The organism is Aeromonas sp. s9 (genome assembly GCF_040907765.1).
Classification (GTDB): domain Bacteria; phylum Pseudomonadota; class Gammaproteobacteria; order Enterobacterales; family Aeromonadaceae; genus Aeromonas; species Aeromonas caviae.
This window is the reverse complement of sequence record NZ_JBFOCK010000018.1, coordinates 1-57,050: the sequence shown is the minus strand read 5'-3', so window position 1 is coordinate 57,050 and position 57,050 is coordinate 1. Positions and strand designations below refer to the sequence as shown.

The 57,050-nt window shown below is 61.7% G+C and carries 49 protein-coding genes (1 of these 49 running past the window's edge); 34 read left to right on the top strand and 15 right to left on the bottom strand.

The window, feature by feature from the left end:
- The 4 genes from AB5Y54_RS03750 to ilvN form a co-directional block, all read left to right on the top strand.
- Positions 1-1,037: the 3' portion of an MJ1255/VC2487 family glycosyltransferase gene (locus tag AB5Y54_RS03750; protein WP_128273667.1), read on the top strand. The gene continues 73 nt to the left of window position 1, outside the view; only the last 1,037 of its 1,110 coding nucleotides appear in the window; its start codon lies off the left edge, out of view; it ends in the stop codon at positions 1,035-1,037.
- A gap of 35 nt (positions 1,038-1,072) precedes the next feature.
- Complete coding sequence (locus AB5Y54_RS03745) at positions 1,073-1,225, top strand: hypothetical protein (protein WP_010673158.1); 153 nt, start codon at positions 1,073-1,075, stop codon at positions 1,223-1,225.
- 390 nt (positions 1,226-1,615) lie between these two features.
- A complete protein-coding gene (locus AB5Y54_RS03740) occupies positions 1,616-3,334 on the top strand; it encodes an acetolactate synthase 3 large subunit (protein ID WP_171865080.1) in 1,719 nt (572 codons plus the stop codon).
- Positions 3,334-3,828: an acetolactate synthase small subunit gene (gene ilvN, locus AB5Y54_RS03735; RefSeq protein ID WP_010673160.1), complete on the top strand. Its 495-nt coding sequence runs from the start codon at positions 3,334-3,336 to the stop codon at positions 3,826-3,828. Before AB5Y54_RS03740 ends, ilvN begins: the two co-directional genes overlap by 1 nt.
- A gap of 478 nt (positions 3,829-4,306) precedes the next feature.
- Here the strand turns inward: ilvN and pta are convergent, their stop codons facing one another.
- Both pta and AB5Y54_RS03725 read right to left on the bottom strand, forming a co-directional pair.
- Positions 4,307-6,460 carry a phosphate acetyltransferase gene (pta, locus tag AB5Y54_RS03730; RefSeq protein ID WP_041211116.1) on the bottom strand — a complete coding sequence of 718 codons (2,154 nt, stop codon included), beginning with the start codon at positions 6,458-6,460 and terminating at the stop codon, positions 4,307-4,309.
- 70 nt (positions 6,461-6,530) lie between these two features.
- Positions 6,531-7,733, bottom strand: a complete 1,203-nt coding sequence (locus AB5Y54_RS03725; RefSeq protein ID WP_010673162.1) for an acetate kinase — start codon at positions 7,731-7,733, stop codon at positions 6,531-6,533.
- A gap of 301 nt (positions 7,734-8,034) precedes the next feature.
- Here AB5Y54_RS03725 and yfbV point away from each other — a divergent pair, with 301 nt between their 5' ends.
- Positions 8,035-8,475, top strand: coding sequence for a terminus macrodomain insulation protein YfbV (yfbV, locus tag AB5Y54_RS03720; protein ID WP_324030993.1), 441 nt, complete (start codon positions 8,035-8,037; stop codon positions 8,473-8,475).
- Between the two features lie 54 nt (positions 8,476-8,529).
- Here yfbV and AB5Y54_RS03715 read toward each other — a convergent pair whose 3' ends face one another.
- The 3 genes from AB5Y54_RS03715 to AB5Y54_RS03705 all read right to left on the bottom strand — a co-directional run bounded on the left by AB5Y54_RS03715 (position 8,530) and on the right by AB5Y54_RS03705 (position 10,248).
- A complete protein-coding gene (locus tag AB5Y54_RS03715) occupies positions 8,530-9,030 on the bottom strand; it encodes a YfbU family protein (RefSeq protein ID WP_042864368.1) in 501 nt (166 codons plus the stop codon).
- A 196-nt stretch (positions 9,031-9,226) separates the two neighbouring features.
- A complete protein-coding gene (bcp, locus tag AB5Y54_RS03710; protein WP_010673165.1) occupies positions 9,227-9,691 on the bottom strand; it encodes a thioredoxin-dependent thiol peroxidase in 465 nt (154 codons plus the stop codon).
- 23 nt (positions 9,692-9,714) lie between these two features.
- Positions 9,715-10,248: a glycine cleavage system protein R gene (locus tag AB5Y54_RS03705; protein WP_010673166.1), complete on the bottom strand. Its 534-nt coding sequence runs from the start codon at positions 10,246-10,248 to the stop codon at positions 9,715-9,717.
- Positions 10,249-10,436: 188 nt separating this feature from the next.
- Between AB5Y54_RS03705 and dapA the strand changes: the two genes are divergently transcribed.
- From dapA to AB5Y54_RS03690, 3 genes are all read left to right on the top strand, one after another.
- Complete coding sequence (gene dapA / locus AB5Y54_RS03700) at positions 10,437-11,324, top strand: 4-hydroxy-tetrahydrodipicolinate synthase (RefSeq protein ID WP_324030992.1); 888 nt, start codon at positions 10,437-10,439, stop codon at positions 11,322-11,324.
- Positions 11,317-12,435 carry an outer membrane protein assembly factor BamC gene (gene bamC, locus AB5Y54_RS03695; RefSeq protein ID WP_029313833.1) on the top strand — a complete coding sequence of 373 codons (1,119 nt, stop codon included), beginning with the start codon at positions 11,317-11,319 and terminating at the stop codon, positions 12,433-12,435. The genes dapA and bamC overlap by 8 nt, the downstream gene beginning before the upstream one ends.
- A 169-nt stretch (positions 12,436-12,604) precedes the next feature.
- Positions 12,605-13,708 carry a phosphoribosylaminoimidazolesuccinocarboxamide synthase gene (locus AB5Y54_RS03690; protein ID WP_039040947.1) on the top strand — a complete coding sequence of 368 codons (1,104 nt, stop codon included), beginning with the start codon at positions 12,605-12,607 and terminating at the stop codon, positions 13,706-13,708.
- A gap of 123 nt (positions 13,709-13,831) precedes the next feature.
- Here AB5Y54_RS03690 and AB5Y54_RS03685 read toward each other — a convergent pair whose 3' ends face one another.
- Complete coding sequence (locus AB5Y54_RS03685; RefSeq protein WP_042016682.1) at positions 13,832-14,434, bottom strand: short chain dehydrogenase; 603 nt, start codon at positions 14,432-14,434, stop codon at positions 13,832-13,834.
- Between the two features lie 97 nt (positions 14,435-14,531).
- Here AB5Y54_RS03685 and AB5Y54_RS03680 point away from each other — a divergent pair, with 97 nt between their 5' ends.
- From AB5Y54_RS03680 to AB5Y54_RS03665, 4 genes are all read left to right on the top strand, one after another.
- The gene (locus AB5Y54_RS03680; protein ID WP_368153258.1) at positions 14,532-15,434 is read left to right on the top strand and encodes a LysR family transcriptional regulator; all 903 of its coding nucleotides are present in this window, start codon (positions 14,532-14,534) and stop codon (positions 15,432-15,434) included.
- Between the two features lie 74 nt (positions 15,435-15,508).
- Positions 15,509-16,132, top strand: a complete 624-nt coding sequence (locus AB5Y54_RS03675) for a DUF2057 domain-containing protein (RefSeq protein ID WP_041211121.1) — start codon at positions 15,509-15,511, stop codon at positions 16,130-16,132.
- Between the two features lie 73 nt (positions 16,133-16,205).
- The gene (locus tag AB5Y54_RS03670; protein WP_039040966.1) at positions 16,206-16,652 is read left to right on the top strand and encodes an HIT domain-containing protein; all 447 of its coding nucleotides are present in this window, start codon (positions 16,206-16,208) and stop codon (positions 16,650-16,652) included.
- 118 nt (positions 16,653-16,770) lie between these two features.
- Positions 16,771-17,463 carry a DUF3334 family protein gene (locus AB5Y54_RS03665; RefSeq protein WP_029313837.1) on the top strand — a complete coding sequence of 231 codons (693 nt, stop codon included), beginning with the start codon at positions 16,771-16,773 and terminating at the stop codon, positions 17,461-17,463.
- Positions 17,464-17,524: 61 nt separating this feature from the next.
- On the opposite strand, the gene AB5Y54_RS03660 is transcribed toward AB5Y54_RS03665, so the two are convergent.
- Positions 17,525-18,523, bottom strand: a complete 999-nt coding sequence (locus AB5Y54_RS03660; RefSeq protein ID WP_201872395.1) for a DUF2860 family protein — start codon at positions 18,521-18,523, stop codon at positions 17,525-17,527.
- Positions 18,524-18,725: 202 nt separating this feature from the next.
- Here AB5Y54_RS03660 and arcB point away from each other — a divergent pair, with 202 nt between their 5' ends.
- The 6 genes from arcB to AB5Y54_RS03630 all read left to right on the top strand — a co-directional run bounded on the left by arcB (position 18,726) and on the right by AB5Y54_RS03630 (position 30,578).
- Complete coding sequence (arcB, locus tag AB5Y54_RS03655) at positions 18,726-21,038, top strand: aerobic respiration two-component sensor histidine kinase ArcB (RefSeq protein WP_069784566.1); 2,313 nt, start codon at positions 18,726-18,728, stop codon at positions 21,036-21,038.
- A 29-nt stretch (positions 21,039-21,067) separates the two neighbouring features.
- Positions 21,068-22,444: a dGTPase gene (dgt, locus tag AB5Y54_RS03650; protein ID WP_319890902.1), complete on the top strand. Its 1,377-nt coding sequence runs from the start codon at positions 21,068-21,070 to the stop codon at positions 22,442-22,444.
- 293 nt (positions 22,445-22,737) lie between these two features.
- On the top strand, positions 22,738-22,941 hold the full coding sequence (locus AB5Y54_RS03645; protein WP_041211124.1) for a hypothetical protein: 204 nt from the start codon (positions 22,738-22,740) through the stop codon (positions 22,939-22,941).
- 144 nt (positions 22,942-23,085) lie between these two features.
- Positions 23,086-27,360, top strand: a complete 4,275-nt coding sequence (locus tag AB5Y54_RS03640) for a transporter substrate-binding domain-containing protein (RefSeq protein ID WP_368153257.1) — start codon at positions 23,086-23,088, stop codon at positions 27,358-27,360.
- A complete protein-coding gene (locus AB5Y54_RS03635) occupies positions 27,353-28,564 on the top strand; it encodes an EAL domain-containing protein (protein ID WP_124245406.1) in 1,212 nt (403 codons plus the stop codon). Before AB5Y54_RS03640 ends, AB5Y54_RS03635 begins: the two co-directional genes overlap by 8 nt.
- Positions 28,565-28,601: 37 nt before the next feature.
- On the top strand, positions 28,602-30,578 hold the full coding sequence (locus tag AB5Y54_RS03630) for a methyl-accepting chemotaxis protein (protein ID WP_319857910.1): 1,977 nt from the start codon (positions 28,602-28,604) through the stop codon (positions 30,576-30,578).
- A gap of 167 nt (positions 30,579-30,745) precedes the next feature.
- Here the strand turns inward: AB5Y54_RS03630 and rfaH are convergent, their stop codons facing one another.
- The 4 genes from rfaH to metN form a co-directional block, all read right to left on the bottom strand.
- Entirely contained in the window at positions 30,746-31,246 is a 501-nt protein-coding gene (rfaH, locus tag AB5Y54_RS03625; protein WP_010673182.1) for a transcription/translation regulatory transformer protein RfaH, read from the bottom strand.
- A gap of 97 nt (positions 31,247-31,343) precedes the next feature.
- Positions 31,344-32,144 carry a methionine ABC transporter substrate-binding lipoprotein MetQ gene (gene metQ / locus AB5Y54_RS03620; protein ID WP_041211129.1) on the bottom strand — a complete coding sequence of 267 codons (801 nt, stop codon included), beginning with the start codon at positions 32,142-32,144 and terminating at the stop codon, positions 31,344-31,346.
- A gap of 28 nt (positions 32,145-32,172) precedes the next feature.
- A complete protein-coding gene (locus AB5Y54_RS03615; RefSeq protein ID WP_029313844.1) occupies positions 32,173-32,826 on the bottom strand; it encodes a methionine ABC transporter permease in 654 nt (217 codons plus the stop codon).
- Entirely contained in the window at positions 32,807-33,850 is a 1,044-nt protein-coding gene (metN, locus tag AB5Y54_RS03610) for a methionine ABC transporter ATP-binding protein MetN (protein ID WP_161470794.1), read from the bottom strand. The genes AB5Y54_RS03615 and metN overlap by 20 nt, the downstream gene beginning before the upstream one ends.
- 472 nt (positions 33,851-34,322) lie before the next feature.
- Between metN and AB5Y54_RS03605 the strand changes: the two genes are divergently transcribed.
- Positions 34,323-34,778, top strand: a complete 456-nt coding sequence (locus AB5Y54_RS03605) for a hypothetical protein (RefSeq protein WP_010673186.1) — start codon at positions 34,323-34,325, stop codon at positions 34,776-34,778.
- Positions 34,779-35,048: 270 nt separating this feature from the next.
- Here the strand turns inward: AB5Y54_RS03605 and ppgK are convergent, their stop codons facing one another.
- On the bottom strand, positions 35,049-35,792 hold the full coding sequence (gene ppgK / locus AB5Y54_RS03600; protein WP_010673187.1) for a polyphosphate--glucose phosphotransferase: 744 nt from the start codon (positions 35,790-35,792) through the stop codon (positions 35,049-35,051).
- An 83-nt stretch (positions 35,793-35,875) separates the two neighbouring features.
- On the bottom strand, positions 35,876-37,030 hold the full coding sequence (gene queG, locus AB5Y54_RS03595) for a tRNA epoxyqueuosine(34) reductase QueG (protein WP_368153255.1): 1,155 nt from the start codon (positions 37,028-37,030) through the stop codon (positions 35,876-35,878).
- 99 nt (positions 37,031-37,129) lie between these two features.
- On the opposite strand from queG, the gene AB5Y54_RS03590 reads away from it, so the two are divergent.
- The 10 genes from AB5Y54_RS03590 (at position 37,130) to AB5Y54_RS03545 (ending at position 47,756) form a co-directional block, all read left to right on the top strand.
- Positions 37,130-38,632 (top strand): NAD(P)H-hydrate dehydratase, encoded by a 1,503-nt coding sequence (locus AB5Y54_RS03590; protein ID WP_270835291.1) that lies wholly within the window; start codon positions 37,130-37,132, stop codon positions 38,630-38,632.
- 17 nt (positions 38,633-38,649) lie between these two features.
- Entirely contained in the window at positions 38,650-39,123 is a 474-nt protein-coding gene (gene tsaE / locus AB5Y54_RS03585; RefSeq protein ID WP_029313846.1) for a tRNA (adenosine(37)-N6)-threonylcarbamoyltransferase complex ATPase subunit type 1 TsaE, read from the top strand.
- Positions 39,114-40,664, top strand: a complete 1,551-nt coding sequence (locus AB5Y54_RS03580; protein ID WP_134997939.1) for an N-acetylmuramoyl-L-alanine amidase — start codon at positions 39,114-39,116, stop codon at positions 40,662-40,664. Before tsaE ends, AB5Y54_RS03580 begins: the two co-directional genes overlap by 10 nt.
- A 106-nt stretch (positions 40,665-40,770) precedes the next feature.
- The gene (gene mutL / locus AB5Y54_RS03575) at positions 40,771-42,654 is read left to right on the top strand and encodes a DNA mismatch repair endonuclease MutL (protein ID WP_319887060.1); all 1,884 of its coding nucleotides are present in this window, start codon (positions 40,771-40,773) and stop codon (positions 42,652-42,654) included.
- A 92-nt stretch (positions 42,655-42,746) separates the two neighbouring features.
- A complete protein-coding gene (gene miaA / locus AB5Y54_RS03570; protein ID WP_319887111.1) occupies positions 42,747-43,664 on the top strand; it encodes a tRNA (adenosine(37)-N6)-dimethylallyltransferase MiaA in 918 nt (305 codons plus the stop codon).
- A 72-nt stretch (positions 43,665-43,736) separates the two neighbouring features.
- Positions 43,737-44,000, top strand: a complete 264-nt coding sequence (gene hfq / locus AB5Y54_RS03565; protein WP_011704864.1) for an RNA chaperone Hfq — start codon at positions 43,737-43,739, stop codon at positions 43,998-44,000.
- A gap of 63 nt (positions 44,001-44,063) precedes the next feature.
- Complete coding sequence (gene hflX, locus AB5Y54_RS03560) at positions 44,064-45,350, top strand: ribosome rescue GTPase HflX (protein WP_010673194.1); 1,287 nt, start codon at positions 44,064-44,066, stop codon at positions 45,348-45,350.
- Between the two features lie 93 nt (positions 45,351-45,443).
- A complete protein-coding gene (gene hflK / locus AB5Y54_RS03555; protein ID WP_010673195.1) occupies positions 45,444-46,595 on the top strand; it encodes an FtsH protease activity modulator HflK in 1,152 nt (383 codons plus the stop codon).
- 3 nt (positions 46,596-46,598) lie between these two features.
- Positions 46,599-47,483, top strand: a complete 885-nt coding sequence (hflC, locus tag AB5Y54_RS03550; RefSeq protein ID WP_010673196.1) for a protease modulator HflC — start codon at positions 46,599-46,601, stop codon at positions 47,481-47,483.
- Positions 47,484-47,567: 84 nt separating this feature from the next.
- A complete protein-coding gene (locus tag AB5Y54_RS03545; RefSeq protein WP_010673197.1) occupies positions 47,568-47,756 on the top strand; it encodes a DUF2065 family protein in 189 nt (62 codons plus the stop codon).
- 88 nt (positions 47,757-47,844) lie between these two features.
- Here AB5Y54_RS03545 and ispB read toward each other — a convergent pair whose 3' ends face one another.
- Positions 47,845-48,816, bottom strand: a complete 972-nt coding sequence (ispB, locus tag AB5Y54_RS03540; protein ID WP_201920612.1) for an octaprenyl diphosphate synthase — start codon at positions 48,814-48,816, stop codon at positions 47,845-47,847.
- A 242-nt stretch (positions 48,817-49,058) separates the two neighbouring features.
- Between ispB and rplU the strand changes: the two genes are divergently transcribed.
- The 4 genes from rplU (at position 49,059) to AB5Y54_RS03520 (ending at position 52,774) form a co-directional block, all read left to right on the top strand.
- A complete protein-coding gene (gene rplU / locus AB5Y54_RS03535) occupies positions 49,059-49,370 on the top strand; it encodes a 50S ribosomal protein L21 (RefSeq protein WP_005304210.1) in 312 nt (103 codons plus the stop codon).
- 17 nt (positions 49,371-49,387) lie between these two features.
- On the top strand, positions 49,388-49,645 hold the full coding sequence (gene rpmA, locus AB5Y54_RS03530) for a 50S ribosomal protein L27 (RefSeq protein WP_010673199.1): 258 nt from the start codon (positions 49,388-49,390) through the stop codon (positions 49,643-49,645).
- Positions 49,646-49,834: 189 nt separating this feature from the next.
- A complete protein-coding gene (gene cgtA, locus AB5Y54_RS03525) occupies positions 49,835-51,037 on the top strand; it encodes an Obg family GTPase CgtA (protein WP_368153253.1) in 1,203 nt (400 codons plus the stop codon).
- A 366-nt stretch (positions 51,038-51,403) separates the two neighbouring features.
- On the top strand, positions 51,404-52,774 hold the full coding sequence (locus tag AB5Y54_RS03520; RefSeq protein ID WP_201996029.1) for a YjiH family protein: 1,371 nt from the start codon (positions 51,404-51,406) through the stop codon (positions 52,772-52,774).
- A gap of 70 nt (positions 52,775-52,844) precedes the next feature.
- Here the strand turns inward: AB5Y54_RS03520 and AB5Y54_RS03515 are convergent, their stop codons facing one another.
- On the bottom strand, positions 52,845-55,730 hold the full coding sequence (locus tag AB5Y54_RS03515) for an HD domain-containing phosphohydrolase (protein ID WP_368153252.1): 2,886 nt from the start codon (positions 55,728-55,730) through the stop codon (positions 52,845-52,847).
- 150 nt (positions 55,731-55,880) lie between these two features.
- On the opposite strand from AB5Y54_RS03515, the gene AB5Y54_RS03510 reads away from it, so the two are divergent.
- Positions 55,881-57,023 (top strand): IS4 family transposase, encoded by a 1,143-nt coding sequence (locus AB5Y54_RS03510; RefSeq protein ID WP_053288703.1) that lies wholly within the window; start codon positions 55,881-55,883, stop codon positions 57,021-57,023.
- The last annotated feature ends 27 nt before the right edge of the window (positions 57,024-57,050 follow it).

Below are 57,050 nucleotides of genomic sequence, written 5' to 3'. Positions count from 1 at the left end.
TGAAGAGCAGGGGCGTGGCGGTGGATTATCTGTTCAGTGGGCGCGCCGCCGACGGCTACTTCGAAATGGGGGAGTTCGGGGATTATCGCACCTTCCCCGGTATCACTTTCGCCAGCCATCAGGGGCGCATCTCGGGCTGGCGTACCCTCAAGGGACTCTCTCCCCTGCGTTTCTGGCAAGATCTGCGTACCCTCGATTGTCGCGAGTACGATCTGGTCATCAGCGACTTCGAGCCGCTCAGTGCCCATGCTGCTCGCCGCTGGGGCAAACCCAGCCTCACCATCAGCCATCAGGCGAGCTTCGACTGGCCGATCCCGCGCTGGGGAGAGAGCGGCTTCAACCGCCAGCTGATGCGCCATTTTGCGCCGGTACGCCAGTCCCTGGGACTGCACTGGTTCCATTTCGGCCAGCCCCTGCTGCCTCCCATCGTCGATCCCCTCGAGCCGGTGCCGGACAACCAGCAGATCCTGGTCTATCTGCCATTCGAGCAGACAGAGACGATCGCGGCCCTGTTGTCGCGTTTCAGCCCGCAGTCGTTCATCTGCTTCCATCCCGAGGTGCGCAAGCGCAGCGAGTGGCGCAACATCCGCTTTGAACCTCAGGCAAGAGAGGGGTTCAAGCTGGCGCTGGCCGGTTGTCGCGGGGTCATCAGCAATGCGGGATTCGAGCTTGCCTCCGAGGCGCTCTCCCTTGGCAAGAAGCTGCTGGTCAAACCCCTGGGTGGCCAGTTCGAGCAGTTGACCAACGGCAGGACCCTGGAACTGATGGGGCTGGCCCAGTTGATGGACAGCCTGGATGCCAATGCGGTGCGAAGCTGGCTGGAGGCCCCTTCTCCTGGCAGAGTACGCTATCCCGATGTGGCAGGAGAGCTGGCCGACTGGTTGCTGGCCGGTGCCGGGGAGGAGGTGGGGGCGCTCTCCCGCCGCCTCTGGGGCAGGACTCTCTTTCCGGAGGAGGTGTGTGACAGCCTGGGGGAGCTTGCCAGCCGTACCGGCCAGGAGCGTCCCTGGTTATCCCAACTCAGCGCCTTTGACTAAACTGAGTCGATCCCACCACGGAGAGGACGGACACCATGCGCTTTACCAATGAAAACGGCGACACCATGACCCTGGCAGACAATCTCACCCTGCATGAGCTGCTCGACATGGGTGTCAGCATCTCGGTCTGCGAAGAGACGGATCCGGATCAGCAGATCTGGCTGGCAGAACCCGAAGACGAGCAGTGAAACCAGCCAGTTTTTGACGGCCCACCCCCTCGGGGTGGGCCGTTTATTTTGTTCCTGACCGACGCGGGCAGCATGATCCGCTGGTTGTTCCCCCCAGGGCCCCTCTTTGTTGCCCGTCTGGTGGCCAAGTCACTGAATGTTAATAGCTGTTTGAAATTTATGACTGTTATGGCCAGACAAAGCCGTGGACAAGCGTTCACGGGCGGGTTAAGTTGGTTTTTCACCCGCTTTTCGGGTGAATGATGGAAAACCCCTATTTTTCTACTATCGACGGCTCCGAACTCGCCTGATCTGCCTGCAGACAACAACAAGACTCGGATCGGCGCTGCCGGGAAGCAGCGGACTGTCGATAGCTTTCGCTTAACGGAGCAAAGCCTGGAGGGCTTTATCATGGAGATGTTATCAGGCGCCCAGATGGTGGTTAGAGCGCTGGAAGATCAGGGAGTGGAACACGTTTTCGGCTACCCTGGTGGCTCAGTGCTCGACATCTATGACGCTCTCTTCGAAAACGGCAAGATGGAGCATGTCCTGGTGCGGCACGAGCAGGCCGCAGTGCACATGGCGGACGGTTACGCCCGCTCCACCGGCAAGGTGGGCACTGTGCTGGTGACCTCGGGTCCCGGCGCCACCAACTGCATCACGGGGATCGCAACCGCCTACATGGATTCCATTCCCCTGGTGATCCTGTCCGGCCAGGTGCCGACCAGCATGATCGGGGAGGATGCGTTCCAGGAGACCGACATGATCGGCATCTCCCGCCCGGTGGTGAAGCACAGCTTCCTGTGCAAGAAAGCCAGCGACATTCCCGAGGCCATCAAGAAGGCCTATTACATTGCCGCCAGTGGCCGCCCGGGGCCCGTGGTGGTGGATCTGCCTAAAGACGTGCAGAATCCGAAAGAGAAGTTCCCCTATCAGTATCCCGAGTCCGTTTCCCTGCGCTCCTACAATCCGACCAAGGCGGGACACAAGGGCCAGATCAAGCGGGCTGCCAAGCTGCTGACCGAGGCGAGCCGCCCGGTCATGTACGTGGGTGGCGGCGCCATCAACGCCAATGCGGATCACCTGGTGACCAAGCTGGCGGAGCTGCTGAACCTGCCGGTGACCACCACGCTCATGGGACTGGGCGCCTTCTCCGGCACCCATCCGCAGTTCATCGGCATGCTCGGCATGCACGGCACCTTCGAAGCGAACAAGAGCATGCACAACGCGGATCTCATCTTCGCCGTGGGTGCCCGCTTCGATGACCGCGTGACCAACAACGTGGCCAAGTTCTGCCCGAATGCCACCATAGTCCACATCGACATCGATCCCACCTCCATCTCCAAGACGGTGCAGGCTCATGTGCCCATCGTCGGCTCGGTGGAAACCGTGCTGGAGCAGATGCTGGAAGTGATTCGCGAGTGTGGTTTCGACAACGACAAGCAGGTATTGGCGGACTGGTGGAGCCAGATCGGCCAGTGGCGCTCCCGCAACTGCCTGGCCTACGAAACCCATCCCACCCTGATCAAGCCGCAGCAGGTCATCGAGACTCTCTACAAGGTGACCAAGGGGGAGGCGTTCGTCGCCTCCGACGTGGGCCAGCATCAGATGTTTGCCGCCCTCTACTACCCGTTTGCCAAACCACGTCAGTGGATCAACTCAGGTGGTCTCGGCACCATGGGCTTTGGCATTCCCGCCGCCATGGGCGCCCAGTTTGCCAACCCGGATGCGGTGGTCTGCTGCGTCACCGGCGACGGCTCGGTGCAGATGAACATCCAGGAGCTCTCCACCTGCATGCAGTACGGGGTGCCCATCAAGATCATCTCCATCAACAACCGTGCGCTGGGCATGGTCAAGCAGTGGCAGAAGATGTTCTACGGTGGCCGTCACAGCCACTCCTACATGGAATCCCTGCCTGACTTCGTCAAGCTGGCGGAAGCCTATGGCCACGTCGGCATTGCGGTGAGCGATCCGGCGGAGCTGGAGAGCGCCATGGAGAAGGCCTTTGCCATGAAGGACAGACTGGTGTTCATGGACATCTCGGTCGATCCGGACGAGCACGTCTATCCGATGCAGATCAAATTTGGTGCCATGGACGAGATGTGGCTGAGCAAGACGGAGAGAACCTGATGAGACATATAATTTCCGTTCTGCTGGAGAACGAATCCGGCGCCCTGAGCCGTGTGGTAGGCCTCTTCTCCCAGCGCGGCTACAACATCGAGACCCTGACGGTGGCCCCCACCGAGGATCCCACTCTGTCCCGCATGACCATCGTCACCATGGGGGATGAGCGGGTGCTGGAGCAGATCCAGAAGCAGCTGCACAAGCTGGTGGACGTGCTCAAGGTGTGTGACCTGAGCGAGGGTGAGCACATCGAGCGGGAGATCGCGCTGGTCAAGGCGCGCGCCGCCGGTGGTGCACGTGACGAACTGAAGCGGCTGGCGGACATCTTCCGTGGCCAGATCGTCGACGTCACCCCCGAGCTCTACACGGTGCAGCTCGTCGGGACCAGCGAAAAGCTGGACGCCTTCATCAAGACGGCTGCCCAGACCAACGAGATCATCGAAGTGGTGCGCTCCGGTGTCTGTGGCATCTCCCGGGCGGACAAATCCCTGCGTCCCTGATGTGGCCGGATGTGAAAATAGCTGTTCAAGGGCTCTTCGGAGCCCTTTTTCGTGTCTGGCAGCGTTGCGGGCAAGTGGGGGGGCCGGTAGGGATGCTGGCCACAGCATCAGGAGGTTATCGAGGGGGTGAAAGAGAAGGGGGAAGGGAGGGTCTTCACCTGTCATTTTCTTTCAAATGATCGGTAAACTATCCACAAAAGCTGTGGAAATCTCTGTAGATTAGCGGTGTGTCTGGCGTTAGTCGCATGATCTTAAAGGGATATTTCAATTTGATCCTGGCTGGATCGCATTTGTGCAATCCCCTGGCGAGGGTGTGAGCGTTTGCTTATCCCTCGTGCCTTGCCAAGGGCGGAACGCGGATCTGTCCGTGGATCCGGACGGGATCCCGACCTGATCTTGCGGATCAACATTTCTGGGCGCGAACCATAAAAAAACCCGCCTCTCGGCGGGTTTTTCATTGCATCGGACTGCGGGTCGATTACTCAGCCTGGGCTGCCTGGATGCCGGTCAGGGCGATGGTGTAGACGATGTCGTCCACCAGGGCGCCACGGGAGAGGTCGTTGACCGGCTTGCGCATGCCTTGCAGCATGGGGCCGATAGAGACCAGCTCGGCGGAGCGCTGTACCGCCTTGTAGGTGGTGTTGCCGGTATTGAGATCCGGGAAGACGAACACGGTGGCCTTGCCGGCAACCGGGGAGTTCGGTGCCTTGGACTTGGCGACGTTCTCCATGATGGCCGCATCGTACTGCAGCGGGCCGTCGATGATGAGGTCGGGACGCTTGGCCTTGGCCAGCTCGGTGGCTTCACGCACTTTCTCTACATCGGCGCCGGCGCCGGAGGTGCCGGTGGAGTAGGAGATCATGGCCACGCGCGGCTCGATGCCGAAGGCGGCAGCGGAGTCGGCGGACTGGATGGCGATCTCGGCCAGTTGCTCGGCGGTGGGATCCGGGTTGATGGCGCAGTCACCGTAGACCAGCACCTGATCCGGCAGCAGCATGAAGAAGATGGAGGAGATCAGGGAAGAGCCCGGGGCGGTCTTGATGATCTGCATCGGCGGACGGATGGTGTTGGCCGTGGTGTGCACGGCGCCGGATACCAGACCGTCGACCTCGTTGCGCTCCAGCATCATGGTACCCAGTACCACGTTGTCTTCCAGCTGCTCGCGGGCAACCACTTCGGTCATGCCCTTGTTCTTGCGCAGCTCGACCAGACGAGCCACATAGCGCTCGCGTACGGCAACGGGATCGATGATCTCGACGCGGTCGGTCAGGATCACGCCCTGCTGTTCAGCGACGCGGCGGATCTCGTCCGGGTTGCCCAGCAGCACCGGACGGGCGATACCGCGCTCGGCACAGATGGCGGCCGCCTTGATGGTGCGCGGCTCTTCCCCTTCCGGCAGCACGACGCGCTTGTTGGCCTGACGGGCCAGCTCGGTCAGCTGATAGCGGAAGGCCGGCGGGCTCAGGCGACGGGAGCGGGTGGACTTGGCGGAGAGAGACTCGATCCAGTGCTTGTCGATGTGACCAGCAACGTAGTCCTGCACCAGCTCGATACGCTCGCGGTCATCTTCCGGGATGTCGACGTTGAAGTTCTGCAGGCTGACAGCGGTCTGCCAGGTGTTGGTGCCGGTGATCATGATCGGCAGACCGGTGGCCATGGCCTGTTGGCACAGGGCCATCACCTGGGGTTCCGGATGGTAGTTGCCGGTCAGCAGCAGGGCACCCAGCTTGACGCCGTTCATGGCGGAGAGGCAGGCGGAGACGATGACGTCGGAACGGTCGCCGGAGGTCACCAGCAGGCTGCCCGGACGGAAGTGCTCGATCATGTTGTGGATGGAGCGGGCGCAGAAGGTCACGGTCTGCAGGCGGCGGCTTTCCAGCTCACCCTTGTTGATGATCTTGGCGGCCAGGTGCTTGGCGAGATCCTTGGCGCGCGGGGCGATCAGCTGGGTGTTCCAGGGGATGCAGCCGAGGATGCGCAGCGGGCTCTTGCCGAAGACCTGCAGCACTTCCAGGTTGTGGCCGGTGTCGGCGCCGTGGTGGTGCGCTTCGAACATCTCGGTCAGGTCGGGACGGGTCACGCCGTGCTCGTCAACCGGGGCACCCACCTTGTTGATGACGCAGCCCACGATGCGCGGGTTGTTGACGCCACCGAAGTTGGAGCAGGCCAGCTCGATGCGCTCTTTGAGCTTCTGGCTGGAGTCGTTGCCCGGATGGGTCACGAACACCATGTCGGCGTCCAGCGCCTTGGCGACGTCGTAGTTCAGCTTGTTGGCAAAGGGTTGCTTGTCGGTCGGAACCAGGCCCTCGATCACCACCACTTCGGCACCGCTGGTCTTCACGTGCTCTTCGAAGCGGGCCACGATCTCTTCCAGCAGGATATCGGTGTTGCTGGAGGTGATCATGTTCTCGGCGTAGGAGAGGGCGAACGGCTCGGGCGGGTTGATGTTGGCAGCGGCGCGGATCACGGCGGTGGAGCGCTCGGTACCGGTTTCACCCGGACGCGGCTGGGCGACCGGTTTGAAGAAGCTGACATTGACACCGTGACGTTCCATGGCGCGAACGACGCCAAGACTCACGGAGGTTACGCCGACACCAGTGCCGACCGGGATGAGCATAATAGTGCGTGCCACTTATTACCCCTTGTTCATTTTTTGGGATCAGGAAAAGGCCGCCCTGGGGCGGCCTTGCTCTACAGCTAATTTATGCGCCGACCAGTTCCAGCGCGTCGTGGGCGATGACCCACTCTTCGTTGGTCGGGATAACCAGGGCCTTGGTGGAACCAGCCTTGGTGATCTCGCCGCCCTTGCCGAAGCGAGCCTTCAGGTTGGCGTCGTGGTCGACGTCAAAGCCCAGCAGGCCCAGCTTGTTCAGGGTGATCTCACGGATCGGGGCGGAGTTCTCGCCGATACCGCCGGTGAAGACCACGGCATCCAGACGACCGTCCATGGCGGCGGCGTAGGCACCGATGTACTTGGCCAGACGGTAGCAGTACACGTCCATGGCGCGCTTGGCTTCTTCCTTGCTGTCGTAGTTGTCTTCAACGAAACGGCAGTCGGAGGTGACTTCGGTCAGACCCTGCAGGCCGGATTCCTTGGTCAGCATGGTGTTGATCTCGGCAACGCTCATGCCCAGCTTGTCGTGCAGGAAGAAGATGATGGCCGGATCGATGTCACCGGAACGGGTCCCCATCACCAGGCCTTCCAGCGGGGTCAGGCCCATGGAAGTGTCGACGGACTGGCCGTTCTTGATGGCGCAGACGGAGCCGCCGTTGCCCAGGTGGCAGTTGATGATGTTGAGCTCTTCCACCGGCTTGTTCAGCTGCTTGGCCGCTTCCAGGCTGATGTAGTAGTGGCTGGTGCCGTGGGCGCCGTAGCGACGGATGCCGTTCTCTTTGTAGAGCTTGTACGGCAGGGCGTACAGGAAGGCTTCTTCCGGCATGGTCTGGTGGAAGGCGGTGTCGAACACGGCGACGTTCTTCTCGGCCAGTTCCGGGAAGACCTTCAGGGCGGCACGGATACCGATCAGGTGAGCCGGGTTGTGCAGCGGTGCGTAAGGAATGGCGGCTTCGATGCCGGCAATGACGTCATCACAGATGCGAACGGAGGAGGTGAAACGCTCGCCGCCGTGTACCACGCGGTGGCCGATGGCGATCAGGTTCTTGGACAGTTCCGGGTTGAGCGGCAGGATCTTGTGAACGATGAAGTCCAGCGCTTCCTGGTGAGCGGCACCGGCACCCAGATCAGCGTTGCCTTTCTCGCCGTTCAGCTTCCACTTGATGCGGGCGTCGTCGAGGTTGAAGCATTCGGCCAGGCCGGACAGCAGGTCATCACCGGTGGTTGCGTCAATGACAGCAAACTTCAGGGACGAGCTGCCACAGTTAAGAACAAGAACCAGCTTACTCATGAATAAATCCTATCGCAGATTGGGTTGGGTTGGAGGATGCGCCGGACGCGGTGCGTCCAAAAACTATCAACTTATCCTTATGAGGGTTGGCAATCTGTTGCTTGCCCCTTGTATAGTGATACAAGACCCGAAATTCAGACGTCCCTGACTGGTCAGTGGCCGTGCCCCAGCGTAAAAATGGGCGTACAAAGGATAACCTGATTGTTGAAAAATAACAAAGTCATCCTCAACCTTTGTTATTGCCTCTCAAATATTGTCGAGGTTTTGCCGTTAATGCGTTCGAAAAGAGCTCGGAGGTAGCATGAGCATGAACATTTTTGGAACTAAATTACAGCAAGGCCGTCATTATATGACTCTTTGGCCGCGCCGTCCCGAGCTTAATTCCATGTTCCCGGAGAATCGGGTGATCAGGGCCACCGAATTCGCCCTCAAGGTGATTCCGGCACTGGCGGTGCTCAGCGTCATGGTGCAGTTCCAGTTTGGTGAGCAGCACTACTGGCCCTCCGTCATGACCTCAGTGCTCTTCCTGCTCAGCCTGCCGCTGCAAGGGTACTACTGGCTCGGCCAGCGTGCCGATACCCGGCTACCCCCCTCCCTAGCCACCTGGTATCGGGAGATAAACGGCAAGATGAACGAGCAGGGCGGTCAACGTCAGCTGGTGGCCCGTCCCCGCTACGAAGAGCTGGCCGATACCCTCAACGCCGCCTTCAAGCAGCTGGACAAATCCTTCCTCTACGAATGACTTTCCGAAGTCAGACTGACGACAAAGGCGCCCTCAGGCGCCTTTTTCACATTCTCAGGCGGCCAGCACCTTGCTGATCTCCTGGATGGAGAGCTTGTACTGACGGGGGCACTGACGCCAGACCGCCAGCATGCGCTGGTACTTGTCCCGCATGGCGATGTCGCTGGAGAGCTCGTCGCAGGGGCAGGGCAGTTCGGGGAAGCGCTTGTCCACTTCCAGCAGGAAGCAGACGTAATCCGCCAGTTCCCGCTCCTGGCTGCGGCTGTAGCCGTTGAAGGCAAGGCGGCTCTCGCTGACATCGGCCCGGGCGCTGGCATCCAGGTTGCCCCAGGAGATGGTCAGTGCATGGTGCAGCTCCAGGGTGTCCAGCACCTCCTGGCAGGTGGCGAGATCCAGATGGCCGAAGCTCTTCTCCAGCTCGAGGATCTGCAGGCAGTAGCCGCGCTCGACGATGGTGCTGGCACGCTGGTAAAACGCCGCCTTTTCCGGATTGAGTTTGGCCAGGATCTCGTACTGGTTGCTCAGGATCAGGCGTTCGGTGTGGCTCATGTTCATGGGCTGTCTCGCTGGAAAATGAATCTGGGGTCACGTTAACCCATATCCAGGATGAATTTTTTGATCTGAGAGGGGAGGTTGGCGAGAAAAAGGGGGGAAGAGGCGCCCTGGTGAGCAGCCAGAGAGTGGGGGCTGATGCCGTGGTGAAACGAGCAGGGCCCGCCATGGCGAGCCCTGCAACAATGCCGCTGGTGGCTTAGCCCTTGACGAGGTCGAGCACCACCTGATGGTGATCGCTGGTCTTGAACTTGTCGAAGCGATGGGCAACCTTGCCCTCTTCATCGATGAGGAAACTCAGGCGATGGATGCCGTCATACTCCTTGCCCATGAACTTCTTCGGGCCCCAGACGCCAAAGGCATCGGCCACCGCGTGATCCTCATCGGCCAGCAGGCGGAAGTTGAGGTTGTCGCGCTCCTCGAACTTTTTCAGGCGCTTGGCGCTGTCCGGGCTGATGCCGAGCACCACCACATTGAGGGCAGCCAGCTCGCTATTGACGTCGCGCAGACCGCAGGCCTGGGTGGTGCAACCCGGGGTCATCGCCTTGGGGTAGAAATAGATCAGCACCTTCTTGCCGCGCAGGTCGGCGAGGCGAACCTGATTGCCGTCCTGATCGGAGAGGGAGAAATCGGGGGCCTGGGTACCAGCTTCTAGTGGTGACATGGGGTCTCCTCGGATAAACGCCGTCAGGCGTACTTGTGATTGACGATGAATTCGAACGACTCGGCGCCCAGTCCACGACAGAAATCGGCGAAGGCTGTCTTCGAGCCGGGCTCTTCTCCCTGCTTGGAGAGATTCAACTGAAAGTTCGCCTTGAGCAGGTTGAAGGGCTGCTGTTCCAGGGTGATGGTCTGCATGGCCTGGATGTCCCAGCCGTGATCGCTGAAAAACTGGGTGCACTGACTTACGATGCCCGGCTGATCCCGGATCAGCACCTCTGCGCTGGCGCTGATGTCATATTGCAGGGAGTGGTGGCGCTCGGTGCGTTTCATCATGGTGATGAGATCCCACTCCTGGCTGCGCAGTGGGAGGCTGATTTCCAGTTGCATCAGGCTGTTCCAGTCACCGGACAGCAGCATGATGAAGGTGAATTCGTTGCCGAAGATGCCAAGACGGCTGTCGACAATGTTGCAACCGCAGCCACTGACGTGACGGGTCACCTCATTGACGATGCCAGGCCTGTCCGTGCCGATGGCCGTTACGACCAGGTAGTGAGTCATAAATCGTCTCTCGTCCATTATTGAGAATGCGTTGACCGCGGGTGCCGGCACCCTGCCGTGAGGCCTCTTGTGCGCTCGTGCATTCATACGTTTTGTGCCGGATGGTAACACGGCTTGTCCCGTGCCTCCCTTGTTTTTCAAAAGGGGCAGCTTTACCATTACGCCCCTGAAAATCGGGAGAATTATCCATGTTACGCGGTAGTATTGTTGCGCTCGTTACCCCCATGCTGCCCTCGGGCGACATCGATTGGGTCAGTCTGGCAGCGCTGGTGGAATATCATGTGGATGCCGGGACCAGCGCTATTGTCGCCGTGGGAACCACGGGAGAGTCGGTCACCCTGAGCGAGCAGGAACATATCGCCGTGGTTGAGAAGACGGTGGAATACGCCGCCGGACGCATTCCCGTCATCGCGGGCTGCGGCTCCAACAATACTGCTCACGCCATCGCCCTCTCCCGGCGTTTCGCCACCATGGGCGTGGTGGCGGGTCTCTCGGTTACCCCCTATTACAACAAACCCACCCAGGAAGGCCTCTATCGTCACTATTGTGCGATCGTCGAGGCTAGTGGTCTGCCTCAAATTCTCTATAATGTGCCCGGTCGCACCTGCTGTGACCTCAAACCCGAGACGGTGGCCCGTCTGGCCAAGGTGCCCGGCATCATAGGTTTGAAAGAAGCGACTGGCGATCTTGGCCGTACCCCGCTGCTGCGCGAACTGTGCGGGCCGGATTTTGCGCTTTATAGTGGCGATGACGCCAGCGGATGTGATTTTATGCTGCAAGGGGGCGATGGTGTCATTTCGGTCACCACCAATATTGCGGCGCCCCAGATGGCCGACATGTGTCGTGCTGCCCTGGCCGGTGATGCCGGGCAGGCTCATGACATCAACAATCGATTGATGCCGTTGCATCAGACTCTGTTCTGTGAACCGAGTCCCATCCCGGTGAAATGGGCCTGTGCCCGGCTGGGATTGATGGCGACGGCGACCTTGCGTCTGCCCCTGACCGATCTCACCCCCGAGGGGGAAGCGGCGATGGCGCGAGCACTGACGACTGCGGAGTTGATGGCGAGTGTTTAAAGCAAATGGAAAGGGAAATGCAGTGCGCCTGGTACTGAGTGTCGCGACGGTGGCCGTGCTGGCTGCCTGCAGCTCACCCCAGGAACGCAAAATGGCCAACCGTGGCTTCGAGTATGAAGAGAGCCGCCTCGAAGGCCGCGCCTTCCTTGTGCCCGCCGGGTTGAGTACCCCCGCCTTTAACAGCAATTTCGACATTCCGGCCCTGCCCGAGAGCAGCCGTGAGGGCGCCCTCGGGGCCAAGGTGGACGTGCGTCCGCCTGCCCAGTTGCTCACCGTGGTGCCCGGCAGCCAGGTGGTGGCCAATGCCAGCGAGCCGACCGTCGCCTTCTATGCCCTCAGCACCTCCCAGAGCGTGGAGCGCGATACCTGGGCCTTCCTGATGAACTTCCTGGCCGAACACAAGGTCACCACCGAGAAGCTGGATCAACAGGACGGCGTCTTGCAGACCGGCTGGTTTGACAACTCAGCGGTGCTCGATGGCTGGGCGGAAGATGACGATGACTTCAAGATCCGTCAGCGTTACCAGTTCACCCTGCGCAACGATGTGCAGCGCCACGCCATCAAGATGTCGGTACGGGTGCTGGATCACGAAGAGACCATCGACGGCGAGACCAGCACTGTGCTGACGCCGGCGGACGCCCAGCGTTATGCCACCCGCGCCCTGAACCAGTTCTCCCTCTATTACGACAAGCAGCTCAAGGCCCGTGAACAGCACAAGTCCAGCGATGGCATGGGGCTGGAGCTGGGTCTGGACAACAACGAGCTGAGCGCCTGGATTGCCGAAGGGTCGTTTGACCAGGTGTGGCGCCGTCTCAATCAGGTGCTGCCTGCCTATGGTTTCACCATCAAGGATACCCAGCAGTCCCTGGGCTGGATCGACGTGGAGTACGACGAGCCGGACAGCGAGTTCTGGAAGGCCAAGGGAGCGGAGCCCTTCAAGCTCGAGGAAGACAAGTATCGCTTCCAGCTCGGCGAGATGACGGGCGGCAAGACCTCCATCACCCTGTTCGACAAGGACAAGAAGCCTGTCGCATCCGGTGTCATCTCCCAGATGTACATCAGCCTGTCCGAGGCCTTTGCCAAGGGCTTGGCCGATCAGGGGGCGAAGTAAGCATGGAAACAGGGGCCTCGCGCCCCTGTTTTGTTATGTCCGGGTTGCCGCAGGGCCAGCGTGCCGAGCCGGTTGCCCCGGGCCTGAGTACCTGATGATGTGAATCCCCCACAGACAGGGGTCTGGTGCCCCTGCCTAACTAGTCCCACAACAGGAAGTGTTATTAGCCATGAGTCTTGCAGATCAAGTATTGGCGGTGAACGACGATTTGCCGATCCGTACCGATAAACCTGTCCATTCCGGCAAAGTGCGCAGCGTCTACTGGTTGACCCCGGCAGACAGTGCCCGGCTCATTCGGGAGAAAGGCTATGATGTGCCGGCCGATACGCCCCTGGCCCTCATGGTGATCAGTGATCGCATCTCGGCTTTCGACTGCATCTGGCAAGGGGTGGACGGTCTGAACGGCGTGCCGGGCAAGGGCGCGGCGCTCAATGCCATCTCCAGCCACTGGTTCAAGCTGTTCAAGGAGCAGGGGCTGGCGGACAGCCACATCCTGGACATCCCGCACCCCTTCGTCTGGATCGTGCAAAAAGCCCGTCCCGTGATGATCGAGGCGATTGCCCGCCAGTACATCACCGGCTCCATGTGGCGTGCCTACAAGGATGGTGAGCGGGAATTCTGCGGCATCACCCTGCCGGAAGGGCTCAAGAAGGATCAGAAGCTGCCCGAGATCCTCATCACCCCGTCCACCAAGGGGATCCTCAAGGGGCTGGATGGCGTGCCGGAAGCGGACGACGTCAACGTCTCCCGCGGCGACATCGAGCGCCACCATCAGGCCTTCGGCTTCCGCTCCCCGGCGGACATCGACCGCTACGAGGCGCTGCTCAAAGAGGGCTTCAATGTCATCAGCGAGGCGCTGGCTGCCCTGGATCAGGTCTTCGTCGACACCAAGTTCGAGTTCGGTTACGTGACCGATGCCGCCGGTCGCGAGAAGCTCATCTACATGGATGAAGTGGGCACCCCCGACAGCTCCCGCATCTGGGACGGCGCAGCCCTTCGCGGCGGCGAGATCATCGAGAAGTCCAAAGAGGGCTTCCGCCAGTGGCTGCTGAACCACTTCCCGGATCCGGACATCCTGCTCAACAAGAACCGCATGCCCGAGCGCTTCGCCCTGGCCCGTGACAACAAGCTGCCCACCGAGGTGATGATGGATATCTCCCGCACCTATGTGGGGATCGCCGAGAAGATCATCGGTCAGCCGCTGGTACGCAGTGCCAATCCGAAGCAGGAGATCATCGAGGTACTGCGGGAGCAGTACGGCCTGATCGACTGAGGCCGACCGCTTTTTTTGCCGCAGGCGAACAAACGTTTGCCGGTGGCAGGGGAGGCGCTTGCAACGCAGATGACAAAACGGGCCCCATGACGGGGCCCGTTTTCATTGGGTTGTCCGGAGCGCTCAGCCATTGACCCGGAAGATCTGACCGGTCTGTACCCCCAGTACCGATTTCTTGTAGGCCTGGGCCACCCGGGCGGCGGGTACCGGCACGAAGCCCGGGAAGAAGTCGGCATACTTGCTCATGGACTCTTCCAGCACGGTGGGGCTGACCACGTTGATGCGAATGCCCCTTGGCAGCTCACAGGCGGCCCCTTTCACGAAGTGCTCGATGGCACCGTTGATGGTGGTGGCGCTCACCCCCCAGTGGATGGGCTCCTCGCTCAGAATGCCGCTGATGAGGGTGATGGAGCCACGGTCGCTCAGGTGGGCAATGGCGGCTCGGGTCAGGTTGATCTGGCCCATCAGCTTGCTCTGAAGCCCCACCTGCCACTGCTCGTCCGTCATCTCGGTCAGGGCATTGAAGGCGACGCTGCCGCTGGCGACCACCAGGGCATCGAAGGATCCGATCTGCTCGAAGAGCGCCCGGATGGAGGCGGGGTCGCGCATGTCCACTCTGGCATCCCCCTGGCTGTGACCGACCCGGATCACCTGGTGATCCTGGGCAAGCAGTTCGCTGACGGCGGCGCCAATGGTGCCGGAGGCACCCACAATCACAATCTTCATATCTATCGCTCCTGGTTGAGATGAGTTGATGATAGCGGGATAAAAAGGGAGAAAAAGCGCTTATGATGAACCCATTGTTTCCATATTGGTGCTAATGATGGATGTCACCCACCTGGCCAGTTTCTATGAAGTGGTGCAACGGGGCAGTTTCTCCGCCGCTGCCGATGCCCTGGGGGTGAGCAAGGGGATGCTGAGTCGCCATGTCAGCGCCCTGGAGTCCGCCCTCAATGCCCAGCTGCTCCAGCGCACGACCCGCAGACTCAGCCTGACCGAGGCGGGGCGGGTGCTTCACCAGCAGGCCGGTGAGATCTTCGCCCTGGCCCGGGAGGCGGAGGAGGGGATCCGCGCCCTGACCGAGGAGGACAGCGGCCGCCTGCGCTTCACCTGCCCGGTCAGCACGGGGGACCGCATGGTGAGCGAGCTGCTCGCCCGTTTTGCCGAGCTCTGCCCCGGCGTCCAGGTCGAGCTCAACTTCACCAATGCCATGATCGACATGAGCCAGGGGGAGAATGACATCGCTCTGCGGGCCATGGAGCTGATCCCCGACAACCTGGTGGCCCTGCCGCTCGGCAGGCTCAAGGATGTGGTGGTGGCAAGCCCCGCCCTGCTGGCGCGGGAGGGGATCCCCGCCACTCCCTATGAACTGGGGGGGCGCTCCTGCCTGCTGCAGGGCCACAACCCGGACTGGGAGCAGTGGCACTTTCGCCAGGGGGAGGAGGAGGCGCACATCCTGGTGCAGGGGCGAGTTCGGGCCAACCACTACAGCACCCTGCTGCAACTGGCCCGGGCGGGCATGGGCTTTGCCAAGTGCCCGTTGATGCTGGTGGAGGCCAGCCTGGCCCGAGGGGAGCTGGTGGCCGTGCTGACGGAGTGGCAGACCGGCCTGCACCCGATCCATGTGCTGCACGCCCAGCAGCGCCGGGTGCCGCGCAAGATCCGGCTGTTCAAGCAGGTACTGGCCCAGTGGTTTGCCGAGCGGCCCCATTATCTGCTGGGGTGAGCCTGCATCCCGTTATTTTTCTGTCATCTGGGGCTGCTACCCTGCGCCCTTCATCGCGAAAGGAGAGTCAGGGAATGAAGCGTCATCAGGGTTGGGCAGGGGTTGCGCTGCTGTGCTGCGGCGGTGTGCAGGCCGAGGTCAGGGTCGAGGTGCCCCGGGATTTCCAGATCCTGGCGGTGAGCGCCGGCAAGGTGCAGGACGAGCAGCATGCCGTGCTGGCCGACGGGGAGCAGCAACTGCTGGTGCGCTACGAGGGGGTGATCCCGAGTCGCAACAGCAGCGACAACGATCGCCAGGTTCGCTCCGAGCCCCAGGTGCTTCGCTATGAGGTCCGCGGGCAGTCGGTGCGCCTGCAGGCTCCCGTGCCTGCGGACGAGGCCGGGATGGAACGCTACGCCAGGGCCCCAGTCCTGGGCCTGGTGGCGGGGGGGCAGCCCCTCGAGGTGCGTCAGGATACGCTGGTGGTGCAGGGGATGCAGATCGGCATGGACTGGCATGCGAGGCTGATGGAGTACAACCGTGGCGAGGGGCCTGCCGTGCTCGCCGGTGCGGCGGATGTGGCTGCGGCCGCCGTGGCGACGCCCCGGGCCTCCTCCGTGCCGGCCAGCGCCCTGGAAGGGCAGTTGCAACAGCTTTTCCTGCAGGCGGACCCCGCGCTTCGCAAGCGCTTCATCGGTTGGGCCGTGCCGCGCCTTTAAGTTTGCTCCCCGTTGCAGTAACGTGGGCACATCTTTGATTCCCGATGTGCCCATGTTGATCAGCGAGGCCCCCATGTTTGAATTGCACCCCCGCCTTCAGGCGGATACCCGGATACTGGGGGATCTGCCCCTGTGCCGCGTCCTGCTGGCCAAAGACAGCCAGTATCCCTGGCTGATTCTGGTGCCTCGGGTCGCCAACCTGCGGGAGATCCATCATCTGGCCCCCGAGCAGCAACAGCAGTTGATGCAGGAGTCCTGCGCCGTCGCCACCCTGATGGAGCGGGCACTCGGCCCGGACAAGATCAACGTGGCGGCCCTCGGCAATCTGGTGCCTCAGCTGCACCTGCACCACGTGGCCCGCTTCAGCTCGGATGCGGCCTGGCCCGGTCCCATCTGGGGTGCCTGTCCCGCCATTCCCTATGAGGAGCAGGCCTTGCAAGGGGCGGCCGCCAGTTGGCAAACCCGTCTGGCTACCCTGGATGGATTTCAGCCATTTCTGACTGATAATCCAGTCAAGTGAGAGGTGGCTCGCGCTTTGGGCACCGGGATCACGCAATCTGTTAGCGTATCGCGTCGGTGCATGGTGACATGGGCGACACGAGTGACAGCCCCATTATTTCGATCAGCAGGAAGGTTCCATGATAGTGACAAGATCCGAGGATGATGCCGTATTGACCACAGAGGACGTACTGCTGAGCCTGTGCAATTCGGTGACGAGCGTATTGAGTGCGGCGACCCAGACCCAGGTGCGCTTCTCCGGCATGGTGCAGCGGATCAGCAAGACCTGCCTCAAGCCTGACATCGGCTGTTTCGTGCTGTTTGACGGCGGCTTCTCCGGGCTGGTGGTGATCAACTTCTCCGCCGCCGCGGCCATGGAGCTCTACCAGAGCTACATGCTGAGCATGGGGCTCTCCAAGGAGGATCTCGCCATCTCCCACACCTCGGACGAGGTGAGCAACGTCATGGGCGAGCTGATGAACCAGATCGTCGGCAGCTTCACCACCAAGGTGGGGCGTGAGCTGCAGACCCACATCACCCAGAACCAGCCCAAGATGCTGGCGCTCAACAAGCAGGTGATGCTGAGCGTCGACACCAACCTCGACAATCCCGAGACCCGCCGGGTGACCTTCTTCACCGCCAGCAACAACATCTTCTATCTGGAGCTGGCCATGGACAAGACGGAGTTTATCCGGATCCATGATGGCGGCGTGCAGGAGGAGGTGGATCCCGACGAGCTGATCGCCCAGGCCAAGCAGTCAGCCAAACCGGCACCGGCGGCCGCGCCGGCGAGCAACGAGCACGACGATCTGCTGGATTCCCTCGGCATCTGATGGTCGAGGGTTGTGCAAATGAAGAGGCCACCCCGGGGGTGGCCTTCTTGCTTGGGGCGGGTCAGAAGTTGTAAAGCAGCCCGGTACTGAAGCGAAGCGCCTCGGCATCGTAGAAGTCGATGTCGGAGTCGGCGCTGGAGTAGGCCGCGGTGAAGGTGGCGGCAAGGGGTTTGATGCCGAACAGGTTGTGCCAGAAGAAGGTGCCATTGAGGGCGAACTCGCTGGCATCGGCGCGCTGGCCGAACAGGGGATTCGCCTCGTCATACTTGCGCTTGCCGGCGTAGAGGTTGCTCACGATGGACCACTGGGAGGCGCGCTTGGCATAGGTCAGCTGCAGACCGGTGTTCTTGAAGCTCTCCGCGCTCCCGTCCAGGCGGGCCTCCTTGTAGAGGAAGGCGGGCTCCAGCAGCTGGTCGCCGCCGAAGTGGTACTGGTAGGAGACAGCCAGGTCGTGGACCTTGCCATTGCGGCTCAGCATGGAGGCGTAGTGGGTGCCGTGGGTCAGGTCATATTGCTGGCCGCTGCGCTCCTCGTCGAGCTCCACTTCCCGGCTGGTCAGGGTGGCGTAGACGTTGCTGCCCCAGATCCTGTCCCAGGCAAAGCGCACCCCTTTTGAGGTGAGATCGGTGGCGCTGCGATCCACGCCGGTGGCGAAGGGATCGCTCCACACTTCCACCGGCATGAGGTTGAACACCAGGGAGGTGGCGACGATACCCTTGTCACCCATCTCCTGGCGCAGACCGAGTTGCTGGGTCAAGTCGAAGCGCACCGCGTCCTGGATGAGGTTGCCGAGGAAGACCTGGGTGCGGGTATCGGCGAAGGTGTAGCGGATATCGGCATTGAGCAGCGGGCTCAGACCGCTTTCGCGGCCGGGGGAGCCCAGATCATCGATACGGCTGTTGCTGTCGTCACCGGCATAGAAGTTGGACTTGTGGCTGCCGGCATTGACCCCGCCCAGCAGAAAACCGGACCAGCCGGTCTGGCGGGGGATCTCCCCCAGATCGGCGTGGGCGGTGGTGGCGACCAGCAGGCCAAGGCTCAACAGAACATGATTTCGCATCGGGTATGCTCCTGACATAACGAATGAGAAGGGTGACAGTGCGCCCCGGTATTCCGGTGGAACCGGTGCTGACTGAGGCATGGCAGGCATACTACCCCAGCCGGAGTGTGACGTTAATCAATAATTGAATACGCGACGGACAAGAGTTCATGGCGCCGTACTGGTATCCTGTTTGCGCAAGAAAAGGGGAGAAAACAACGAGATGAAGCAGATCAAATCCTGGGCGCAATATTACGTCGACCTGATGACCAAGCTGGGACTGGTGCGCTTCAGCATGTTCCTGGCCACCGCCATCATAGTGCTGGCCGTGTCGATCCAGATGGGGGTGACCCTGTTTTTGCGCGGCACCGTGGACATCGTCGACCTGGTGCGCTCTGTCTTCTTCGGTCTGCTGGTGACCCCCTGGGCCGTCTATTTTCTCTCCATCGTGGTGGATCAGCTGGAGGACTCCCGCCAGCGGCTGACCCGGATGGTGCGCAAGTTGCAAGACATGCGCGAACGGGATCTCGAGCTCAACAGCCAGTTGCAGGAGAACATCAGCCGGCTCAACGCCCAGATCGCCGAGACCAACCGGGCCGAGACCCTGCGCCAGCAAGCCATCGAGGATCTCGAGAACGAAGTGTTCCAGCGGGAGAAGGCCCAGCTGCATCTGGGGGAGCGTACCGCCCTCTTGCGCTCCTTCATCGACTGCTCCCCCGATCTGGTCTATTACCGCAACGAGGACGAGCAGTTCTCCGGTTGCAACCGCGCCATGGAGGAGCTCACCGGCAAGGTGGAAGCGGAACTCATCGGCCTGACCCCGTTCGATGTCTACAAGCACGACATCGCCAGCAAGGTGGTGGAGACCGACAAGCAGGTCTTCGCCCAGAACGAGCCGCTCACCTATGAGCAGTGGCTGGAGTATCCCGATGGCCGCAAGGCCTACTTCGAGCTGCGCAAGGTGCCCTTCTTCGACCGCTTCGGCAAGCGGCTCGGCCTGCTCGGCTTTGGTCGCGACATCACCGAGCGCAAGCAGTATCAGGACAAGCTGGAGAAGGCGAGTCGGGACAAGACCACCTTCATCTCCACCATCAGCCACGAGCTGCGCACCCCGCTCAATGGCATCGTCGGCTTAAGCCGGATGCTGATGGATACGCCCCTCGATGCCAGACAGCAGCAGCAGCTCAAGACCATCCACCTGAGCGCGGTGACGCTCGGCAACATCTTCAACGACATCATCGATCTGGACAAGCTCGACCGTCGTCGGCTGGAGATTGCGCCGGCTCCGCTGGATTTGCCCGCCTTCCTCGACGAGCTGGAGACGCTGTCGCGCATCCAGGCGGAGCAGAAGGGGCTCTACCTGCACTTCGACCGGGACGGCGACATGCCCCAGTTCGTGATGGCGGACGGCACCCGGCTGCGTCAGGTGCTGTGGAACCTGGTGGGCAATGCGGTCAAGTTCACCGATGAAGGGGGCGTCACCATACGCTGTCTCGCCCACGCCGCTGATGAACCGGGCAAACTGGCGCTGCACTTCGAGGTGGAAGACACCGGGGTGGGCATTCCCCGTGCCCAGCAGGAGAAGATCTTCGCCATGTACTATCAGGTGCAGGGCAAGAAACACGCCACCGGTACCGGCATCGGTCTTGCGGTCTCCCGCCAACTGGTGCAGGCCATGGGTGGTCAACTCTATGTGGACAGCGACCCGGGCGAAGGCGCCTGCTTCACCGCCGAGCTGGAGGTGGACTGCGTCGAGCCCAGGGCCGCGGCCCCGGAGCCCGAGATGCCCTCCCTCGACATCCTGCTGGTGGAGGATGTGGAGCTCAACGTGACCGTGGCCTGCGCCCTGCTGAACAAGCTCGGCCATCAGGTCAAGGTGGCGCGGGATGGTGCAGAGGCGCTGGCCATGGCCAACCCGGATGATTTCGACTTGATCCTGCTCGACATCCAGTTGCCGGACATGACGGGGTTCGATGTGGCGGAGCAACTGCTCGCGCGCTACGGCGACAGCCTGCCCCCCATGGTGGCGCTCACCGCCAATGCCACCGGCGATCGCCAGTACTACCGGGATCACGGCATGCAGGATGTGATCAACAAGCCGCTGGGCTCCAAGGCGGTGCGGGAGGTGATAGGCCACCTGTTTGCGGATCTTGCCGGGGACGAGGCGGACGAGCAGGACGATGTCCACCATCAGGATGCCCTGCTGGATCTGCCCTTCCTCACCGATTACGCCAGCACGGTCGGCAAGCCGGTGCTGCTCTCCAGCGTCGAGCTGTTCGAGAAGATGATGCCGGACTACATGGCAGTGCTCGACTCCAACATGATTGCCAGGGATCAGGCCGGTGTGGTGGAGGAGGCCCACAAGATCAAGGGGGCGGCGGGCTCCATCGGCCTGCGCCGGTTGCAGCAGACGGCCCAGCTTATCCAGAGCCCGGATCACCCCGCCTGGTGGGAGAACGTGGAAGACTGGATTGAAACCCTGCGCCGGGAATACCCGGGTGACATCGCCCGCCTGCGGCGCTGGCTGCTCTCGTAGACACGACGCCTCAGGCAAGGAGCCACGACATGTATGACCGTTTGATCCCCCCCGAGCGCATTCACCCCTGGGGAGACGAAGACCTGCTGGAGGCGACGGAGCAGGACCGCACCCGCATCGTGCAGGCGGCGCCGGTGCGTCGGTTGCAGCAGAAGACCCAGGTCTTCCCGCTCGATGTGAAAGCCTCGGTGCGCAGCCGTCTCACCCATTCGTTGGAGGTGCAGGAGACTGGTCGCCAGATCAGTCGCCGCATCCTGGCGGCGCTGCCGGCCGGAGTGGTGTGCGAGGGGGCCTTCATCAATCTGGTGGAGATGTCCTGCCTGTTGCACGATGTCGGCAACCCGCCGTTTGGCCATTTCGGCGAGCAGGTGATGAGTCAGTGGCTTGCCCAGGAGCTGGACGGCCTCTTCGCCCGTGCCCACGACCAGTTGCCGAGCCCCCAGTGGGCAACCCTTCGCCAGGATCTGCTGGTGTTTGACGGCAATGCCCAGAGCCTGCGACTGGTACACAGCCTCCATGAGCTGAACCTCACCCTGGGGCAGCTGGCGGCGCTGTGCAAATACCCGCAGCAGCCCCTGCGGGGATTGCACCATCCCCAGGGCTATGGTCAGCACCACGGCTGGACCAGCAAGCGCGGCATCTTCTTCAGCGAACAACCCCTCTATCGTGCCCTCGGCCAGAGCCTGGGGCTGGCCGAGGGGTGCCGTCATCCGCTGGTCTACATCATGGAGGCGGCGGACGACATCTCTTACTGCATCGCCGATCTCGAGGATGCGGTGGACAGGCGCATCCTCACCCAGATCGAGCTGCTGGTAGCTCTGCGCGATGCGGACGAGGGCGGTTACATGGCCGACCTGCTCGATGAGGCGCTTGCCTCCGGTCGGGGGTTCTTCCCCCATTTTCGCCAGCATCTGACCCGGGATCTGGTGGCGCTGGCCGCCCATACCTATGTGGCCGAGCACGATCAGATCCTGAGCGGGGCCTATCCCCAGGCGCTGCTGCACGGTCAGGCTCCGGCAGCCCGGGTACTCGATACCCTCAAGCGGGTGGCTCGCGAGCTGGTGTTCATGCGCCCGGAGGTGGAGGCGCTGGAGCTGGAAGGCTATGCCGCCCTGCGCGGGGTGCTCTCCACCTACGCCTGCCTGCTGGCCCTGCCAGCCAGCCAGTTCGAGCGGCTGCTCGCAGGCAACGGCGGGAGCGAGCTCTTCTTTGCCCGGCGGCTGTTCCACCGCCTCTCTGCCCGCCACCTCAAGGCGTACCGGCTGGCGGTGGCGAGCCGGGATCCCCGTTTCGAAAAGGAGAGCGAGCAGGAGTGGTACTACCGGGTGCGGCTGCTGCTCGATTATGTGAGCGGCATGACGGATACCTATGCGCTGGAGGAGTTCCGGCTGTTGTCAGGGATTTGACTGAACCTCTTTTTGGCCGCATTCCACCCATATGGGTGGGAGAGATATTGCGTAAAATTCGGTGTTTTTTTACACTGCGGCAACTTGTTCAACTTTCACACGGTAAGGAGACGACCATGCAACATTCCATGTTCAACGTTGCGTTCGATCGCTGCTCTGGCAGCGCGAAGACTCGTGCTCTTTATTTGCCGCGTGGAGGGGACAGGTAACACCTGCTTTTTTCATCACCCGCGGTTGTCCCGCAGGGTGATCACCTCTCTCCGGGGGAACCGCACGTTCAACTGGAGAATATTATGTCTATCGAACTCGCCCTGCTGCGCCACGTAGAGACCCTGGTTCAAAAAAGGATCACCCGGCTGGAGCGTCGCGTCAGCTACCTGCATCTTTCGCCTGCCCTGCTCAAAGACATCGGGCTGGAAGGTAAGGAAGTGCAGATCGCCCATATCCGTGAGCGGGAGTTTCAAACCGGTTTCCGGCTCGGGAACCGAATAACCTGAGGGGAGGGGGCCCGGCCCCCGACCTGGTGGATGGCAGGCCTGGGCCTGCCATTTTTCTTTCCTGATGAGCATTGTCTCAATTTAGTTGTCGCACATTGCGCCAAACACTCTATGATCCCCCTCCGTTTCGTATGGGAGTTGATAATGTTCCGCCGCTGCTGTCGTCTCATCCTGCTATGTGGTCTGGCTTTCTGGAGCCTGATGGTTGCGGCTGCGCCGGCGCAACTGGACCAGAGCAACTTCACCCTGGACGAATTGCACTGGCTTGCCACCCATGATGAACTGGTCGTCGGCATGCCTTCGGCGGCCTGGCCACCCTATGTCTATACCGATGGGCGCGGCAACTTCACCGGCCCCCTGGATGAGTTCGCCTCCCAGATTGCAGCCAGGCTGGGGGTGAGCCTTCGCTACCGTGCCTATGCCAACAATGCGGCGGTCCAGCAGGCCTTGCTGGATGGCAAGGTCGACATGTTGATCGGGGTGGCACCGAGCCCGACCCGCACCCTGCAGATGCAATTTACCTCCGAGCTGATGGCACTGCCCCGCGCCGTGCTGCTGACGGGGGGGCGGGAGAGCCTCTCCCTGGAGGAGGCCTATGGGGTGCGCTGGGTCTGCGTCTTCGGTGTCAGCGCCTGCGATGAGCTGCTGCGCCTTGGGATCTCGAACCTGATCACGGCCGACAGCCGGGACGAGGCGATCTTCATGCTCAAGGAGGGCAAGGCGGATGCCTACCTGGCCGAGCTGCCCATGCTGAACAGGCTGCAAGCCATGGCGGGCATGGCGCTGGCCAGGATCGACTGGATGAGGGATACCTCCCTCGCCATGGCCGTGGCGCCCAGGAATGATGTCTTGCAGGGATTGCTGGAGCGGGCCCTCGAGGATATCTCTCCCCTCGAGCGTCGCGCCATTCTGGAGGCGGGGGATATCCTCGACTATGCCCTGGTGAAAAGGAGCAGGGAGATCGTCTTCAATCCGCAGGAGCAGGCGTGGTTGCAAGCACATCCGGTCATCCGCTACGGGGTTGCCCCGGATTGGCCCGGGATGAGCGAGGTGGACGACAGGGGGCGGCTCAAGGGGCTCATTGCCGATCTGCTGACACTGATGAGCCAGCGTGCCGGGCTTCAGTTCACCCTGGTGCCGACCCGGAGCTGGGCCCAGAGCATGGCGCTCTTCCAGGATCGCAAGCTGGATCTCATCCCGGCCATGACTCCCACCGCGGAGCGTCAGCAGTTTGCCCGGTTTACCCCCAACTACGCGTCGATCAACCGGGTGGTCGTGGCGAGGCAGGGGATGGCCGAGCTCACCGCCGCCAGGGCACTGAAAGGGCACAGGGTGGGCATGGTAGGGGGCTCGGTGGAGCAGGTCTTGCTGAACGAGGTGGGGGCCATCGCCGTGCCGGTGGCCAGCGATGCCGAATTGCTGCCCCTGCTGGACCAGCAGAAGGTCGACTATGTGCTGATGAGCACCACCACCCTGGAGCAGTCGCTGCAAAAGGGATTCAGCGACCGCTACCAGGTGGTCTTCTCCGGCAGCGACCTGCGGGTACCCATCGCCATGGCGACCCAGTTGCAAGACCCCATGCTGCAGCAGATCCTCACCAAGGTGCTGATCGCCATTCCCCCCGACGAGCTCTCCGCCCTCGAGAAAAAGTGGCTCTCCCTGACCATACAGACGGGACTGGATCCGAAGACGGTGCTGCTCTGGTCCTCCCTCGGCGGCGGCATCTTCCTGCTCTGCCTCTTGCTGTTCATGGGCTGGAACCGGACGTTGCGCCGCCAGATCAGCCAGCGGCGGGAGGCCGAGCGGCGGCTCGAGGAGCAGTTGATGTTTGTCCAGATGATGTTGGATGCCCTGCCCAACCAGGTGGTGCTGACCAACGAGCGCTATGAAGTGGCAATGACGAACCGGGCGTATCGGCAGATGTTCCTCGGCGGGGAGAACTTGACGGGCTCCTATGAGCGGTTGCTTCAGGATCGATTGCCCGAGTCGATCCGCGCCAGGGTGATGGAGGAGGATGCCAGCGTCTGGGAGAGCGGAGAGGAGCTTCATGGCCGGGGCGAGATCCGGTTTGATGACGATCGCCTGCACCAGATGATCTACACCAAGCGGCTCTTTGCGGGGCCCGATGACAAGCGACTCGGGATCCTGACCGTGCTGACCGACGTGACCGAGCTGGAGCAGGCGCGGTTTGCGGCCCAGGAGGCGCAGACCCGGCTGACCCAGATCACCGACAGCATGCCGGGTCTGGTCTATCAGTATCACTGGCTTGGGCCGGGCAAGGGGCACTTCCTCTACACCTCGCAAGGGGTCAGGGAGATGGTGGGGGTCGAAGAGGACCTGGTCGGCATGGCGGTCACCGGTGCCTCCATCCTGGGGCTGACAGGCAAGGCGCACGAGGACTTCGTGGCCACGGTGGATCGTCATGCCCTGAGCATGCAGCCGCTGGATCTCGAGGTGGAGATCCGGCGCCAGGGGGAGGCGGGCTATTTGCAGATCCGTGGTCACTTCGTTCACCAGGAGGGGCTTGAAGGGGTCATATTGAACGGCGTGGTGCAGGACATCACCAAGCTCAAGCGCCAGGAGCTGGAGCTGCGCCAGGCCAGGCGGGTGGCGGAGGAGGCGACCCAGGCGCGCAGCCGCTTCCTCGCCACCATGAGTCATGAGCTTCGCACTCCCATCTCCGGCATGCACGGCATGCTGGAGCTGCTGCAAATGAGCGCGCTGGACGACGATCAGCGCTACATGTTGCGCAATATCTCGACCTCCACCAACCATCTGCTCTATCTGGTGAACGACATCCTGGACTTCTCCAAGATGGAAGCCGGGCAGTTGCAACTGCACCCCCATCACTGCCGCCTGACCTCGGTGATTTGCGATGTCATCCGGGGACATGCGGCCCTGGCCTATGGCAAGGGGCTCAACGTGACGCTGCGGTGGGGGAAGACGGTGCCGGATCTGGCCTGCATCGACGGGATAAGGGTGGGGCAGGTGATCTCCAACCTGTTGAACAACGCGGTGAAGTTCACCGAGGCGGGGGCGATCGCCATCCAGGTGGATTATGAAGACGACCGGCTGGCCTTCCGGGTCCGGGATACCGGGATCGGCATCGCCCTGGAGCAGCAGCGCACCCTCTTCATCCCGTTCAAGCAGGTGGAGTCCGACACCAACCGCCGGTTTGGCGGCACCGGGCTCGGGCTGGCCATCTGTCATCAACTCACCCAGAAAATGGGGGGGAGCCTGACCCTGGAGAGTACCCCCGGAATGGGCACCTGCGTGACCTTCACGCTGCCCCTGGCCGAGTGCCAGTGGGAAGCGCCGCCTCTGACCGGTCAGGTATGGTGGTGGTTTGGGGAGGATGAGGGGCTGGAATCGGTGATGGCCAGGCTGGGCGCCAGACTGGTACGCATGGAGGCACACCATTGGCAGCAGCCCCTCGAGGGGCATCTGCTGGCGCAGGAGAATCACCTGGAGCAGGCCCTTGGCAGTGACTGGCTGGCCTGTTTGCAGCGTTCGAACCTCAAGGGCATAGTACTCTCTCCCCATGAGGCCCTGCGGGGGCGCATGGGGGGCAACGCCTGGTGGCGACTGGGACAATCGCCCCTCTACCCCGATCTGTTGCTGGAAACCTGCCAGTCACTGTTCAACCAGCAGGCGAGCCAGTCGATGGGGATGGAGGGGGAGAAGCTCAGGGGGCGGGTGCTGGTGGCCGATGATCACCCCGTCAACCGGGCATTGCTGACGAGGCAGCTCGCTATCCTGGGGCTCGAGTCCGAGGTGGTGGAAGATGGCGAGGAGGCGCTGCGCGCCTGGCAGGGGCAGGATTTCGCCCTGCTGCTGACCGACTGCCACATGCCGGTGATGGATGGCTATGCCCTCACGCGAGCCTTGCGGGATGCCGGGGACAGAGCTCCCATTATCGGGGTGACGGCCGATACCTCTGAGGAGGCGAGCCAGCAGATGCGTGATGCCGGCATGAACGACATGCTGTTCAAGCCCTACAGTCTGGATGCCCTGAGCCAGACCCTGGGACGCTGGTTGCCGACTCAGGAAGAACAGCTCGCTTCGGAGGCGCCCCGGCAAGCCAGGGTTCAGCTGCCAGGCATAAGCTGGTTGACCCTGTTCGGGGATGAGGCGGTGGCACGCAGCATGGCCAGCGAATACCTGGACGCCAACGAGCAGGATGGCGAGGACATGAGGCTGGCGCTGGCCAGCCAGGATACCCAGGCGCTGGTGGAGACGGCACATCGCATCAAGGGGGCCGCGCGCATGGTAGGACAGCAGGCATTGGCAGAGGAGGCGGCCCGGCTGGAGGCGGCGGCCAGATTGAAACAACTGGACAAGCTCGATGACCTGGCCAGGGCGGTACAGGCATTGATGGACTCTATCAGAGGTGAAACGGGGTTATGGCTCGATGAATAGCGCACGGCATGAGTTGGCGATCATGGTGGTGGAGGATCACAACTTCCAGCGCAAGGCCCTGATGCACCAGATCCGCGGACTGGGCTACGGCAACCTGCTGGAGGCGCAGGACGGGGAGGAGGCGCTGGCACAGTGCCAGCACCACAGGGTCGACATCCTGTTCTGCGATCTGCGCATGCCGGGCATGGATGGCATGGCGCTGCTGCGCCGCCTCTCCCTTGGCGGGTTCCGCGGCGGCATTGTGCTGTGCAGCGCCCTGGAGGATGACGTGGTCGATGCCGTGCTGCGCATGAGCCGGGCCTATGGCCTGCAGGTGCTGGGGCGCATCGAGAAACCCGCGTCTCCCCAGCAGATCGCGCAGCTCATCGGTGCCTGGCGGCCCCAGCAGGTACGCAGCCAGGAGGAGGATGGTTATCACCTGACCCTGGATGAGCTGCGCCGGGCGCTGGATCAGGACCAGTTGCTGCCCTGGTATCAACCCAAGGTGGGTTTTCACAACGGGGAGTGGCTCGGCATGGAGGCGCTTGCCCGCTGGCAGCACCCCGAATATGGCCTCATCTCGCCAGCCCGTTTCATCCCGCTGGCGGAGCACAACGGGCTCATCGACCCGCTCACCGAGGTGATCATCGGCAAGGCGCTGCGGGACGGCCACCTGTGGGAGAAGACCGGGCTCTCCCTGAACCTGTCGATGAACCTCTCCACCACCTCCCTCATCGAGGGGGATCTGTGCAACACCCTGCTCAGCCACTGCCAGCGCTGGAGCATCAACCCCGAGCTCATCACCCTCGAAGTGACCGAGAGCGCCTTCGTCAAGGATCTCGGCAAGTCGCTGGAGGTGCTGACCCGCTTGCGGATGCACGGTTTTGGTCTCTCCATCGATGATTTCGGGACCGGCTACTCCTCCATGCAGCAGCTCGCCCTGCTCCCCTTTACCGAGTTGAAACTGGACAGATCCTTCGTGGATCGCTGCTATGAAGATCCCTCTCGCCTAGCCATCATCGAGTCCAGCATCGAGCTGGCTCGCAAGTTGGGCTTGAAATCGGTGGCCGAGGGGGTCGAAGATGAGGCGACCTGGCAATTGCTGGCGAAGCTGGGGTGCGATCAATGCCAGGGCTTCTTCTCCGCCCGTCCCATGCCCCGCGAGGAGCTGATGGGATGGCATCAGGGTTGGCGGGCTCGTTTGCCCGCGCTCATCAGACGCTAATCCCGGGCAGGATGCCCGACGAATTCCAAGGATGGCCATGAAAATATCAAGCAAGTTGTTGTTGAGCTTCTGTTTTATCAACCTGCTCATCATTCTCTCCTCCGCCCTTGTCTATCATCAGCTCGGCCGGATCGAAGGCTCGCAAGATGCCTTGCTGGCCCAGGCCCTGCCCGCCCTGCAGCGGGACGAGGCGAGCCAGAAAGCCCTGATTGCCACCGTTTCATCCCTGCGGGCCTATCTCATCCTCGGCAAGGATCCGGCACAGGGTGATCGCATCAAGCAGGAGTGGGAAGAGGCCTGGCACGCCATCGATCGCCAGCGTTTCACCCCCGACCTGACCCGGGCACTCAAGGATTTCAAGGGGGCACAGTCACAGGTGTGGGCCCTGGCTCACACCGAAGAGAACCTGCCCGCCCACACCCTGATGCTGCTCGAGGCCGGCCCCCTGGCGGAATCGGCCCTCGATCAGTTGCAGTCTTTTGCCAATGAAGAGGTGGCGACGCCCCAGGCGACGTTGCCCGGTGACAGGCGCCTGCTGCTCAAGCAGGTGGGGGATGCCTACAACAGCCTGGGCAATGCGCTCTCCGCCCTGCGGGATTTCCTCATCTCGGGGGAGAAGGAGTACCTGGACAAGTACCGGGACTACTACCAGTTCCACCAGCAGCGGGTGGCCGAGCTGAAGCAGCAAGAGGCCAACTTCACCGAGGCACAAAAGGGGCTCTGGACGCTCTTTGAAGAGATGTCAGCCCCCTTTGCCGAGCTGGTCGGCCAGGTGATAGAGAAGCGCCAGGCCCCGGACTGGGACAGGGCCAACCACCTGATGGCCACCGAGATAGAGCCCGCCCTGACCCGGCTGGCGGATCAGCTGGCGACCCAGGTGACCCATACCCGTGCCGAGGTGGACAAGATGGCGGGGGAGATGGCGGCCGCCAGTCAGACCATTCACCGCACCCTGCTGCTGGCCACCACCAGCGTCATCCTGCTGGGCACCCTGGTGGCCCTGCTGTTCAGCCGACGCCTGACCCGGGACATCGCCAGCCTGGTGAAACGGGCGGGCCTGGTGGCCGATGGCCGCCTCCCCGTCACCCCCTTGCCCGTGCTTCGTCAGGATGAGCTGGGAGGGCTCACGGGCTCCATCAATCGGATGTCGGCACAGTTGCGCGAGCTGGTGGGGGAGATCCAGGGGGCGGTCGGTCAGGTGGAGGGGGCTGGCCGCGAGGTGGGCGAGACCACCAATGCCATCGTGGATGATCTGGCAAGCCAGAATCAGCGGCTCGATGCGGTGGCAGCCGCCATCGAGCAGATGTCGGTCAGTACCCGGGATGTGGCGGGCAACATTGCGGACGCGGCGGGAGCGGCTCGCCAGACCGAGCAACAGGCAAGGGAGGGAGAGCAGGCCCTCGCCCGCATGGGGACCACCATGGCGCAGATTGGTGCCATGATTGCCCAGGCAAACCAGGCGATGACGCAGCTCAGCAGCCAGAGCGAGCAGGTGGGGAGGGTCACCGAAGTGATCGCCACCATCGCCGAGCAGACCAATCTGCTGGCACTCAATGCGGCCATCGAGGCGGCGCGGGCCGGTGAGCAGGGACGGGGATTTGCCGTGGTGGCCGATGAAGTGAGGCAGTTGGCCAGCCGCACCAGCGCATCGACCATGGAGATCAACCAGACCATTGCCAGCATCCAGCAGCAAACCCGGGAGACCGCGGATACCGTGGGCAGCGGCACCCTGCTGGTGGAGCAGGGGCGCGGCGCCGTGGCCTCGGTGACCGAGACCCTGGAGTCGATGGCGACGCTGGTGCAGGATCTCAGCGGCCAGCTTGCCGCCATCGCCACCGCCACCGAGCAGCAGTCAAGGGCGGCGCAGGAGGTGGCGGGCACGGTGGAGGAGATTGCCGGGCTCAGCCATCAGTCCAGCGAGCATGGCCAGCAGGGGGAGCAGATCGCCGCCCGCCTGACCCGGGAGACGGGGAGACTGACATCGGCCATCAGCCGCTTCGAACTGGATGCCTGACGCAAGGGAGAGAAAAACGGGGCAGACCTCTGGGTCTGCCCCGTTTTTTTCGGCCCGAAAACCTGGTGGTGGAAGGATGCACGACGCAGGTGCGGTCCTGACCGTTCGGAAGCAGGGGGATGGTGTCTTGTGTACTGCCCTGTGGCTCTTTCTGCCGACAGGACGGGTCACTCCAGGCGGCGGAAGGCCTGGTTTTCGAAGCTGCTGCAGGTCTCCTGGTTGAGCAGGTTGACCAGCAGGATGGCCCGCTTTTCGCCATCCGGCTCCAGATAGATGGCTTCAAACCCGGCGAGGGGACCGGATTCGATAAGTACCTTGTCTCCCTGGGTCGGCAGACGGGCATAGCTGGCGCGCGCCTCGTCGCTGTCGTCCCGGCTCATGAGCCGGTAGATCAGCTGGCTGCTGACGGGGGTCCACTCCTTGCCGAAGTGGATGATGCGACTGATGCCCCGGGTCGATTTCAGGGTGACCGGGGTGACCTCTTCCAGATCCACGTAGATGAAGAGATAGTTGGGGAACATGGGCTCGCGCTGGGGCACGCGCTTGCCTCGCCGCAGTTTTTCAATCTCGACCATGGGGTAATAGGATTCAACGCCCTGGGCTGCCAGGTGGGCGCGGGCGCGGGCCTCTTCCTTGGGTTTGCAGTAGGCCAGATACCATTTCTTCATTGTTGTTCTGTTTTTCGTGTTGCCGTGCTTGCGGCTATCATAACGGGGGTAAAAAAAAAGGCCACGCTTGACGTGGCCTTTTTTCCAGAGTGAGTGATTACCAACCTTTCACCAGACCGCCCTTGAACAGCTCGGTCCCCTTCTTGAAGACCTCGTCGGTCTGGAAGGACTGGACGAACTCCTTGACCTTCTCGTCGTCCTTGTTGTTCTCGCGAGCAACGATCAGGTTGACGTAGGGGGACTCCTTGTCTTCGACAAACAGGCCGTTCTCGGTCGGGGTCAGACCAATCTGACCGGCGAAGGTGTTGTTGATGATGGCCAGATCCACGTCTTCCAGGGAGCGCGGCAGTTGTGCGGCTTCCAGCTCGACGATCTTGAAGTTGCGCGGGTTGCTGGCGATGTCCAGTACGGTCGCTTCCAGACCGGCACCCTCTTTCAGCGTCAGCAGGCCCTGCTTCTCCAGCAGGATCAGGGAACGACCCAGGTTGGTCGGATCGTTCGGCACTGCGATCTGGGCACCGTCTTTCAGCTCGGACAGGGCCTTGACCTTCTTGGAGTAACCGGCGATCGGGTAGACGAAGGTGTTGCCGACCGGCACCAGCTTGAAGCCGCGATCACGGATCTGGGCATCCAGGTAGGGCTTGTGCTGGAAGGCGTTGACGTCGACGCTGCCGTCGTTCAGGGCCACGTTCGGGGTGACGTAGTCGGAGAAGGTGACCACTTCGACGGTCAGGCCGTATTTTTCCTTGGCAACCTTGGCCGCGGTCTCAACCAGCTCGGTCTCGGGACCGGCGATGGCGCCCACCTTCAGGGTCTTGTTCTCTTCCTTCTGGCCGCAACCGACCAGTACCAGGGTTGCCAGCAGCGCAGCTGCTGCGGATTTGATGCCCAATTTCATAAAAAAACCTCCTGTCAGAAATCGACGATTAACGATGATCACATTGTTTGACCAGGCGCTCACCCGCGCTCTGGATGAGTTGAACCAGCACCACCAGAATGACCACGGTGACCAGCATGACGGTGGGATCGAAACGCTGGTAGCCGTAGCGAATACCCACATCACCGAGACCACCGCCTCCGATGGCACCTGCCATGGCGGAGTAGTTCACCAGGGTGACGAGGGTGATGATGACACTGTTGAGGATCCCCGGCAGGGCCTCGGGCAGCAGCACCTTGGCGATGATTTGCAGGGGTTTGGCCCCCATGGCCTTGGCCGCTTCCAGCAGGCCGTCAGGCACCTCCATCAGGGCCCCTTCCACCAGGCGGGCGATGAAGGGAATACAGCCCACGGTCAGCGGCACGATGGCGGCGATGGTGCCGATGCTGGTGCCGACGATGAAGCGGGTCAACGGAATGATGGCGACCAGCAGAATGATGAAGGGCACCGAGCGACCGACGTTGACGATGACGCCCAGGACCTTGTTGAGCAGCGGATTGGCCAGGATCTGGCCCGCCTTGGTCACGTGCAGCGCCACGCCGAGCGGCAGGCCGAGCAGGCAGCCGAACAGGGCGGAGGCAAACACCATGATGAGGGTGTCGCCCAGAGCCGAAATCAGCAGATTAATCATTGCTTCGGACATAACCCATTACCTCCAGCTGAATGTGGTTGTCGATGAGGAACTGCTGGGTGGCCTCGCACTGGGCCTCGTCCCCGAACAGTTCCGCCAGCAGGAAGCCGAACTTGACGCCACCGGCGTATTCGATGTCTGCGCTCAGGATGCTGATGTCGATGTTGAAACGGCGGCTCGCCTCGGAAATCAGCGGCGAATCCACCGTGGTCCCGGTAAAGCCGAGCTTCACCAGGGGATAGCTGCCGGGCACCCGGTCGCTACTCATCCGATCCTGATACTCCTGGGGCACTTCCAGGTGGATGGTGGAGTGGATGAAATCCCGGGCCAGCTGGGTCTTTGCATTGCTGAAGAACCAGGCCACTTCCCCCTGCTCGATGAGATGGCCGTCGCTGATGATGGCCACTTCGTCGCAGATCCCCTTCACCACGTCCATTTCGTGGGTGATGAGCAGTATGGTGAGCCCCAGCTTGACGTTGATCTCCTTGAGCAGGGTCAGGATCGAGCGGGTGGTCTGCGGGTCGAGGGCCGAGGTGGCCTCGTCACACAGCAGGACCTTGGGAGCCGGTGCCAGGGCACGGGCGATGGCGACGCGCTGCTTCTGCCCGCCGGAGAGCTCGGACGGATAGGCGTGGGCACGGGCTTCCAGCCCGACCAGGGCCAGCAGTTCGCTGACCCGGCTCTGGATCTTGTCCTTGCTCCAGCCCGCCAGCTCCAGCGGGAAGGCGATGTTGGCGGAGACGGTGCGAGAGGCCAGCAGGTTGAAGTGCTGGAAGATCATGCCGATCTGGCGGCGAGCCTGAGTCAGATCCCGCTCGCTGAGGGCGACCAGGTCCTGGCCATCGACGATGACCTGCCCCTCGGTGGGGCGCTCCAGCAGGTTGACGCAGCGGATGAGGGTACTCTTGCCGGCACCGGAGGCACCGATCACCCCGAAGATCTTGCCTTGGGGCACATGCAGGCTCACGTCACGCAGGGCGTGCACGGCATCACTGCCTTTACCGTAGACTTTGTTGAGACCGATCAACTTAATCATGGATTCTTCCGTGCTAACAGCCTTAAAGCACAGGGCGCTACAGGCGGGTAAATTGGGCAGAGGTTTCACTGGGTAGCTCTGTCATCATGGAGGATGATGCTAAGATGTCCGGATGGCTGTGTCAACGCATGTTTTTACGTCTAGACGTCTAAAAAATGGATAAGGATTCCCGCCATTTGACTATGGTGTGGAGGTATAACCACCAGTATCAATATAAGATTCCGATTTGATGACATTGGTCCGAATATAAGCTGGTAAATATCTTTTATGTCGTCGATTTGATGTCTCCCCTTCGGACAAGGTACCCGGTCGTCCGGGCAGCATCGCTGCCGGTTTCCCCTTCCTCCTGCCGTCTCTTTTTCTGTTTTCTTTTCCATCTCCTTGATGCAGAACAATAAATGACCAGTTCGTGGCCGTGTCGACATGCCAGCTCCCTATACTGGCTGCAGGTAGATGCCAGGAGGGAGGCGAGATGCGATTCCAACAGATCAAGGACCTGATGCTCTATCTCGAGGAGCTTCATCATCGGCAAGGGCACATTTACGGGCGCCAGATCCCCCGGGTGGATGCTGAGCGCAGCAGGATGTTGCTGGCCTATTTGCAAGGGCGGGAGGATGCCGCGGCGGCTCATCTGCACGATTATCGCGAGCAGATGGGAAGCGCGGTGAAGGAGACCTGGCTGGATCAGGGATTTGGCGAGGATCTGCTGGCCGAGGGGGATCGTCTGGCACTGCCCGCCACAACCCAGCCCGCGGAGATAGTGGCCCTGGTGTCACGCCAGGAGGAGAGGCTCATCGGCGAGCTGGAACGTCTGGCCCGGGAGTGCCCCACGCCCGACACGGCGGCGCTGCTGAAAGCCCTGGCCTCCATGGCCCAATCCCGCCTGACCCGTCTGGTACACGGTGCTCATCGCCTCGACGATCTCTGAGCCCGGATGAGAGAGACCCGGCACGGGCCGCAATGCTGTTCACTTAAGAGAATTTGAGTTCCAGTCCACGTAGTATCAGGACAAAAAATCGAGGGAGGCATGATGCCTCCCTCTTTCTATTGCAAGCCCCGCTGGATAAAGGCTGGAGGAAGATCGACTGGACACAGCCTTGCCCCCTCAACTCAAATCCAATTTATGAATAATCAGTCAAAAAAGTGCTTATCTGAACAGCATTGCGGCACGGGCCGGGTCTTCTGATGTTGCTGGCGGTCAGCCCCCTTGCCGGGCCGCGCCATAGAGGGCGGCGCCTATGATGCCGGCCTGGTTGAGGTTCGCGGCCGCCACCAGGGGAGCCCGGGTCTCAATCTTGTCGATGAACTTGTCGAGCTTGGCGGCGCTGCCGCCCCCCAGGATGAAGAGGTCGGGGGAGAACAGAAACTCCAGGCGAGCCAGGTATTTGTTGAAACGTTTGCCCCAGCGGCCCCAGGAAAGATCCTCGCGCTTGCGCACCGCATCGGAGCAATAGTGTTCGGCCACCATGCCTTCCAGCATCAGGTGACCCAGCTCGGTATTGGGCAGCAACTGACCATTGACGAAGACGGCGGTACCGATGCCGGTGCCGACGGTGATGAGAATGATGACGCCCTGGCGATCCTGCCCGGTGCCAAAGCGCATCTCCGCCAGACCGGCCGCATCGGCGTCGTTCAGGACATGGCAGGGCAGGCCGGTCACATCGGCAAACAGGTGGGCGGCATCGGTCTCAATCCAGCTCTTGTCGATGTTGGAGGCATTCTTGGCGATGCCGTTGTGGATGGTGGCGGGAAAACCGCACCCCACGGGACCCTTCCATTGGAAGTGTTCGACCAGCGCCTTGAGGGTGTGTGCCACGGCGGCCGGGGTTGCCGGTTGCGGTGTGGCGATGCGGTGGCGTTCGCCAATCAGCTCCCCGGTTTCGGTGTCGACCAGGCAGCCCTTGATCCCGGACCCCCCAATATCTACTCCCAGCATCTGCATCAGAATCTTCCTTTTATTGTGCCGATGTTCAATGGTCGGCAGAGCATGAAAAAATGGCTGCGATCCGGCAAGGGCCAGATCACTTATGCGTGATCCGGCAGACCTTTTTCGATGCAGCGGATCAGCAATCGCGTCTTTTTATTCTCTTCCTGCTGACGCCTGGCCAGGGTCGCCAGCGCCCACTCGATATGCTCGGCCACCATGGGCGCCGCCTCAGGCAGCGCCTGTTGCAGGGCGGCCAGGACCTCGCTGCTGGCCGGTCCGTTGCCAAGGGCCACCGCCAGGTTGCGGCGCCAGCGCTGATAGCCGATGCGGCGGATGGGGCTGCCTTCCGTGTGCTTGAGAAATTCGGCTTCGCTCCAGCGCCACAGTACCAGCAGGGGAGGGCGATGCAGGTCGGGGCGGGGGCTGAAATCGGGTTCGGGGCTGGCATCCGCATAGCGGTTCCAGGGGCAGATGAGCTGGCAGTCGTCACAGCCATAGATGCGATTGCCCATGAGCGGCCTGAACTCCTCGGGAATGGGGCCGTCATTCTCGATGGTGAGATAGGAGATGCAGCGCCGTCCGTCTACCACATAGGGGGCGATGATGGCACCGGTGGGGCAGATATTGATGCAGGCCACGCACTTGCCACACAGCTCCTTCTCCACCGGGGTATCCACGGGCAGCGGCAGGGCGATGAGCAATTCTCCCAGAAAGAAGAAGGAGCCGGCGGACTCGTTGATCAGCAGCGAGTGCTTGCCCACCCAGCCAAGGCCCGCCTTGGCCGCTAGCGGCCTTTCCAGAATAGGGGCCGAGTCGACGAAGGGGCGCCACTCGCCCAGGGTTTGTCCCGCCGCCTGCAACAGGGTTTCGCACCGCAGCTCGATGCGCTCCCCCAACTGTTTGAGCCGGTTGCGCAGCACCTTGTGGTAGTCGCGGCCGAGGGCATAGCGGCTGATGTAGCCGAGGGTGGGATTGCGCAGGGTGGCGGCAAAGCCCGCCTCGAACGGGAGGTAGTTCATCCGCACCGAGATGACCCGCAAGGTGCCCGGCAACAGCTCGTGGGGGCGGGCCCTCATCATGCCGTGGCGCGCCATGTAGTCCATGGTCCCGTGATAACCGGCATCCAGCCAGGCCTGCAACCTTGGCTCTTCCAGGGTGAGGTCGGTGTCGGCGATGCCGACCTGGTCAAATCCTAGCTCCCTTGCCCAGAGCTTGATATCGTGGGCCAGTTGCGCAAGTTCGGCAGCCGTCATGCAGCATCCCCCCTCTGCCTGTAGGAGTGTGGCAGGCGCAGGGCGGCAATATGGCGTGCCAGTTGCCGGGTCATGGGATGATGAAACGTGGGGGCCGTCATGGTAGAGGTGTTCGGGGACGCTATCCGCAAAAATGAGTGGGAGAGTCTAGCACAACCCCTGTGGCGGGCCGAGCAGATCCGCAGCATGGAACGGCGCTGGGCCGAGCAGGAGGGGTTGCCCCTCTATGTGCTGATGGAGCGGGCCGGGAATGCGCTGTGCAACTATGCCTGTCACCACTGGCCCGACAGCCGCCAGTGGTGGATCTTCGTCGGCCCTGGCAACAACGGTGGGGATGGCTACGTGCTGGCCCGCCTTGCCCGGCGCATCGGCCTCGAACCTCTGGTGATTGCCGCCCGGGCTCCCGGCCTGCTGAGGGGAGATGCCAGGCGGGCTGCCGAAGAGTGGCTCGCATCGGGGGGGAGCGTGACCATGGCCGAGGATCTGCTGCCCGCCACGCTGCCGCCGCCGGATCTGGTCATAGACGCACTGCTCGGTACCGGCGTCCAGCTTCCCCTCTCCTCGTCAATGACAAAGATCGTCGCAACAATCAATGGCTTGAACGCGCCCGTGCTGGCGGTGGATCTCCCCTCCGGTCTCAATGCCGACACCGGCCGCGCCATGGGCGCACTGGTGCGCGCCACCCGCACCCTCACTTTCATCGGCATCAAGCAGGGCATGCTCACCGCCGACGGGGTAGACGGAGTCGGCCACCTCGACCGGGATCCCCTGGGAGTGACGCCGGGGGAGGAACGGGTTCCCGCTGCCGAGCGGATCGATTATCCCAGCCTCAAGGGGTTGCTGACCCCGCGCAGGCGCTCGGCTCACAAGGGACACAGCGGCAAGGTACTGCTGACGGGGGGGAACCTCGGGATGCAGGGGGCCATCCTGCTGGCGGGTCAGGCCTGTCTGCGGGCGGGGGCGGGATTGGTACGCCTGCGCCAGCACCCGGATTGCCCTGCGGCCAGCCTGGTTCAACCCGAGCTGATGGGATGCCCGGCGGACATGGATGAAGGGTGGGCATCGGTGCAGGTACTGGGCCCCGGGCTCGGTCAGGATGAGTGGGGCCGGGACCGGTTCGAACAGGGCATCGGAGCCGCCGTGCCACTGGTATTGGACGCCGATGGATTGAATTGGCTGGCGCAGGCCCCCCGTCATCAGGATAATTGGGTGCTCACACCCCACCCCGGGGAGGCGGCTCGCCTGCTGGGCTGCACCATCGCCGAGGTCGAGGGGGACAGGTTTGCGGCCGTCTCGCGGCTGCAACAGCGCTACGGTGGCGTGGTGCTGCTCAAGGGGGCGGGGTCGCTCATCTGCGACGGCAGGCGTATTTCCCTGTGCGACGAGGGCAACCCCGGCATGGCCAGTGGCGGCATGGGTGACCTCTTGTCTGGTATAATCGCCGCCCTTCTGGCTCAGGGCTGGTCTGCGGGCATGGCCACCCGACTCGGGGCCGTGATCCACGCAGAGGCCGCCGATCTGGCCGCTGCCGAGGGTGAGAGGGGCATGCTGGCATCGGATCTGCTGCCCTGGATCCGTCGTCTGGTCAATCCGACACAGTAACAAGTAACAAGAAGAACATGGCAAAAACCTTGATGATGACACTGCCGGACGAGGCAGCAACAGTGGCGCTGGGTGGCCGTCTGGCAAAGGCGTGCCAACAGGCCACCACGGTATTTCTGCACGGTGCCCTCGGGGCCGGCAAAACCACCCTGACCCGAGGCTGGGTGCAGGGACTGGGTCATGAGGGCAAGGTCAAGAGTCCGACCTATACCCTGGTGGAGCCCTATGAGCTTGCCCAGTGGCAGGTCTATCACTTCGATCTCTATCGACTGGCGGACCCGGAAGAGCTGGAGTTCATGGGCATTCGCGACTATTTCGCCGCCGATACCCTCTGCCTGGTGGAGTGGCCAGAGAAGGGCGACGGCTGGCTGCCAGCCCCGGATCTCGAGATCACCCTGAGTTATGCAAACGAGCAGCGCGAGGTGCAGATTGATGCCCGTACTGCTATCGGCGAAGCCATTCTGGAACGGTTGTCATCTCAGTGCGCGTGATCCTTGTTTTTGTTCTCTCCCTGATGGCATTGCCCACCTGGGCCAATCAGCTCAAGAGTGTGCGGGTGTGGCCATCACCGGACAACACCCGGGTGGTGCTCGACATGAGCAGCGCCCCCAATTTCAACTACTTCACCCTGACCGGTCCGAACCGTCTGGTCATCGACCTGAAAGGAGCGAGCAACGCCACCAACCTGGCCCGCATCGAGAACAAGAGCGAGCTGGTGCGCAAGATCCGCGAGAGCACGCCGCTGGAGAAGGGCGGCCTGCGACTAGTGCTGGATCTCGGCTCTGCCATCAAGCCGGTGGTCTTCCCGCTGGCGCCGGCGGGTCCCTATGGCCACCGTCTGGTGATCGATCTTCCCTATGAAGAGAAGGGGAGCGCTGCGGCGCAGCCCGCTCCCGTCGGGGGACACGGCAAGGCCATCGTCATCGCCATCGATCCTGGTCACGGTGGGGAAGACCCGGGCTCCATCGGCCCGCTCCGCACCTACGAGAAGCGGGTGACCCTGGCGGTCTCCCAGAAGCTGGCGGCCCTCATCGACCGGGAACCCGGCATGCGAGCCGTGCTGACCCGCCGTGGCGACTACTTCGTCGATCTCAACAAACGCTCCGAGATTGCCCGCAAGGCCAAGGCTGACCTGCTGGTGTCGGTGCATGCCGACAGCTTCCACAACTCGACTCCTCGCGGCGCCTCCGTCTGGGTGCTGTCGACCAACCGCGCCAACCGCGAGATGGGTAGCTGGCTCGAGAAGCAGGAGAAGCAGGGGGAGCTGCTGGGGGGCGTTGGCAAGGTATTGGCCGAGTCTGATCCCAACCCCTATCTGGCGCAGACCTTCCTGGATCTCTCCATGGACAAGTCCAGGGCCGAAGGCTATGACGTCAGCCGCCAGATCCTGCGCTCGCTCGGCCGGGTGGCCAGATTGCACAAGAAGGCGCCGGAACATGCGAGTCTGGCGGTGCTGAAGGCGCCGGACATCCCCTCGGTACTGGTGGAGACGGGCTTTATCTCGAACCACGCCGAGGAGAAGCTGCTGGCCACCGCCAGCTATCAGGATCAGCTGGCCCGGGCCATCTTCGAGGGGATCCGCAACTATTACCGCAGCCATCCGACCAAGGGGCCCATGCTCACCGGCAAGGGCCAGGTTGCCGCCCCGCCGCGTCAGGCGCCTGCCAGCAAGCCGGTCGCCGTCAGCAAGCCGGTTGCCCAGCCAACGCAGCAGGTCGTGACCAACCGGATGCCGGCGAGCGAGCCCTATCGCGTTGGTGAGGGCGGCGCCCCGGTCAGCAGCGTCGGCAGCGCCTCCGGTGCCGGCGTGATCAAACCTTACAAGGTCGCAGCCCAGGAGCCGAGTGCGCCGGTTGCCAGCGTGCAGAGCAACGACAAGTCCAACATGATCCGCCACGTGGTCACCCGTGGCCAGAGCCTCTCCCGTCTCGCCGAGAAACATGGGGTGAGTCAGGCGCGACTGGTGGAGATCAACAAGCTCAAGTCACGGGACATCCAGATAGGGCAGGTGCTCTATATTCCGCGAAAATAGCGCGGGCTGAAGAACGCCGCCCTTCTCTGCCGATGGCAGGGAGGGGCGGTAAGCGTTGATGGCGCCAGGTCCACCTCTTCCCCTTTTTCATCTGCAGGAGCAAGCGATGCCAATCCGTATATTGCCGCCGATTCTGGCCAACCAGATTGCTGCCGGTGAGGTCGTGGAGCGGCCCTCCTCCGTGGTGAAGGAACTGGTGGAAAACAGCCTGGATGCGGGGGCCGACCGGGTCGAGATCGACATCGACAAGGGAGGCGCCAAGCTTATCCGCATTCGTGACAACGGCTGCGGTGTCGCCAGGGATGAGCTGGTGCTGGCGCTGTCGCGCCACGCCACCTCCAAGGTGGCGACCCTGGACGATCTGGAAGGGATCAACAGCCTGGGCTTTCGCGGGGAGGCGCTCGCCTCCATCAGCTCCGTCTCCCGCCTCACCTTCACCTCCCGCACGGCGGAGCAAACCGAGGCCTGGCAGGCCGAGGCGCAGGGGCGTGAGATGAGCGTCACCGTCAAGCCGGCAGCCCACCCGGTGGGCACCACGGTGGAGGTGGTGGATCTCTTCTTCAACACCCCGGCGCGGCGCAAGTTCATGCGCAGCGAAAAGACCGAATTTGCCCACATCGACGAACTGGTGCGCCGCATCGCGCTCTCCCGCTTCGACGCCACCCTGATCCTGCGTCACAACGGTAAGGTGGTGCGCCAGTACAAGGCGGCCAACACGGTGGCGGAGCAGGAGCGTCGCCTTGCCGCCGTCTGCGGCTCCCCCTTCATGCACCATGCCCTGGCGGTATCGAGCGAACACAGCGACGTGCGGTTGTGGGGCTGGCTGGCCACCCCGGCAGGAGCCAGGCCGCAGAACGACCTGCAATACACCTATGTCAATGGCCGCATGATGCGGGACAAGCTCATCAATCACGCCATTCGCCAGGCCTATGACGAGCTGCTGCCCGCCGATCGCTTCGCGGCCTATGTGCTCTATATCGAGCTGGATCCCCGCCAGGTGGATGTCAACGTCCATCCGGCCAAGCACGAAGTGCGTTTTCATCAGGCGCGTCTCATCCACGATTTCATCTTCCAGGCGCTGTTCACCGCCCTGCGCCAGGACGGGGCAGGGAGCGCCACCGATGCACCCCTGGCCGAGACCCAGGTCGAGCTGCCGGGCAGCCCGGAGATCACCTATCCGGGTCAGGCGCCGCGCACCGAGTGGTACGGTGCCGAACACGGCTATCGGGCTCCTGCCCCTGCGCGAGATGGCGACGGCGTGCGGGAAGGCAGTGGTGGCAGGGGAGGACACTACCAGCCTCCCGAACCCCCGAGCCGGGCCGCCATGCGAGGCATGGGCGCCTTGCTCACCACCCTGCCCGAGGTGGCGATGCCGGCATCCCGGCCCGTAGCCGAGAGCGGTGCCGTCGAGACGCCAGCCCGAACGGGGGAGTGGCGCGCCCTGAGCCTGGTCGAGCAGGCCTATCTGCTGATGGAGCGTCAGGGGCAGCTGGCGCTGCTCTCCCTGGTGCGCGCCGAGCGTCTGTTGTTGCGCCACTGGCTGCTGGATGCTTGGGGCCAGGGGTTGGCGGCCCAGCCTTTGTTGCTGCCGGTCTCCTTCAAGCTGCCGAAAAACCTGGTCGCCCTGGTGGAGGAGCGGGAACGTCTGCTCAAACGCATGGGGCTGGAGTTGAAAAGCGGGGGACGCGACACCATGATCCTGACTCGGGTGCCCGCCCTGCTGCGCCAGACCGATCTGGCCCGCCTCTTACCCGAATTGTTGCAACTGGTCGAGAGCGGATCTGACAGTGATGCCGACGCGCAGGCTGGGGTACTATGCCAGTGGTTGGTGGAACAAGGCATAAGTGCCGAAAAAATATACGATTTTGCCACTGCCACCCGGTTGCTGACGGAACTTGTTACCGATTTCAGTGACCAACTGGCAGACGTTCGCATGGTGCGCCCGTTGCCGCTGGCGAACGTGCTGGCCGAGTTTGCCGATGGCAACTGACGGCGTCTCGTCGTCTGTTGCATCCATATGACCAGTTTTATGCCGGTTCGCCCGTGAAGGGGCGGCCGAAGGGAGTGTTTAACGTGGCTGACTTGCCGACTGCAATTTTTCTGATGGGGCCGACGGCCTCCGGCAAGACGGATCTCGCCATTGAACTGTGCCAGGCCCTGCCCTGCGACATCATCAGCGTGGACTCCGCGCTCATCTATCGCGGCATGGACATAGGCACCGCCAAGCCGACGCCAGCCGAGCTGGCACAGGCCCCGCACCGGCTCATCGACATCCTGGATCCCGCCATGAGCTATTCGGCGGCGGATTTTTGCAAGGATGCCCTGCGGGAGATGAAAGAGATCGCCGACCGTGGCCGCATTCCGCTGCTGGTGGGCGGCACCATGCTCTATTTCAAGGCGCTGCTGGAGGGGCTTTCTCCACTGCCTTCCGCCGATCCTGCCGTGCGGGCCGGCATCGAGGAAGAGGCTGCCCGCCTCGGCTGGCAGGCGCTGCACGACGAACTGGTGCGCATCGACCCGGTGGCCGGTGCCCGCATCCACCCCAACGATCCCCAGCGCCTGTGCCGGGCGCTCGAGGTTTACCGCATCAGCGGCAAGACCCTCACCGAGCTGACCCAGGTGCAGGGAGAGGGGCTGCCCTACCGGGCGCTGCAGTTTGCCATCGCGCCGAGGGATCGGGCCGTGCTGCACCAGCGCATCGAACAGCGGTTTGACAAGATGCTGGGTAGCGGCTTCGAACAGGAGGTCAGGGCGCTTTACGAGCGGGGGGATCTCACCCCGGATCTTCCCTCCATTCGCTGCGTGGGATACCGCCAAATGTGGGACTACCTGGCGGGGGAAGTGGAGTATGATGAGATGCGTTATCGCGGCATTGTTGCCACCCGCCAGTTGGCCAAGCGTCAGATGACCTGGTTGCGCGGTTGGCCTGATGTGACCTGGTTGGAATCTGGTGAGTCTGACAATCTGGTCAGGGTCGTCGCCCAAGCTGGTCCGGCTTGACACTCCTGTATAATCAGGTTGTTATATTGAATATCCGGTGTTTAAAAACAACAAACTATAAGGAAAAGAAAGATGGCTAAGGGGCAATCTCTCCAAGACCCGTTTTTGAATGCGCTGCGCCGTGAGCGTATTCCTGTTTCTATCTATTTGGTGAACGGCATCAAACTGCAGGGTCAGATCGAATCGTTTGACCAGTTTGTCATTCTGCTGAAGAACACCGTGAGCCAGATGGTCTACAAGCACGCCATTTCCACCGTGGTGCCGGCCCGTGCCGTCAACCATCACCAGCACGCCCCGGGCGCCGCCGGTGAAGAGCAGGGTGAAGCCGAGGCGTGATATCCTGCGGCGAGTCCACTCGCCAACTCAGATCCATCATGATACCTGTCAAGGAGCAAGCGCTTGTTTGACCGTTACGAAGCTGGTGAACAGGCCGTTCTGGTACATGTCAACTTCAGCGATGAGGGCGAGCGGGAGGATCTGGACGAGCTCAAGATGCTGGTGAGCTCGGCCGGGGTCAATGCACTGGGGGTGATCACCACCAGTCGCAGCGCACCCAGCGCCAAATTTTTTGTCGGCAGCGGCAAGGCGGAAGAGATCGCGTCCCAGGTCCAGATGCTGGACGCCGACGTGGTCATCTTCAACCATGCCCTGACCCCCGCCCAGGAGCGCAACCTGGAGCGTCTGTTCCAGTGCCGGGTCGTGGACAGGACTGGCCTTATCCTCGATATCTTTGCCCAGCGCGCCCGCACTCACGAAGGCAAGTTGCAGGTCGAACTGGCCCAGTTGCGCCATCTTTCCACTCGTCTGGTGCGAGGCTGGACCCACCTTGAGCGACAAAAGGGGGGGATTGGTCTGCGCGGCCCGGGTGAAACCCAGCTTGAAACCGACCGACGCCTGCTGCGTGAGCGCATCAAGGCCATTTTGCGCCGCCTCGACAAGGTGGCCAAGCAGCGGGAGCAGGGGCGCCGTGCCCGCAACCGCAACGAAGTGCCGACCGTTTCTCTGGTGGGGTATACCAACGCCGGAAAATCCACTTTGTTCAACCAACTTACAGATGCCAGCGTGTATGCTGCCGACCAATTGTTCGCAACCCTGGACCCCACCCTGCGTAAATTGGTGATCCAGGATGTGGGTGATGTGATCCTGGCGGATACAGTTGGATTTATTCGGCACTTGCCCCATGATCTGGTCGCGGCCTTCAAGGCGACCCTGCAGGAGACTCGCGAAGCGGACCTGCTGCTGCACGTGGTGGACTGCGCCGATGAACAGATGCAGGAGAATATCGAGTCGGTCCAGCGTGTGCTGGCCGAGATCGAGGCGGATGACCGTCCCCAGCTGATGATCTGCAACAAGATCGACAAGCTGGGGGATCGTCCGGCTGGTCTTGAACGGGATGAGGCTGGACGACCGGTGCGAGTCTGGTTGTCGGCCCAGACTGGCGAGGGTAGTGAATACCTGTTCCAGGCACTGACCGAACTGCTGGCCGGCTCCATGGTGCATCACACCCTGCAACTGCCCCCTTCCGCCGCCAGACTGCGCAGTGCGCTCTATCGGCTGAAAGGTATCGAGCAGGAAGGTTTCAGCGAGGAGGGGGACTTTGTGCTGGAAGTTCGCCTGCAACTGGCTGACTGGAACCGCCTCATGAAACAAGAAGGTGAGAGTTTACAACGCTTTATCAGGCATTGATGGGTCGATGAACATAACTGGTTTGCTGATTTCATCGCCCCTCTGTGGCCCGATAGAGATGATATCCATCCGCATGTATTAATGGAGACGCTGATGGCTTGGAATGAGCCTGGTAACAATGGCAAAGACCGTGACCCCTGGGGGAACAACGGCAAGAATCAGGGCCCCCCTGATCTGGACGAGATGCTTCGCAAGGTGAGCCGTCGTTTTGGCGGTCTGCTCGGTGGTGGCAAATCCGGTGGTGGTGACGTCGGCAAATTCGGCCTCTCCATCGCGCTGGTGGTGGCCGTGGTGGTGTGGGTCGTCAGCGGCTTCTATACCATTCGCGAAGCCGAGCGGGGCGTGGTGCTGCGTTTTGGCGAATATTCCCACAACGTGGACCCGGGTCTGCGCTGGAAACCGACCTTCATCGACCGGGTGATCCCGGTGGACGTGGAGTCTGTCCGTTCCCTGCCGGCGTCCGGTTTCATGCTGACCCAGGATGAGAACGTGGTGCGGGTCGAGATGGACGTGCAGTATCGCGTGGTCGATCCCGAGCAGTACCTGTTCAGCGTGACCAATGCAGACGAGAGCCTGAGCCAGGCCACAGACAGCGCCCTGCGCTACGTGGTGGGTCACACCCGGATGGACGATGTGCTGACCACGGGTCGTGAGAAGGTGCGTCAGGAAACCTGGCAGGTGATCGACAGCATCATCGAGCCCTATCAGATGGGTCTGCAGATCGTGGACGTCAACTTCCTGCCGGCGCGTCCGCCGGAAGAGGTGAAGGATGCGTTTGATGACGCCATCTCCGCCCAGGAAGATGAGCAGCGTTTCATCCGTGAAGCGGAAGCCTATGCCCGTGAAGTGGAGCCCAAGGCTCGTGGCCAGGTCAAACGTCTGGAGCAGGAGGCCGAAGCCTACAAGTCCCAGATCGTGTTGAAGGCCAAGGGTGAAGTCGCTCGCTTCAACGAGCTGCTGCCCCAGTATCAGGCCGCGCCCGAGCTGACCCGTGATCGTATCTACCTGGAAACCATGGAAGAGCTCTATCAGCAGGCCAACAAGGTGGTGGTCGACATGCCGGCTGGCAACAACAGCATGATCTACCTGCCGCTCGACAAGCTCTCTGGCAAGGCGAATGCCGTGCAACCGGCACGTCCTGCGGGCACCCCGGCAGTCGAGGCGGCCCAGCCGTCCAACGAAGGGGCCAACTCCACTCCGACCCCGCTGCGTGGCGGTGATCGTTTCAGCACAGGGAGAAACTGATAGATGAAAAAGCTAGCTATTGGTGTCATCGCTGTGGCCGCCATGGTCTGCTTCTCTTCCATCTTCATCGTCGATGAAGGACAGAAGGGGATCGTGGTGCAGTTTGGCAAGGTGAAACGGGTCGACTCCGGTGAACCGCGCCTGTACGAGCCGGGCCTGCACTTCAAGGTGCCGCTCATCGACCAGGTACGCAAGATGGATGCCCGCATCCAGACCCTGGAAGGTCAGGCGGATCGCTTCGTTACGTCCGAGAAGAAGGATCTCATCATCGACTCCTACGTGAAGTGGAAGATCGAGGACTTCTCCAAGTACTACCTGGCGACCGGTGGTGGCAACAAGATCCAGGCTGAAGACCTGCTCAAGCGCAAGATCAACAACGGCCTGCGTTCCGAGATCGGTAACCGCACCATCAAGGACATCGTCTCCGGCGAGCGCAGTACCGTGATGGAAGATGCCCTGATGAAGATGGCGCGCTCCTCCGAGCTCGGCATCAAGGTGGTGGATGTGCGCATCAAGCAGATCAACCTGCCGGTTGAAGTTTCCAGCTCCATCTATCAGCGGATGCGTGCCGAGCGGACCGCGGTTGCCCGTGAACACCGTTCACAGGGCCGCGAGCAGGCCGAGATCCTGCGTGCCGACATCGACCGCAAGGTGACCGTGATGATCGCCGACGCCGAGAGTAATGCCCGTCAGCTGCGTGGTGAAGGGGATGCCGAGGCCGCCAGGATCTATGCCGACAGCTACAAGAAAGACCCCGAGTTTTTCAGCTTCGTGCGCAGCATGGAGGCCTATCGCAAGAGCTTCGCCGGTGGCAACGACCTCATGGTCCTGAAACCGGACAGCGAGTTCTTCCGCTACCTCAAGTCGCCGCACGGCAACAAGCAGTAAACACGTGTTGATATGACCCAAGGGCCTGATGATTCAGGCCCTTTTGTTTGCCAGCCACAGACCGGCAGGGGATAAGGAGAGGTGATGCTGACATCCATGTTGATGGGGCTGGGGTTGCTGCTGCTCTTTGAAGGATTGGGGCCCTTGCTCGCTCCCAGGGCATGGCAGCAGATGCTGCGTCTGCTCGGGGAGTTACCGCCGGAACAGCTGCGCCGCATCGGCGGCTGTCTGGTGGTGGCAGGTGGCGTCATCTTGTGGGCGTTGGCCCGTTAGAACCTGTGTTGATACGACAGTGGCACGGGGAATTCGGACAATAAAAAAGAGGCCAGAGGGCCTCTTTTTTATTGTCCGCCGGCTGGCATCAGGCGCTGCGCTGCACCGCCATATGTGCCAGAGTGGCCAGCGCCTGCTTGTGCTGGGAATCCGGCAGGATGGCCAGCGCCGCGATGGCCTTGTCAGCCTCTTCCCGAGCCCGCTGGCGGGAGTATTCGAGGGCTCCGGTGCGATCCAGGATGCCCAGAATACGCTCCAGGTGATCCATACCGTTGCGGTGCTCGATGGCATCGCGCACCAGTTGACGCTCTTCCGGGGTACCTGCCTCCATGGCGCGCAACAGCGGCAGGGTCGGCTTGCCTTCGGCCAGATCGTCACCCACGTTCTTGCCCATCTCCTCGCTCTGGGAGCAGTAGTCCATCACGTCGTCGATGATCTGGAAGGCGGTACCCAGGTACTTGCCGTAGTCGGTCATGGCCTGCTCGACGGGCTGGGGCTGATGGGTCAGCACGGCGGCGAGTCGGGTCGCGGCTTCAAACAGCTTGGCGGTCTTGCAGTAGATGACCGTCATGTAGCTCTCTTCCGTGGTATCCGGATCGTTGCAGTTCATCAGCTGCAGCACTTCTCCTTCGGCGATGGTGTTGGTGGCATCGGAGAGTATCTCCATCACCTTCAGGTTGGAGAGTTCGCTCATCATCTGGAAGGAGCGGCTGTAGAGGTAGTCACCCACCAGGACGCTGGCGGCGTTGCCAAACAGGGCGTTGGCGGTTTCCCGGCCGCGGCGCAGGTCGGATTCGTCGACCACGTCGTCGTGCAGCAGGGTAGAGGTGTGAATGAACTCGATGATGGCGGCCAGTTTCAGGTGATCTTCACCCTCATAGCCCAGTGCGCGTGCGGCCATCACGGTCAGCATGGGGCGCATCCGTTTTCCGCCTGCACTGACAATATAGAAACCCAGCTGGTTGATCAGGCTGACATCGGACTGGAGTCTCGCCAGGATCAGTTCATTGACCGCCGTCATGTCGGCGGCACAGAGCGCACGGATAGTCTGTTGGTCCATAAGTCTCGTAACGTGACGGCAGCATTTACTGCGTTTTTAGCAATGGCGGGGATTCTACACGATTTCACAATGGGTTACAGTTAGGCGTTTATTCACGGGGGCAGATATGCGCACAAAATAAACTTTTTGCTAAATTGGCCTTGCCTCGGCAAATCGTTATGCGTAGAATGCCCGCCCATTGTTATAGGTTTTTGTGCGTGTCTGGCCTTGAGCAAAAGACACGCCTTTACGGAGTTAATCAAATGTACGCGGTATTCCAAAGCGGCGGAAAACAACACCGTGTGGCCGAAGGTCAAATCGTTCGTCTGGAAAAGCTGAACGTTGAGACTGGCGCTACCATCGACTTCAACGAAGTGCTGATGGTTGCTGCAGGCGACACTTTCAAAGTAGGTGCTCCTTTCGTTGAAGGTGGCAAGGTTGTGGCTGAAGTTGTGGCTCACGGCCGTGGCGAGAAAGTGACTATCGTCAAGTTCCGTCGTCGTAAGCACCACCGTAAGCAAGCGGGCCACCGTCAGTGGTTCACTGAAGTCAAAATCACTGGCATCAGCGCTTAATTAGAGGAGTCCGATAGATGGCACACAAAAAAGCTGGCGGTTCATCCCGCAACGGTCGCGATTCTGAAGCTAAACGCCTGGGCGTGAAGCGTTTCGGCGGCGAAACAGTTCTGGCTGGCAGCATCATCGTTCGTCAGCGCGGCACCAAGTTCCACGCTGGTGAGAACGTTGGTCTGGGCAAGGACCACACTCTGTTCGCTACCGCGAACGGTAAAGTGCAGTTCGAAGTTAAAGGTCCGCAGAATCGTAAGTACGTCAGCATCGTTGCTGAGTAATTACGGACCGCAAGGATCCGAAGCCCCGCCAACCTGGCGGGGCTTTTGTTTTTCTGATGAGTTTGACGAAAAAACGGCACGCGGATGAGCCGGCGCTGACAGCCCTCATCGGCCAGATGCGCCTCGCCCGAAGGGGCCCGTATCACTATAATTGCGTATCGGTTTTTCGAATTAAGGTGACGGTTACCTATGAAGTTTGTTGATGAAGTCCAGATTCGAGTCGATGCCGGTGACGGTGGTAACGGTTGTGTGAGCTTCCGCCGCGAGAAGTACATCCCGAACGGCGGCCCGGACGGCGGTGACGGCGGTGATGGTGGCGACGTGTATCTGGTGGCCGATGAAAACCTGAACACCCTGATCGACTACCGTTTCGAGCGCTTCCACGCCGCCGAGCGTGGCGAGAACGGCCAGAGTGCCAACTGTACCGGTCGTCGCGGCAAGGACAAGATCCTGCGCGTGCCGGTGGGAACCCGTGCCACCGATGAAGACACCGGCGAACTGCTGGGGGATTTGACCAGTCACGATCAGAAGCTGCTGGTTGCCAAGGGCGGCTTCCACGGCCTTGGCAACACCCGCTTCAAGAGCTCGGTCAACCGGGCGCCGCGCCAGAAGAGCAACGGCACCCCGGGTGAAGTGCGTACCCTGAGGCTGGAGCTGCTGCTGCTGGCGGATGTCGGCATGCTGGGTCTGCCCAACGCAGGCAAGTCCACCTTCATTCGCGCCGTTTCTGCGGCCCGCCCGAAAGTGGCAGACTACCCCTTCACCACCCTGGTGCCGAACCTGGGTGTGGTATGCGGTGAAAACTCCCGTTCCTTCGTCATTGCCGACATTCCTGGCCTCATCGAAGGGGCTGCCGAGGGGGCAGGCCTGGGGATCCGCTTCCTCAAGCACCTGGAGCGTTGCCGCGTCCTGATCCACCTGGTGGATATCTGCCCGGTGGATGGCTCCGATCCTGCCGAGAACGCCGTGACCATCGTCCGGGAGCTGGAAAAATACAGTCCCGAGCTGGCGGGCAAGCCGCGCTGGCTGGTGTTCAACAAGATGGACCTGATCCTGGAAGAAGAGGCTCAGGAAGTGATGGACAGAGTCAAGGCAGCCCTCAACCACGAAGGTCCGGTCTACGCCATCACCGCCATCAGCAAGGAAGGCACCAAGAAGGTGTGCTACGACATCCTGGATCTGCTGGACACCATGCCCCGTCAGCTGGCGGAGGATGCCAGAGACGCCATCGAGAAGGTGGAGTTCAAGTGGGACGACTATCACAAGAACCAGCTTGCCAAGGCGGAAGCCGATGCCCTGGCGGCGTCCAAGGCCTTCGATGATGGCCTGGACGATGACGACTGGGACGATGAGGACGACGACGGCGTCGAAGTCATTTACGTTCGCGATTGAGCATCATGTTCGTGACAAGACCGGAGCCAGACAGGCTCCGGTTTTTTTATGGGAGGATCGACGGGATCACCCTATAGATATATTTTTCATGTCTCTTATTGCCTGACAGTGGCTGCGGATTATACTGCGCACCTGAATGTAACCTGTATGAAACATTATGCTAACCATTCAAATTGAATCGATATGCATGACTGTTTTGGTTTGTTCTTATGGATGGTTCGCCTGATAAAATATTTATGCTTGAAATGATCAATTAACGGCTTGTTTGTGCAGTTTTTTGGGTTATTCTTGCGCCCGTTTTCCGGGCGAGGGCATGAGTATGCAGGCGGCCCGGCTGAAGGAAAAGTCACATTTAAGGCTGTTTATATGTTGGAAAAGACCCTGGAAGCACCGGCAATCCGTACTCGCCGCAACGTGCTGATGTTTTTGATCCCGTCACTGATCGGGATCCTACTGTTCATGACCCCGGTCATCTATGACGGCAATGTCACCATTCCCGTCGCCGTGCTGGCGAAGCTGGTTCAAACGGTGTTTGCCGATCATCTGGTGGCCATGGTCAGCGCCATCATCACCACCACCATGCTGATGACCCTGATCGCCTGGCTGTTCAAACCGGCGATCCTGGTGCGCCGTCCCTTCCTCAACAGCCTGTTCAACGTATCCCCCTTCTGGGCGTGCGTGCGGGTGCTGGGCGGGGTCTTCGTGCTGTTGACCTTCTTTGAAGCCGGTCCCGAGGTGCTGCGCTCAGGGGCGACCGGCGGCCTGGTGCTGCATGATCTGCTGCCGGTACTGTTCTCCGTCTTCATCTTTGCGGGCCTGCTGCTGCCCTTGCTGCTGGATTTTGGTCTGCTGGAGTTTGTCGGTACCATGATGACCCGGATCATGCGTCCGGTGTTCCGTCTGCCGGGTCGTTCTGCGGTGGACTGCTTCGCCTCCTGGCTCGGTGATGGCAGCGTCGGGATCCTGCTGACCAGCAAGCAGTATGAAGGCAAGTTTTACACCCAGCGGGAAGCGGCCGTCATCGGTACCACCTTCTCCGCCGTCTCCATCACCTTCTGTCTGGTGGTGATCTCCCAGGTGAAGCTGGAGCACATGTTCGTCCCCTTCTACCTGACCGTCTGCCTGGCCGGTGTGGTGGCCGCCATCGTGGTACCGCGCCTGCCGCCGCTCTCCTGGAAGAAGGATGTCTACAGCGACGGTACTCCCCTGTGCCGCAAGCAGGAGGCCATCCCCCATCAGCACAGCGTGCTGAGCTACGGCTATCATCGTGCCCTGACCAAGGCCGACAGCATGACGGATCTCGGCGCCGTGGCGCGTGAAGGGGTGAAAAACGCCCTGGACATGGTATTTGGCGTGCTGCCGGTGGTGATGGCCATCGGGACCTGTGCCCTGATGCTGGCGGAGCACACCCCGGTGTTCAACTGGCTGGGGGCGCCCTTCGTTCCTTTGCTCGAGTTGCTGCAACTGCCGGAGGCGGAAGCCGCTTCCAAGACCATCATGGTGGGCTTCGCCGACATGTTCATCCCGGCGGTGCTGGCCTCCACTATCGAGAGCGACATCACCCGCTTCGTGATCGCCGCCATGTCGGTCACCCAGCTCATCTACATGTCGGAAGTGGGCGCTCTGTTGCTGGGCAGCAAGATCCCGGTCAAGTTGTGGGAGCTGTTCGTCATCTTCCTGCTGCGCACCCTGGTCACCCTGCCGGTGATTGCCGGTGTGGCGCACCTGCTGTTCTAAGGGGCGAAGTGGAACGAAAAACGGTCAACCTGGGTTGACCGTTTTTTTATGGGCGAGTGTCAGCGGAAGGTCAGTGTGATCCTGCCAGCAGGGCCTGGCATTCGACCTCGTCCAGCTGCTCGGGGGCGAGGAAGCGTCTGGCGTAGTCCCGCCAGATGCCGCTCTCGATGAAGAGGGCAAACAGGGCCGGGTCTATGTGCTGTTCCTGCACCATCTTCACCATGATGGTCAGGGACTGGGAGACCGTTTTGCCAGACTTGTAGGGGCGATCGCTCGCCGTCAGCGCCTCGAAGATGTCTGCAATGGCCATGATGCGGGCTGGAATGCTCATCTGCCCCCCTTGCAACTGGCGCGGATAGCCCGTGCCGTCCATTCGCTCGTGATGGCCCCCCGCAATCTCCGGCACCTTGCGCAAATGGCGGGGGAAGGGGAGCTTCTCCAGCATGCGTATGGTCTGGATGATGTGATCGTTGATCTTGTAGCGCTCCTCTTCGGTGAGGGTGCCGCGGCCGATGGCGAGGTTGTAGCGCTCCCCCCTGTTGTAGAGGTGGGTGGGCACCCGCACCTTGAAGCCCCATGGGTTGTGTCGGGCGAGATTGTCGTGCTCGGGGCGAGGGATGAGATGGACCGCCTTGTCGGCGAGCAGCGACTCTCGGCAGGGGAGGGGAGAAGGGGCCTCCTGGTGGCGCTTGCGCTCCTCCTGACTGATGCCGAGCCGATCGTCCAGAGTGCGCAACCAGGTGCGGCTGGCGATGGCATCCAGCCTGGCGAGTTTCTCCGGCGCCATCCACTCGCCCCCCAGATTGCACTCGGCCACGAAGGCGAACTCCTGATCCAGGGTGTGCCAGAGGGGGGTTACAGCCTCGAGGGCGGCCTGCTGCACGGATGGAGGCAGCAGGGCGCAGAGCGCCTCGATGTGAGCATCCCGCTTGAGCACCTCGAAGCGGGTGCGGATCTCGTGGATCCTGTCGTAGATGGTCTCGAGTTTGGTCGCCTTGTCCACCACGAACTCCGGGGTAGTGACCTTGCCGCAGTCGTGCAGCCAGCTCGCGATATGGATGGCCTCCCACTCCTCTTCGTTGAGTCGGAAATCGGCAAAGGGCCCCGTCTGCTGTGCGCAGGCAGCCTGGGTCAGCATCCTGGCCAGTTCCGGCACCCGCTGGCAGTGGCCGCCGGTGTAGGGGCTCTTGGCATCGATGGCACCGGCGATGAGCTCAATGAAGGCTTCCAGCAGTTGCTTCTGCTCCTCCAGCAGGCGCTGGTTTTCGATGGCGGAGGAGGAGGTGCCCGCCAGCGCCTCGATGAGGCTGATGCGCGAGGCCAGTTCGCGGGCCGAGCAGTCTGGCAGGATCAGCAACAGGCAGCCGATCAGCTCCTGACGGTGGTTGTGAAGGGGCTCGACCAGCAGTTGGCAGGCACCGGGGAAGGGGCCCCAGTCGCTGAGGTAGCGGGCCCACTGTGCCTCGTCGAGGGGCAGGCAGAGGCGCTCCGTGTGGTAGAGACCGCCGAGCAGCGCCGCCTGCCACTGTACCTGTTCGCACGCCAGCGGCTGCCCCTGCCAGATGGCGTGAACGGCCTGCATCTCGTTATCCTGGGCCAGGAATAGGCAGCCGCCCTCGGCCTGGGCTGCCGCCACCGTCTCGTGCAGGATGCGGCTGAGCAACGAATCGAAGCGATGCTCTGCCGCCAGCGCCCGGCCCATGTTCATGAAATTGCCGAGGGTCAGGCGCATGCTGGACATGGCGCGGGCGAGGTCGTCAATTTCGCGGATTGCCGAATCCGGCCCCGGGCTTTCGCCAAAGTCGAAGTGCTGGATCCGCTCAGCCTCCCCGGTCAATACCAGCAAGGGGGCGGCAGTGCGCCGGGCGGCCAGCCAGATGACGGGCAGCAGGAGCAGCAGACCGGCAAGGGCCCAGGCGAGATTGTGCAGCGCATCCTGGCGCGCCGGGGCGGTGAGCACCTCGGTGGGCACCAGGAGGGCGAGATAAAACGGAGACTCTTCCCCGAGGGAGGAGAGGTTGACCAGCCACTCCTGACTCTGAACCGTTGCCAGGGTCAGCTCGGCGGGGTGATGCAGCAGGGTAGGCCGCGCAGCCATCTCCTGTTGCAGCCTGGTGAGAATGGGGTGATTGAGGGCCGACAGCATGGGCAGGCGGCTCAGTTGCTCGAAGCTTGGGAGGCGCTCGGGATCCGTGGCCAGCAGGGTCCCGACCTCGTCAAACAGCACCAACTGGCTGTGACCGGGCAGGGGCAACTCGCCGATGAGGGAAGAGAGCCCCTCCATGCCCGCATCGAGTCCGATCACCGCCCGGCGATCGTCGCTCTCCACCGCCAGTGTCATGCCTGGCTCCCGGGTAGTGAAGAAGAGGTAGGGGTGGGTCACTATGATGCCGGTGTTCCAGCGCGCCTCCTTGTACCAGCCCCGATCTCGCGGATCGAAACGGTAATCCGGCATGGGGCGCCGCTCCAGCAGCCGCAGCCGCTGGTCGAAATAGAGGAACTCTCCCTGTCCCTGATGCAGGCTCTGGACCAGCAGGCGGCTCTCGGGCGGAGGCGCCTCCAACGCCCCTCTCGCCCGTTCGGTCAGCTTGCGTACCAGAAAGAAATCGCCGTCCTCGTAACCGGCATAGATGGCGCCGTAACTGGTGCTGTTGGCCAGTACTTCTGCCAGCTGGGGCAGGAAGGCGAGCCGCGTCTCCAGCCCTGTCATGGCGGACAGCTGGCCGCTGCGCAGCAGATTCAGGGACATGCGGGCCGGTCGCTGGTTCAGCTTGATGGCGAGGGCAAGCTGCTCCCGGTATTGCTGGAAGCTCTGACGTTCGTGCTCCAGCCCCTGCTGCATGCCCTGCTGGAACTGCAGCACGATGAGGGCGCCCCCCAGCAAGGAGAAGAGCAGGATGAAAAGGGTGGCAATGTGTACGTAAAAGGGTCTGCGACTGAGACTTGCGTTTGTCATGGACGGATCCTTGTCCCCTGGCGATCGCCGTATTGGTCACCTAACAGTGTGCTTGCTGGCTTAACCATCCCCTCGTATGAGCGAGGCGTGGCGCGGCTTCTGAGGTATGATCGCCATCCTTGACCAGCTAATACCCGACAGATAATCGCCATGTTTAACCACGATCTAATCCTCAACCACATCAACGAGATATTTGGACAGGACATGCATGCCAAGCGTGTTCTTTCCCTGGCCAATGCAACCCTCGGGGTTATCGAATCCGGTTCGCTGGCCATCCACGCCATCGGGAATGGTCTCTCCTTGGCCAATGGTCTCGAGCGCAAACATGCGGTGAAACAGGTGGACCGCCTGCTCACTAACACCAAGCTCAACGTCTGGAGCCTCTTTGACGATTGGGTTCCCTATGTGGTCGGTGAACGCACCGAGATCGTGGTATCCATGGACTGGACCGAATTCGATGCCGATGATCACAGCACCTTGGTTATCAGCCTGCAAACCAACCATGGCCGCAGTACTCCGCTGCTGTGGAAAACCCATCGAAAATCGTTGCTCAAAGGGCAACGCAATGCCCATGAGAAAGAGCTGCTCACCAAACTCAAGCAGACCCTGCCAGAAGGTATCTTCGTGACGGTAGTCGCTGACCGTGGGTTTGGTTACATGGAGCTGTTCGAGCGCCTGGAACAAGAGCTAGGCTTTGCCTATATCATTAGATTTAAAGGAAATATTTTGGTTGGTTACTCTGGTGGAGAGCAGGTTCCCGCCCGCGACTGGCTAACGCCGACCGGGCGCACCCGAACCCTCAAGGAGGTGGAGCTCACTGGGCAACGACAGCCTGTCGAGCGGGTCTATTGTTGTCACAAGAGTGGCATGAAAGACGCGTGGTTTCTGGCCAGTAACCGGACCGATCTGAGTGCCGCCAAGGCGTTGCAACTATACGGCCAGCGCTGGGGTATCGAGACCAGTTTTCGGGATATCAAAGATTACAAATTCGGCATGGGTATGGGAGATGTGCACATCAGTAATCCGGTCCGGCGTGACCGACTGTTTTTGTTCAGTGCCTTGGCCATCGTCTTGCTGACGCTGCTGGGTAAGGCTGGAGACAGTGTCGGTCTAGAGAGAACGATCAAGGTCAATACCAGCAAGAGCCGAACCTATTCGTTCTTTCGGCAAGGGGTCATTTATTACCAGTTGCTGCCTAAAATGAAAGAAGCCAATGCGGTCTTGTTGATGGGTAAATTTATCTACTACCTGAAGCAACACCGCTTATATACCCGCACACTTGGAATTATTTGAGTCTCTAAAAATGAGGGGATCTCTGAG

What these genes read in the sequence shown, in the direction of transcription:
- AB5Y54_RS03745 (WP_010673158.1), top strand. Translation starts at nt 1,073, where the DNA reads ATGCGCTTTACCAATGAAAACGGCGACACCATGACCCTGGCAGACAAT.
- AB5Y54_RS03715 (WP_042864368.1), bottom strand. Translation starts at nt 9,030, where the DNA reads ATGAACATGAGCCACACCGAACGCCTGATCCTGAGCAACCAGTACGAG.
- ilvN (WP_010673160.1), top strand. Translation starts at nt 3,334, where the DNA reads ATGAGACATATAATTTCCGTTCTGCTGGAGAACGAATCCGGCGCCCTG.
- AB5Y54_RS03615 (WP_029313844.1), bottom strand. Translation starts at nt 32,826, where the DNA reads ATGTCCGAAGCAATGATTAATCTGCTGATTTCGGCTCTGGGCGACACC.
- dgt (WP_319890902.1), top strand. Translation starts at nt 21,068, where the DNA reads ATGTATGACCGTTTGATCCCCCCCGAGCGCATTCACCCCTGGGGAGAC.
- yfbV (WP_324030993.1), top strand. Translation starts at nt 8,035, where the DNA reads ATGAGCATGAACATTTTTGGAACTAAATTACAGCAAGGCCGTCATTAT.
- AB5Y54_RS03725 (WP_010673162.1), bottom strand. Translation starts at nt 7,733, where the DNA reads ATGAGTAAGCTGGTTCTTGTTCTTAACTGTGGCAGCTCGTCCCTGAAG.
- AB5Y54_RS03675 (WP_041211121.1), top strand. Translation starts at nt 15,509, where the DNA reads ATGAAGCGTCATCAGGGTTGGGCAGGGGTTGCGCTGCTGTGCTGCGGC.
- AB5Y54_RS03665 (WP_029313837.1), top strand. Translation starts at nt 16,771, where the DNA reads ATGATAGTGACAAGATCCGAGGATGATGCCGTATTGACCACAGAGGAC.
- AB5Y54_RS03660 (WP_201872395.1), bottom strand. Translation starts at nt 18,523, where the DNA reads ATGCGAAATCATGTTCTGTTGAGCCTTGGCCTGCTGGTCGCCACCACC.
- AB5Y54_RS03520 (WP_201996029.1), top strand. Translation starts at nt 51,404, where the DNA reads ATGTTGGAAAAGACCCTGGAAGCACCGGCAATCCGTACTCGCCGCAAC.
- arcB (WP_069784566.1), top strand. Translation starts at nt 18,726, where the DNA reads ATGAAGCAGATCAAATCCTGGGCGCAATATTACGTCGACCTGATGACC.
- AB5Y54_RS03685 (WP_042016682.1), bottom strand. Translation starts at nt 14,434, where the DNA reads ATGAAGATTGTGATTGTGGGTGCCTCCGGCACCATTGGCGCCGCCGTC.
- AB5Y54_RS03740 (WP_171865080.1), top strand. Translation starts at nt 1,616, where the DNA reads ATGGAGATGTTATCAGGCGCCCAGATGGTGGTTAGAGCGCTGGAAGAT.
- hflC (WP_010673196.1), top strand. Translation starts at nt 46,599, where the DNA reads ATGAAAAAGCTAGCTATTGGTGTCATCGCTGTGGCCGCCATGGTCTGC.
- ispB (WP_201920612.1), bottom strand. Translation starts at nt 48,816, where the DNA reads ATGGACCAACAGACTATCCGTGCGCTCTGTGCCGCCGACATGACGGCG.
- rfaH (WP_010673182.1), bottom strand. Translation starts at nt 31,246, where the DNA reads ATGAAGAAATGGTATCTGGCCTACTGCAAACCCAAGGAAGAGGCCCGC.
- AB5Y54_RS03635 (WP_124245406.1), top strand. Translation starts at nt 27,353, where the DNA reads ATGAATAGCGCACGGCATGAGTTGGCGATCATGGTGGTGGAGGATCAC.
- AB5Y54_RS03690 (WP_039040947.1), top strand. Translation starts at nt 12,605, where the DNA reads ATGAGTCTTGCAGATCAAGTATTGGCGGTGAACGACGATTTGCCGATC.
- rpmA (WP_010673199.1), top strand. Translation starts at nt 49,388, where the DNA reads ATGGCACACAAAAAAGCTGGCGGTTCATCCCGCAACGGTCGCGATTCT.
- queG (WP_368153255.1), bottom strand. Translation starts at nt 37,030, where the DNA reads ATGACGGCTGCCGAACTTGCGCAACTGGCCCACGATATCAAGCTCTGG.
- dapA (WP_324030992.1), top strand. Translation starts at nt 10,437, where the DNA reads ATGTTACGCGGTAGTATTGTTGCGCTCGTTACCCCCATGCTGCCCTCG.
- AB5Y54_RS03640 (WP_368153257.1), top strand. Translation starts at nt 23,086, where the DNA reads ATGTTCCGCCGCTGCTGTCGTCTCATCCTGCTATGTGGTCTGGCTTTC.
- AB5Y54_RS03680 (WP_368153258.1), top strand. Translation starts at nt 14,532, where the DNA reads ATGGATGTCACCCACCTGGCCAGTTTCTATGAAGTGGTGCAACGGGGC.
- metQ (WP_041211129.1), bottom strand. Translation starts at nt 32,144, where the DNA reads ATGAAATTGGGCATCAAATCCGCAGCAGCTGCGCTGCTGGCAACCCTG.
- rplU (WP_005304210.1), top strand. Translation starts at nt 49,059, where the DNA reads ATGTACGCGGTATTCCAAAGCGGCGGAAAACAACACCGTGTGGCCGAA.
- AB5Y54_RS03590 (WP_270835291.1), top strand. Translation starts at nt 37,130, where the DNA reads ATGGTAGAGGTGTTCGGGGACGCTATCCGCAAAAATGAGTGGGAGAGT.
- AB5Y54_RS03545 (WP_010673197.1), top strand. Translation starts at nt 47,568, where the DNA reads ATGCTGACATCCATGTTGATGGGGCTGGGGTTGCTGCTGCTCTTTGAA.
- hfq (WP_011704864.1), top strand. Translation starts at nt 43,737, where the DNA reads ATGGCTAAGGGGCAATCTCTCCAAGACCCGTTTTTGAATGCGCTGCGC.
- AB5Y54_RS03510 (WP_053288703.1), top strand. Translation starts at nt 55,881, where the DNA reads ATGTTTAACCACGATCTAATCCTCAACCACATCAACGAGATATTTGGA.
- tsaE (WP_029313846.1), top strand. Translation starts at nt 38,650, where the DNA reads ATGGCAAAAACCTTGATGATGACACTGCCGGACGAGGCAGCAACAGTG.
- AB5Y54_RS03630 (WP_319857910.1), top strand. Translation starts at nt 28,602, where the DNA reads ATGAAAATATCAAGCAAGTTGTTGTTGAGCTTCTGTTTTATCAACCTG.
- AB5Y54_RS03605 (WP_010673186.1), top strand. Translation starts at nt 34,323, where the DNA reads ATGCGATTCCAACAGATCAAGGACCTGATGCTCTATCTCGAGGAGCTT.
- AB5Y54_RS03515 (WP_368153252.1), bottom strand. Translation starts at nt 55,730, where the DNA reads ATGACAAACGCAAGTCTCAGTCGCAGACCCTTTTACGTACACATTGCC.
- AB5Y54_RS03705 (WP_010673166.1), bottom strand. Translation starts at nt 10,248, where the DNA reads ATGACTCACTACCTGGTCGTAACGGCCATCGGCACGGACAGGCCTGGC.
- hflK (WP_010673195.1), top strand. Translation starts at nt 45,444, where the DNA reads ATGGCTTGGAATGAGCCTGGTAACAATGGCAAAGACCGTGACCCCTGG.
- metN (WP_161470794.1), bottom strand. Translation starts at nt 33,850, where the DNA reads ATGATTAAGTTGATCGGTCTCAACAAAGTCTACGGTAAAGGCAGTGAT.
- ppgK (WP_010673187.1), bottom strand. Translation starts at nt 35,792, where the DNA reads ATGCAGATGCTGGGAGTAGATATTGGGGGGTCCGGGATCAAGGGCTGC.
- bcp (WP_010673165.1), bottom strand. Translation starts at nt 9,691, where the DNA reads ATGTCACCACTAGAAGCTGGTACCCAGGCCCCCGATTTCTCCCTCTCC.
- AB5Y54_RS03670 (WP_039040966.1), top strand. Translation starts at nt 16,206, where the DNA reads ATGTTTGAATTGCACCCCCGCCTTCAGGCGGATACCCGGATACTGGGG.
- cgtA (WP_368153253.1), top strand. Translation starts at nt 49,835, where the DNA reads ATGAAGTTTGTTGATGAAGTCCAGATTCGAGTCGATGCCGGTGACGGT.
- AB5Y54_RS03645 (WP_041211124.1), top strand. Translation starts at nt 22,738, where the DNA reads ATGTCTATCGAACTCGCCCTGCTGCGCCACGTAGAGACCCTGGTTCAA.
- mutL (WP_319887060.1), top strand. Translation starts at nt 40,771, where the DNA reads ATGCCAATCCGTATATTGCCGCCGATTCTGGCCAACCAGATTGCTGCC.